Annotated in this window: 55 protein-coding genes (2 of these 55 running past the window's edge); 44 read left to right on the plus strand and 11 right to left on the minus strand. The window is 62.8% G+C overall.

Going from position 1 to position 57,389, the window contains the following annotated elements; all coding sequences use genetic code 11:
* From HCH03_RS10830 to HCH03_RS10850, 5 genes are all read left to right on the plus strand, one after another.
* On the plus strand, positions 1–310 hold the 3' end of the coding sequence (locus tag HCH03_RS10830; protein ID WP_221689511.1) for a molybdopterin-dependent oxidoreductase. Its footprint begins 2,054 nt before the window's first position; 310 of the gene's 2,364 nt are visible here — the last part of the coding sequence; the start codon falls outside the window, past its left edge; the stop codon is at positions 308–310.
* Positions 310–810 carry an oxidoreductase gene (locus tag HCH03_RS10835; RefSeq protein WP_368042445.1) on the plus strand — a complete coding sequence of 167 codons (501 nt, stop codon included), beginning with the start codon at positions 310–312 and terminating at the stop codon, positions 808–810. Before HCH03_RS10830 ends, HCH03_RS10835 begins: the two co-directional genes overlap by 1 nt.
* Before the next feature lie 81 nt (positions 811–891).
* Positions 892–1,329, plus strand: a complete 438-nt coding sequence (locus HCH03_RS10840) for an FKBP-type peptidyl-prolyl cis-trans isomerase (protein WP_221689512.1) — start codon at positions 892–894, stop codon at positions 1,327–1,329.
* Positions 1,330–1,858: 529 nt separating this feature from the next.
* Complete coding sequence (locus tag HCH03_RS10845; protein WP_221689513.1) at positions 1,859–4,345, plus strand: LuxR C-terminal-related transcriptional regulator; 2,487 nt, start codon at positions 1,859–1,861, stop codon at positions 4,343–4,345.
* A gap of 258 nt (positions 4,346–4,603) precedes the next feature.
* A complete protein-coding gene (locus HCH03_RS10850) occupies positions 4,604–5,833 on the plus strand; it encodes an MFS transporter (RefSeq protein WP_221689514.1) in 1,230 nt (409 codons plus the stop codon).
* Between the two features lie 325 nt (positions 5,834–6,158).
* Here the strand turns inward: HCH03_RS10850 and HCH03_RS10855 are convergent, their stop codons facing one another.
* Positions 6,159–6,569: a helix-turn-helix transcriptional regulator gene (locus HCH03_RS10855; RefSeq protein WP_221689515.1), complete on the minus strand. Its 411-nt coding sequence runs from the start codon at positions 6,567–6,569 to the stop codon at positions 6,159–6,161.
* 412 nt (positions 6,570–6,981) lie between these two features.
* Complete coding sequence (locus HCH03_RS10860; RefSeq protein WP_221689516.1) at positions 6,982–8,259, minus strand: SpaA isopeptide-forming pilin-related protein; 1,278 nt, start codon at positions 8,257–8,259, stop codon at positions 6,982–6,984.
* Positions 8,260–8,681: 422 nt separating this feature from the next.
* Between HCH03_RS10860 and rplB the strand changes: the two genes are divergently transcribed.
* From rplB to HCH03_RS10975, 23 genes are all read left to right on the plus strand, one after another.
* On the plus strand, positions 8,682–9,512 hold the full coding sequence (rplB, locus tag HCH03_RS10865; RefSeq protein ID WP_080142439.1) for a 50S ribosomal protein L2: 831 nt from the start codon (positions 8,682–8,684) through the stop codon (positions 9,510–9,512).
* A 23-nt stretch (positions 9,513–9,535) separates the two neighbouring features.
* A complete protein-coding gene (gene rpsS, locus HCH03_RS10870; protein WP_080142440.1) occupies positions 9,536–9,808 on the plus strand; it encodes a 30S ribosomal protein S19 in 273 nt (90 codons plus the stop codon).
* A 15-nt stretch (positions 9,809–9,823) separates the two neighbouring features.
* A complete protein-coding gene (rplV, locus tag HCH03_RS10875; protein ID WP_015539833.1) occupies positions 9,824–10,165 on the plus strand; it encodes a 50S ribosomal protein L22 in 342 nt (113 codons plus the stop codon).
* A gap of 5 nt (positions 10,166–10,170) precedes the next feature.
* Positions 10,171–10,884 carry a 30S ribosomal protein S3 gene (gene rpsC / locus HCH03_RS10880; protein ID WP_114600152.1) on the plus strand — a complete coding sequence of 238 codons (714 nt, stop codon included), beginning with the start codon at positions 10,171–10,173 and terminating at the stop codon, positions 10,882–10,884.
* On the plus strand, positions 10,885–11,307 hold the full coding sequence (gene rplP / locus HCH03_RS10885) for a 50S ribosomal protein L16 (RefSeq protein ID WP_080142442.1): 423 nt from the start codon (positions 10,885–10,887) through the stop codon (positions 11,305–11,307). It abuts the gene before it with no gap.
* The gene (rpmC, locus tag HCH03_RS10890) at positions 11,308–11,502 is read left to right on the plus strand and encodes a 50S ribosomal protein L29 (RefSeq protein WP_015539830.1); all 195 of its coding nucleotides are present in this window, start codon (positions 11,308–11,310) and stop codon (positions 11,500–11,502) included.
* A gap of 25 nt (positions 11,503–11,527) precedes the next feature.
* The gene (rpsQ, locus tag HCH03_RS10895) at positions 11,528–11,788 is read left to right on the plus strand and encodes a 30S ribosomal protein S17 (RefSeq protein ID WP_080142443.1); all 261 of its coding nucleotides are present in this window, start codon (positions 11,528–11,530) and stop codon (positions 11,786–11,788) included.
* Between the two features lie 48 nt (positions 11,789–11,836).
* A complete protein-coding gene (gene rplN / locus HCH03_RS10900) occupies positions 11,837–12,205 on the plus strand; it encodes a 50S ribosomal protein L14 (RefSeq protein WP_015539828.1) in 369 nt (122 codons plus the stop codon).
* 15 nt (positions 12,206–12,220) lie between these two features.
* Positions 12,221–12,541, plus strand: coding sequence for a 50S ribosomal protein L24 (gene rplX, locus HCH03_RS10905; protein WP_221689517.1), 321 nt, complete (start codon positions 12,221–12,223; stop codon positions 12,539–12,541).
* Positions 12,542–12,698: 157 nt separating this feature from the next.
* Positions 12,699–13,247, plus strand: a complete 549-nt coding sequence (rplE, locus tag HCH03_RS10910; protein ID WP_221689518.1) for a 50S ribosomal protein L5 — start codon at positions 12,699–12,701, stop codon at positions 13,245–13,247.
* Positions 13,248–13,319: 72 nt separating this feature from the next.
* Positions 13,320–13,505, plus strand: a complete 186-nt coding sequence (locus HCH03_RS10915) for a type Z 30S ribosomal protein S14 (RefSeq protein ID WP_041239446.1) — start codon at positions 13,320–13,322, stop codon at positions 13,503–13,505.
* Between the two features lie 111 nt (positions 13,506–13,616).
* Positions 13,617–14,015, plus strand: a complete 399-nt coding sequence (rpsH, locus tag HCH03_RS10920; RefSeq protein WP_080142446.1) for a 30S ribosomal protein S8 — start codon at positions 13,617–13,619, stop codon at positions 14,013–14,015.
* 19 nt (positions 14,016–14,034) lie between these two features.
* Positions 14,035–14,577, plus strand: coding sequence for a 50S ribosomal protein L6 (rplF, locus tag HCH03_RS10925; RefSeq protein WP_080142448.1), 543 nt, complete (start codon positions 14,035–14,037; stop codon positions 14,575–14,577).
* Between the two features lie 40 nt (positions 14,578–14,617).
* Positions 14,618–14,986 carry a 50S ribosomal protein L18 gene (gene rplR / locus HCH03_RS10930; RefSeq protein WP_080142449.1) on the plus strand — a complete coding sequence of 123 codons (369 nt, stop codon included), beginning with the start codon at positions 14,618–14,620 and terminating at the stop codon, positions 14,984–14,986.
* 15 nt (positions 14,987–15,001) lie between these two features.
* Positions 15,002–15,529 (plus strand): 30S ribosomal protein S5, encoded by a 528-nt coding sequence (gene rpsE, locus HCH03_RS10935; RefSeq protein WP_080142451.1) that lies wholly within the window; start codon positions 15,002–15,004, stop codon positions 15,527–15,529.
* Positions 15,529–15,720: a 50S ribosomal protein L30 gene (gene rpmD / locus HCH03_RS10940; RefSeq protein ID WP_080142453.1), complete on the plus strand. Its 192-nt coding sequence runs from the start codon at positions 15,529–15,531 to the stop codon at positions 15,718–15,720. The genes rpsE and rpmD overlap by 1 nt, the downstream gene beginning before the upstream one ends.
* A 186-nt stretch (positions 15,721–15,906) precedes the next feature.
* Positions 15,907–16,356 carry a 50S ribosomal protein L15 gene (gene rplO, locus HCH03_RS10945; protein WP_221689519.1) on the plus strand — a complete coding sequence of 150 codons (450 nt, stop codon included), beginning with the start codon at positions 15,907–15,909 and terminating at the stop codon, positions 16,354–16,356.
* Positions 16,350–17,630: a preprotein translocase subunit SecY gene (gene secY, locus HCH03_RS10950; RefSeq protein WP_185905252.1), complete on the plus strand. Its 1,281-nt coding sequence runs from the start codon at positions 16,350–16,352 to the stop codon at positions 17,628–17,630. Before rplO ends, secY begins: the two co-directional genes overlap by 7 nt.
* A 272-nt stretch (positions 17,631–17,902) precedes the next feature.
* Positions 17,903–19,393, plus strand: coding sequence for a response regulator transcription factor (locus tag HCH03_RS16825; RefSeq protein ID WP_221689520.1), 1,491 nt, complete (start codon positions 17,903–17,905; stop codon positions 19,391–19,393).
* 333 nt (positions 19,394–19,726) lie between these two features.
* Positions 19,727–22,108, plus strand: coding sequence for a molybdopterin-dependent oxidoreductase (locus HCH03_RS10960; RefSeq protein ID WP_221689521.1), 2,382 nt, complete (start codon positions 19,727–19,729; stop codon positions 22,106–22,108).
* Positions 22,109–22,124: 16 nt separating this feature from the next.
* On the plus strand, positions 22,125–22,493 hold the full coding sequence (locus tag HCH03_RS10965; RefSeq protein ID WP_246599962.1) for an oxidoreductase: 369 nt from the start codon (positions 22,125–22,127) through the stop codon (positions 22,491–22,493).
* A gap of 119 nt (positions 22,494–22,612) precedes the next feature.
* Positions 22,613–23,977, plus strand: coding sequence for an MFS transporter (locus HCH03_RS10970; RefSeq protein ID WP_221689522.1), 1,365 nt, complete (start codon positions 22,613–22,615; stop codon positions 23,975–23,977).
* Positions 23,978–23,989: 12 nt separating this feature from the next.
* Positions 23,990–24,178, plus strand: coding sequence for a zinc-ribbon domain-containing protein (locus HCH03_RS10975; RefSeq protein WP_221689523.1), 189 nt, complete (start codon positions 23,990–23,992; stop codon positions 24,176–24,178).
* 229 nt (positions 24,179–24,407) lie between these two features.
* Here the strand turns inward: HCH03_RS10975 and HCH03_RS10980 are convergent, their stop codons facing one another.
* Positions 24,408–25,871, minus strand: a complete 1,464-nt coding sequence (locus HCH03_RS10980) for a response regulator transcription factor (protein ID WP_221689524.1) — start codon at positions 25,869–25,871, stop codon at positions 24,408–24,410.
* Between the two features lie 229 nt (positions 25,872–26,100).
* Between HCH03_RS10980 and HCH03_RS10985 the strand changes: the two genes are divergently transcribed.
* The 14 genes from HCH03_RS10985 to nagA all read left to right on the plus strand — a co-directional run bounded on the left by HCH03_RS10985 (position 26,101) and on the right by nagA (position 42,842).
* Positions 26,101–28,341 (plus strand): molybdopterin-dependent oxidoreductase, encoded by a 2,241-nt coding sequence (locus tag HCH03_RS10985; RefSeq protein WP_221689525.1) that lies wholly within the window; start codon positions 26,101–26,103, stop codon positions 28,339–28,341.
* 3 nt (positions 28,342–28,344) lie between these two features.
* On the plus strand, positions 28,345–28,674 hold the full coding sequence (locus tag HCH03_RS10990; RefSeq protein ID WP_221689526.1) for a 4Fe-4S binding protein: 330 nt from the start codon (positions 28,345–28,347) through the stop codon (positions 28,672–28,674).
* A gap of 73 nt (positions 28,675–28,747) precedes the next feature.
* Positions 28,748–29,134, plus strand: coding sequence for a SpoVA/SpoVAEb family sporulation membrane protein (locus tag HCH03_RS10995; protein ID WP_221689527.1), 387 nt, complete (start codon positions 28,748–28,750; stop codon positions 29,132–29,134).
* 11 nt (positions 29,135–29,145) lie between these two features.
* On the plus strand, positions 29,146–29,535 hold the full coding sequence (locus HCH03_RS11000; protein WP_221689528.1) for a SpoVA/SpoVAEb family sporulation membrane protein: 390 nt from the start codon (positions 29,146–29,148) through the stop codon (positions 29,533–29,535).
* 499 nt (positions 29,536–30,034) lie between these two features.
* Entirely contained in the window at positions 30,035–31,270 is a 1,236-nt protein-coding gene (locus HCH03_RS11005) for a radical SAM protein (RefSeq protein ID WP_246599982.1), read from the plus strand.
* Positions 31,271–31,457: 187 nt separating this feature from the next.
* Entirely contained in the window at positions 31,458–32,111 is a 654-nt protein-coding gene (locus HCH03_RS11010; protein WP_221689530.1) for a TetR/AcrR family transcriptional regulator, read from the plus strand.
* Between the two features lie 188 nt (positions 32,112–32,299).
* The gene (locus HCH03_RS11015) at positions 32,300–35,071 is read left to right on the plus strand and encodes a molybdopterin-dependent oxidoreductase (RefSeq protein ID WP_221689531.1); all 2,772 of its coding nucleotides are present in this window, start codon (positions 32,300–32,302) and stop codon (positions 35,069–35,071) included.
* A 14-nt stretch (positions 35,072–35,085) separates the two neighbouring features.
* Positions 35,086–35,706, plus strand: a complete 621-nt coding sequence (locus HCH03_RS11020) for a 4Fe-4S dicluster domain-containing protein (protein ID WP_221689532.1) — start codon at positions 35,086–35,088, stop codon at positions 35,704–35,706.
* Positions 35,707–35,721: 15 nt separating this feature from the next.
* Entirely contained in the window at positions 35,722–36,837 is a 1,116-nt protein-coding gene (gene nrfD / locus HCH03_RS11025) for an NrfD/PsrC family molybdoenzyme membrane anchor subunit (RefSeq protein WP_221689533.1), read from the plus strand.
* A gap of 23 nt (positions 36,838–36,860) precedes the next feature.
* On the plus strand, positions 36,861–37,472 hold the full coding sequence (locus tag HCH03_RS11030) for a TorD/DmsD family molecular chaperone (RefSeq protein ID WP_221689534.1): 612 nt from the start codon (positions 36,861–36,863) through the stop codon (positions 37,470–37,472).
* A 270-nt stretch (positions 37,473–37,742) separates the two neighbouring features.
* Positions 37,743–38,369, plus strand: a complete 627-nt coding sequence (locus tag HCH03_RS11035) for an adenylate kinase (protein ID WP_221689535.1) — start codon at positions 37,743–37,745, stop codon at positions 38,367–38,369.
* Between the two features lie 106 nt (positions 38,370–38,475).
* Positions 38,476–40,665: a cytochrome C oxidase Cbb3 gene (locus HCH03_RS11040; protein ID WP_221689536.1), complete on the plus strand. Its 2,190-nt coding sequence runs from the start codon at positions 38,476–38,478 to the stop codon at positions 40,663–40,665.
* Between the two features lie 104 nt (positions 40,666–40,769).
* A complete protein-coding gene (gene nagB, locus HCH03_RS11045) occupies positions 40,770–41,498 on the plus strand; it encodes a glucosamine-6-phosphate deaminase (protein WP_080142474.1) in 729 nt (242 codons plus the stop codon).
* Positions 41,499–41,708: 210 nt separating this feature from the next.
* Complete coding sequence (gene nagA, locus HCH03_RS11050; protein WP_221689537.1) at positions 41,709–42,842, plus strand: N-acetylglucosamine-6-phosphate deacetylase; 1,134 nt, start codon at positions 41,709–41,711, stop codon at positions 42,840–42,842.
* A 188-nt stretch (positions 42,843–43,030) separates the two neighbouring features.
* Here nagA and HCH03_RS11055 read toward each other — a convergent pair whose 3' ends face one another.
* The 8 genes from HCH03_RS11055 to HCH03_RS11090 form a co-directional block, all read right to left on the minus strand.
* Positions 43,031–44,173, minus strand: coding sequence for a GGDEF domain-containing protein (locus tag HCH03_RS11055; protein WP_221689538.1), 1,143 nt, complete (start codon positions 44,171–44,173; stop codon positions 43,031–43,033).
* Positions 44,174–44,363: 190 nt separating this feature from the next.
* Entirely contained in the window at positions 44,364–45,740 is a 1,377-nt protein-coding gene (locus HCH03_RS11060; RefSeq protein ID WP_221689539.1) for an ROK family protein, read from the minus strand.
* A 3-nt stretch (positions 45,741–45,743) separates the two neighbouring features.
* On the minus strand, positions 45,744–46,958 hold the full coding sequence (locus HCH03_RS11065) for an AGE family epimerase/isomerase (RefSeq protein WP_221689540.1): 1,215 nt from the start codon (positions 46,956–46,958) through the stop codon (positions 45,744–45,746).
* 9 nt (positions 46,959–46,967) lie between these two features.
* Positions 46,968–47,951, minus strand: coding sequence for a dihydrodipicolinate synthase family protein (locus HCH03_RS11070; RefSeq protein WP_221689541.1), 984 nt, complete (start codon positions 47,949–47,951; stop codon positions 46,968–46,970).
* Between the two features lie 360 nt (positions 47,952–48,311).
* Positions 48,312–49,172: an ABC transporter ATP-binding protein gene (locus tag HCH03_RS11075; protein ID WP_221689542.1), complete on the minus strand. Its 861-nt coding sequence runs from the start codon at positions 49,170–49,172 to the stop codon at positions 48,312–48,314.
* Entirely contained in the window at positions 49,169–51,196 is a 2,028-nt protein-coding gene (locus HCH03_RS11080) for a dipeptide/oligopeptide/nickel ABC transporter permease/ATP-binding protein (protein ID WP_221689543.1), read from the minus strand. The genes HCH03_RS11075 and HCH03_RS11080 overlap by 4 nt, the downstream gene beginning before the upstream one ends.
* A 1-nt stretch (position 51,197) precedes the next feature.
* Positions 51,198–52,154, minus strand: a complete 957-nt coding sequence (locus HCH03_RS11085; RefSeq protein WP_080142486.1) for an ABC transporter permease — start codon at positions 52,152–52,154, stop codon at positions 51,198–51,200.
* Positions 52,155–52,431: 277 nt separating this feature from the next.
* A complete protein-coding gene (locus HCH03_RS11090; protein WP_221689544.1) occupies positions 52,432–54,045 on the minus strand; it encodes an ABC transporter substrate-binding protein in 1,614 nt (537 codons plus the stop codon).
* Positions 54,046–54,344: 299 nt separating this feature from the next.
* Here HCH03_RS11090 and HCH03_RS11095 point away from each other — a divergent pair, with 299 nt between their 5' ends.
* Both HCH03_RS11095 and nifJ read left to right on the plus strand, forming a co-directional pair.
* Positions 54,345–54,821: a very short patch repair endonuclease gene (locus HCH03_RS11095; RefSeq protein WP_246599963.1), complete on the plus strand. Its 477-nt coding sequence runs from the start codon at positions 54,345–54,347 to the stop codon at positions 54,819–54,821.
* A 265-nt stretch (positions 54,822–55,086) separates the two neighbouring features.
* Positions 55,087–57,389 carry the 5' portion of a pyruvate:ferredoxin (flavodoxin) oxidoreductase gene (gene nifJ, locus HCH03_RS11100; protein WP_221689545.1) on the plus strand. Its footprint extends 1,240 nt past the window's final position, so the window shows 2,303 of its 3,543 coding nt (coding positions 1–2,303); the start codon lies at positions 55,087–55,089; its stop codon lies beyond the right edge, outside the window.

The raw sequence follows: 57,389 nt of genomic DNA on the forward strand, positions 1-57,389 counted from the left end.
CGGCCAGTGGGTCGAGCTGTGGAACCAGTTCGGCAGCTGCAAGCAGAAGGCGAAAGTGACCGAAACCGTGGACGAGCAGACCATCCACGCACAGCACGCCTGGTGGTTCCCCGAGGAAGAGGGAAGCGAGCCAAACCTCTGCGGCAACTTCCGGTCGAACGTGAACAACCTGGTGCCGAACTTCCACTTCGGCAAGCTGGGCTTCGGCGCGCCGTTCAAGTGCCTGCTGTGCAACGTGAAACCCATCGACGAGTGCCTGGACACCGATATGGACCTCGTTTGGAACAAGTTCAAGAGGGAGGACCAGTAATGGAAGCTCAAGTAGGATTGCTGATCGACTACGAATACTGCACGGGTTGCCAGTCGTGCGAAGTGACCTGCAAGGAAGAGCACGGCTACCCCGTGGGGAAATGGGGCATCCACGTGCTCGAAGAGGGTCCTTGGGAGATCGAAGACGGCACGGGGGTGTTCAACTACAATTACGTGCCGGTGCCCACCGACCTGTGCGACTTGTGCGCCGACCGCACGGGCAAGGGACGCGAGCCCATGTGCGTGCACCATTGCCTGGCGAACGTCATCACGTACGGACGGATCGAGGACTTGGCTAAGAAGGCGGCGACGAAGGGCAAGCAAGTGCTCTGGGTGCCGCAGTACAAGCCGCTCGAAGCCAAGGGCGAGTTCGTGGCCACGAAGAAAAACAGGCCCGCAGAGGTGGCGGCGCCGGTTGAGATCGAGTCCAACGACGCCTGGTCGACGGCTGCGCATCGCCGTTCCGACGATGACCATTTCGAGTTGGGCCTGGTCGAGTAACTGCGAGACCTATCATTGGCCGGCATGGCTTCGACCGCTTTCGTCGGTCATGCCGGCCGTCCTCGAGGCAAGGAGCATCCAATGAGGAACAACCAGCGATTCGGCGCGTGCGCGTACGTCCGCTATCGCGGCGGCGTGGCGGGCGAGCCGGCAACCGACGATCGCTCGCAGGGCGATCCGGTGAAGATCGTCCTTGGCGCGGGAAGCGTGGTCCCCGGCATCGAGGACGCGTTGAGCGAAATGGCTCCGGGCGAGGAGCGCGTGGTGCGCGTTCCTCCCGAGGAGGCGTACGGCGCCTACGATCCCGACGGCGTGCAGACCTACCCGCGCACGATGTTCTCGTTCGGTGCCGAGCTCGAGGAGGGCGACGTGTTCCAATGGAAGAACCCTGCTTCCGGCCTGCCCATTCCCGTGCGCGTCGTCGAGGCCCACGAGCATGCCGTGCGCGTCGACTTCAACCATCCTTTCGCCGGCAAGACGCTGGAATACTGGTTGAAGGTCGAAAAGATCGTCGATTAGGGCGCGGCGGTGAACTGCTTTCCCTGCCGTGGCCCCGCATGCAACAGCTGCGGGAAGTTCGATCGCACGAACAATCTGGTTGCCCGCAACAACTCAGCCCGCTGCGCTTCGTGCGGCGGGCGGGTGGACTTGTTTTCGGGAGCGTGCCTGGAATGCGGGCGGGCTGTGCTGGCTCCTCCCGGCCAGTCGATAGCGACAAGCGAGCTGCCCGGAGTGTTTCAGGTCGACTGCAAACATGACCGGGGCGCTTGATTGAACGGATGCGACAAGGCCCCGTATAATAGACGGCATGTCCGAAGGACGGAACGGGGGATGTGCAATGCGGTTTGAATCGGTTCCGAACGTGTCTGATCGCAAGACGCCGGAGGGTTTCTTGAAGCGGAAATTCCAAGCACCCTCCGCCCCTCTGCCGTACGTAGATGAAACGTCGATCACCAAGCGCGTGAAAGACGTGTCGGCATGGCGTGCGTGCCTGCTTTCCGCCCCGGCCGGTTACGGGAAGACCGCGCTGCTGGCGCAATGGTTTCGCATGTTTCAAGAATGCGATTCGACGGTGCCGCTTTGGGTCACGCTCGACGCTCACGACGCCTGTGCCGATCGGTTTCTCCAAACGCTCGCCTATTGCTTCGCCGACGTCGACGCCCGATTCGCGCGCCTCGCGGAAGCAGAGGCTCTCGAGTCGGGCGTCGAGGCGCTGGCCGTGGAGTTCGTCAATCTTGCCGATGAGGCATGCCGAGCCGAAATCGAATACGTGGTGTTTCTGGATGCCTACGACACCGCCTCGTCGGTCGATTTCGACGAGGCTCTGGTGTTCCTGAACCGCAACATGGGCTCTAACATGCGTTTCGTGGTGGCGGGCAGGTATCTGTCCTCTCGAACCGATGACCTGCTGCTCGACTCTCCGGTCATCGAGTTTGGCGCCTGCGATCTGCTGTTCGACGACGTTCGTTTTCGCGCGTTGGCTTCGGCGCATCTGCCGGGGCTGGAAGAGGCCGATTATCGGTCTATGGTGGAGGAAGGCGGCCGCTGGCCGCTGCTGCTCGTGTTCGCCGGGTTGGCGCGCAAACGCGCTCGGACCCCGCAGGATATGCGGCGTCGGGTACAAGGGTACTGCAGGCGTTTCTTCGAAAGGGAGGTAATGGCGCGCTTGGATGGCGCAACCTGCGAGTTCGTCATCGAAACCTCGCTTCTCGAGGATCTTGACCCCGAGTTGTGCGACCGCGTCACCGGTCGCAACGACGCCGTCGTGATGCTCGAGCAGCTGGAGGCCAAGAACCTGTTCGTGAATTACCGCGTCGAAGAGCGCGTGTGGCGTTATGCGCCGCTGTTTCGCGATTACCTTCAAAGCAAGCTTCTCTGCTTGCATCGAAGCCAAATAGAGAAGTTGGCCGGGAGGGCCGGGGAGTGGTTCGCCGAGCGCGGGCGGACGTGCGAGCATGCCAGGTGCTTGGCCATCACCTGCGATCCGTACTACATGGAGGGGACCATCGCCAGCTCTGTTGGGCTCGTCCGCGACGACGAGCAGGAAAGCCTCGTTGAGCACCTGCTCGCTCGCCCCGCAGCGGAGTTCGAGACCGACCCCTACCTCGCTTGGGTTGCGGCGTGGGGCTGTTTTTCAGCCGGATTGGTGGGCGAATCCAGGGGCTGGGTCGCCATCGCCCGCAACCTGGGAGAAAACGAAGGGGCGGAAACGGCGTCTCGGTTTATCGGGGCGCTATGCCTGGCGCTCGAGGGAGACAGCGCCGGTTCGCTCGCCATCATTCGCGAGTTGCTAGGGGAGGACTCCGCTTCCGTTCCACGTCAGTTCCAATGCCTGCTCATGCATATGGAGGGAGAGAATCGCGAGCGTTTGGGCCAGATGAGGCAGGCGCGCGACCTGTACCTGAAGGCGTATTCTTTGGCTGAGCGGGCCGACAGCTCGTTTTACAAGCTGTTCGACCTGTACCTGTTGGCGCAGCATTATCTTAGTTTGGGCGACTTCGAAGGGGCCGAGGCCACCGCCTGCAAGGCGCTAGCCTCGGTGCGTCAGAGCGCTCCCTTGCACGGAGCGTTTCTAGCCGTGCGGGCTTCCATCCGCGTCGAGCGACACGAGCTAGAAGAAGCGGCCGAGCTGATGCGCCGCGCTCTGCAAAGCGTGTCGCGCAGCGCCAACGTCGATATGTACGTCGACGTCTGTCTGGTGCGTGCGCGCATGGAGCGCGTCCGGGGCAACGGCATCGAAGCGTTGGGTGTCATGACCGATCTGGTCGATTTCATCGAAGGGAAGTGCGTCCCTCGCAACATGGGCATGCGGGCGCATGCCTTGAAGGCGGCGCTGGCCGTGGAGTTCGGTGAGATGTCGGCCGCTCGTTCGAGCGAGCGTGAGATAGACGGGTTCCTTGACGATCCCGACCTGTTCCGCTCCCTTCCGTGCGTGTTCGCGAAGGCGCGCGTGCTGTGGGGTCTTGACAAGCGGAGGGAGTGCCTCGCGCTGCTCGATGCGAACCAGGAGCGCGTGACAGAAAGCGGCAGCGCGTACCTGCTAGCTCAGTTTTTCATCTTGCGTAGCTCGTATCGCGCCGAGGAGGGCGATGGGACGCGGGCCATGGTCGATCTCAACCAGGCACTCGAGCTTGCTATGCAGAACGATTACATGAGCGTTTTCTTGGAGGGGAAAACCTGCGTGCGCGAGCTGTTGCTGAAACTGGTTGTCGGACGCAAGATATCTTTCGCGGTGCGGGCTTACGCCAAAGAGGCTTTGCTCTTGTTCGGAGGCGAGGTTGAGCTCGACGAGAGCATCGCCCTGAAGAGCGGTAGCGTGCAGGGCTATTATGCGCTGACCGAACGCGAACGCGAGATTCTGCACAAGCTCAACTCCGGCATGTCGCGCGGAGAGATAGCCGTGTCGTTCGGGATATCCCAGAACACGGTGAAGTCGCATTTGAAGAACATCTACTCCAAACTGGGCGTTCGCACGCGCTCCGAGGCGTACAAGGCCAGCGAGCGCGAGTACGGCGGCATGGGAGGCGACGAGTAGGCCCGTTCGACCGTACGAATATCACCCTCATATCACCCGTTCCCACCCCGTAAAATCCTACGGGGTGGGTCTGCTTCCCGGGAGCGGGACTTTCTATCATGGTGCCAGCGCTTGGGGAAAGCGCGTGCGGATCGGGGAATTTCCAGAGGTGGCTCCTGGGGCAGGTGGGTTCGCCCGCCACGACGAGTGCGTTCAGGCGAATGCTGCAAAGGGAAGCCCCGTCGCAATCAACCAAATGAAACAAGGGGTGATAGCGTCATGCCTGAAGCAATTCAAGGATCTTCTAAGAAAGGGAACATGACATCGGGTCGTGCCTGGGCGGTTGTAGCGGTCGTGTTCCTCGCGGGTTTCTGCATGCCGGCGAACATGGGCAAGACTATGTGGTTGGCGCCTCTGGTCATGGAATCCTATGGATTTGGGCCGGATATCCTCGGATGGGTCAACGGAGTGTTCTACATCCTGGGAGCGCTTATCGCGTTTCCAGCGGCATCGTTCGTGCGTCGAATCGGTATCAGAAGCTCCGTCGTTATCGCCATGGCTTGCGCCATCGTTGGTAACCTGGTCGGTTTGCTTTCGGGTACTTCGGTTGTGGTGCTCATGGCTTCGCGTATCGTGGAGGGTGCGGGCTTCGGTCTTATGGGCGTAATCGGCGTCACTGCTATTACGCCATGGTTTCCCAAAGAGCGGCGAGGTCTGCCTCTGGGCGTGTGGGGCATGTGGGTTGCCGCAGCGAACGCAATAACCCCCATGCTCGATGCGGCTATCGCCGAGGCCACGGGAAGTTACCTGAGCGTTTGGCAGTTCCTCCTCGCCTTTGACGCCATTGTGCTCGTGTTGTTCCTAGTGATCTACCGCGACCCGTCGGAGCCTTACATCGATGCAGCCGAGAAGGCCGGCGAAGTGAAGTTCTCGTACAGGGAGCTATTCAGCAACAAGGTTGTGTGGGTGCTCGCCTTCGTCTTCTTCATCGAGGAAGGTGCGTTCATCGCGAGCCAGGGCTTCCTTTCTTCCTACGTGACCACCAACCTCGACGCGCCGCTGATGGTTGGCACGGCCTTGGTTAGCGCGGGCGCTATTTGGGGCGCCTGCTTCAGCCCTATCGCCGGCAAGATATCCGATGCCATTGGGTCGCGGCGCAAAGTGCTGATATTCTGCATGGTCAGCGCCGTCCTGTTTGGCTTGCTCGTGTTCTGGGTCACTGATCTGCGCCTGTACATCATCGTCGTCATTCTCAATGGCTTCACGGGCGGCGGTGTGGCAGCCATGCTGTGGGCGTCCAGCTCCGAAGTTGTGCCCTCCCATCTCATTTCCGGAGCCACGGCGGCGCTCGCCTGCAGCCAGAGCACGGGCATGTTCCTCGGCTCGATGTTCATGGGTAACGTCGTCAACGCCGTGGGCTACACGATGGCGGGTTGGTGCGTACTGGTGCCCTGTTTCGCCCTCGGCCTTTTGGCCGTCATCTTCGGCCTGCGCGGCAAGCTGAGATAGCGGGCGCAAAGGGGTTTCGTGCTGCGGCGAAAAGCTCCGATGGGTGGTCGGCCTTGCGAAGCCCTCTCGCTCGTCGGGGCTTTTCGCCGCAGCGTTTTTTTTGGGGGGGGGGGGGTGATTCGCGGCTGCGACCCTAATGCACCAAGGCCAACGTTGCTGAAAGCGGGTCGCGCGCGGAAGGGTTATCACGGATCGCTTGATCGATACGGGCTTTTGTGATCATGGATGTCCGGGATGGCGGGTGACGTGGCGTAATCTGAAGAGGTTGGCGTGACTGTCGTGTTTTCGGTTGCGCTGCCCCCTCCCCGAAGCCGATTCGATCGGCTTATTTGTTCAGTCGCTCTTCCACGATCCCTATAAGTTCGTCGCGAGAGTGAATTCCCAGTTTCTGGTAAATGTTGAAGGAGTGGGTTTTGACGGTGGCGTTTCCTATGTGGAGCTCCTTCGCTATGGCCACGTTGCTCTTTCCCCGTGCGAAATACGATAACACCTCTTCCTCCCGCTTTGAGAGGGCGAAGGAACGCGCGATGTCGTGGCACGCATCCTTGAGAAGCGTGAGTGATTCGGATTCCTCCGCAAGGGCTTCCGGGCAAGCTCCTTCGCCTGATTCGGCGTGGATTGCGGAGGCGATATCATCAATGCTGCGCCGTATCGCTTCGAGCGTTCTTGTTGCCTTGAAGCAGAGCAGGGCTATCGCAATGCAGGAAGCGAGCAGCATCAATTCCAAAACGAACACGGGGAGCCTCCTTGAAGATAGCGAATTGGCGAAGCCGAAAGCGTAGAAGATTCGTGCGCCCGGTACAAAAACGATAGGATTTACCTGCGGCAGCGCGCAGGCAGAGAATAGCTAAGATCTTGAAAATTTTATCAAAAAGTAGGGATTCCCACAATGAGACGCCGATGGCTTCGGCGAATATTCGAGCGCTTATCCCAGGGCAAGGCGACTGCCATCCTGTTTGCTGGATGCGCGAAAAAAGTCCTTCCCTGAGGTGGGGCTATCTTGATGCCACCTCAGGGAAGGACCGTGGAAAATATGGCAATTCTCTTTATGCCGCAGCTTGCGTACCGCTTGGAGCTGCCTCGTGCGTGCAAGGTTGCGGGGTGGGCGAGGTTTCGTCGACGCCCACCTCGTTCAAGCGGTCTCTTGTCTATGCGAGTGCGATAACCGTCTGTTCGGTGAAGTCGCTCGGGAGCATAGGGGCCAATGTCTGCTGGGCTCTGACTATTTCGCCTCGCGTAAGGTAGATCGATGACGGCACAATCACCGTCCAGCGGCCGCCCGAGTCTACAGTAACCTGAGACGAGCCCTTCCCGTTCGGCCATTCGAGGTTCACGGTCGCATTGGGCAGGCCGTATCCGCCAACCATCCATGCTCCTTGGGTAATCGTGTCGATCAGCGGGGGAGGCGTCTTTTCCACGGGTCGCGGTGTGTTCGCGACTGAGAACTGGCTCATGGACGCTCCGTCGATGGTCACGCCGGTCGCGTCGACCTCCACGGCATAGCTCGTCGAATCGTCCAGGTATCCGACCGGTGCCCGGCTCTCCACCAGGTTGTAGCTCCCGAAGGGCACGTCGGGGAAGGTCACGACGCCCTCCGTGCTCGACACGACCGTGAAGGTGCCGTTCGCGCCGGAAAGCGTGAATTCCGCATCGGCAAGCGGGTTGCCGCTCGCGGAGTCCGTCTTCAGGAACGTGACCGTTTGGGTGGTGGGAGTCGGCGCCGGAATGGTGTAGACCACGGCGGCCTTGAGATCCTTCTGGTCGTCGATCGCCTTGATGGAATGGGTCGCGTGCAGCGAGGAGGGGTCGGCGTGCGCTTTGCCCGCAGTCGGCATGCCGACTGCCGCGACCGGCGCTGCGAGGGCCGCCACCAGCACAAGTGCCATCACGTCGCTCGGCTTGACCTTGCGGCGATGCGTCGCCACGGCGACCGCGGCGGCGGCCACCAGCACCCCTGCGGCGATCAGCGCTCCGGGAAGCCCGTCGCCCGTGTTCGCCAGCGCCGCGGCTTTCGCGGGCGTCGCGGATCCGTCGGTTCCCTTGTCGCCACCGCCGTTGGCTACGGGCAGGACGGCCTCGAAATCGATGGCGAGCGTCTCCCCCGGCGCGAGCAACGCGGCGGACGCCTCGGGCGGAACGACGGTGAACGACGGATCGCTCGGCAGATCGACCGTCAACCTCACGTCTTGAACGGGGAAGTCGTTGGTGTTCTCGACCACCGCGCGGCCCTTGATGGTGTCTCCGGCGACGTACGCGGTCTTCTCGGTGTCGATGGTGAGCGCTACGCCGTCCTGGGTTTCCTGCGCGGCGAAAGCCGTTTTCGGCATCGCCGCCATGATCAGGGCGAGCAAAAGCGCTGCGGCCGCGCATGCGAGCATGCGCCCGGGGTGCGTCTCGAACGATCGACGCGCTGTTCTCTGAAGCATGGGTAACCTCCTGATCTAGGAAGCCGGCCAAACGGCCCCTCGATCTGTGCATGGGACATACGTAGGCTCATGTATATCAGAGAACGGAAAGCCGTCAGTAACGGCCGGTTAACGACTAGGTGTCGCGCAATAAACGACCAGGCACGATGCGATGCGGCCCACAGCCCGCCGGCGTTCACCGAGCCGTATCTCGAACTTGTGCGCAAGTTGTGTGCGCAAATCCACTCTTGATCGATGACCCCGAGGGGTTTATAATTCTCGGTTGCGTCTGGTCATTGATAGATACACCCGGACGCGTGGTATACCGGAGTCGCGTGCGTCAAGCCTCCCCAGGGCGCAGCGGCAATCGGAACCCACGAAGCGACAAGGGATCTTTGGGGTACGGAGAGGCGTGCGAGCAAAGGTCCGAAGAAAGGACAGTAATGGGAGTCAAACAGTACAAGCCGACGAGCCCCGGCCGACGTTTCCAAACCGTCTCGGATTTTGCCGAGATCACGACGTCGAAGCCGGAGAAGTCCCTGCTTGCGCCGCTGTCGAACAAGGCGGGCCGTAACAACAACGGCCGCATCACGACGCGCCATCAGGGCGGCGGCAACAAGCGCCGCTACCGCATCATCGACTTCAAGCGCCAGAAGGACGGCGTGCCCGCGAAGGTCGCTACCATCGAGTACGACCCGAACCGCAGCGCCCGCATCGCCCTTCTGCACTACGTCGACGGCGAGAAGCGCTACATCCTGCATCCGAAGGGCCTGCGCGTGGGCGACACCGTCATGAGCGGCGTCGACGCCGACATCAAGCCGGGCAACGCGCTGCCGCTGGCCAACATCCCCGTCGGCACGCTCGTGCACGCCGTGGAGCTCCAGCCGGGCAAGGGCGCCGCTATCGCGCGTTCCGCCGGCACGAGCATCCAGCTCATGGGCAAGGAAGGCGACTACGCCATCCTGCGCATGCCGTCCTCCGAGATGCGCCGCGTGCTCATCACCTGCCGCGCCACGGTGGGCGAGGTCGGCAACGCCGAGCACGCCAACATCAAGATCGGCAAGGCCGGCCGCAACCGCTGGAAGGGCATCCGCCCCAGCGTCCGCGGCACCGTCATGAACCCGGTCGACCACCCGCACGGCGGCGGCGAGGGCAAGAACAAGTCCGCAGGTCGTCACCCGGTCACTCCGTGGGGCGTTCCCACGAAGGGCCATCGTACCCGCAATCCCAAGAAGGCTTCGAGCCGCTTGATCATCCGCCGTCGCAAGAAGTAGCGCGAGCACGTTAAGGAGTAATAGTGAGTAGAAGTTTGAAAAAGGGTCCTTTCGTCGAACCGCGCCTTCTTGATCGCATCGAGAAGATGAACGCGGCGAACGAGAAGAACGTCGTCAAGACCTGGTCTCGCTCGAGCACCATCTTCCCGGAGATGGTGGGCCACACCATCGCCGTGCACGATGGCCGCAAGCACGTGCCGGTCTACGTTACCGAATCCATGGTCGGCCACAAGCTGGGCGAATTCGCCCCGACCCGCACGTTCAAGGGTCACTCCGCCGACAAGGGCAAGCGATAAGAAGGGGTGAAAACAATGGAAGCTAAAGCTGTAGCACGCTATGTCCGCGTTTCGCCCCGCAAGGCGCGCATCGTAGTAGACCTGGTCCGCGGCAAGTCCGTTATCCAGGCCCGCGAGATCCTCGCGTTCACGAACCGCGGTGTGGCGGAAGCCGTCGAGAAGACGCTGAACTCCGCCGTGGCCAACGCCGAGCACCAGCACCACGTGCGTCCGGAATCGCTCATCGTGAAGACGGCCTTCGTCGACGAAGGCCCCACGCTGAAGCGCATCCGTCCGCGCGCCAAGGGCTCCGCGTCGCGCATCCGCAAGCGCACGAGCCACATCACGATCATCGTTGCACCGCGAGAGGAGGCATAAGCCGTATGGGTCAGAAAGTTAGCCCCACCGGGTTCCGCCTTGGCATCACCGAAGATTGGCGCAGCCGTTGGTACTCCGACAAGGACTACGCCAAGAACCTGGAAAACGACTTGGCCATCAGAAAGTTCTTGGACAAGTACCTTGCCCGCGCCGCCGTCTCCAAGGTTGAGATCGAGCGCGCCGGCGACAAGATCAAGGTCATCATCACCACGGCCCGCCCGGGCGTCGTGATCGGCAAGAAGGGCGCCGAGATCGACTCTTTGCGCAAGAAGCTGGAGAAGGTTGCCAGCGGCCCGGTGTCCATCGAGGTCGTCGAGGTCAAGCGCCCCGAGCTCGATGCGGCGCTCATCGCGCAGTCCGTGGCCGAGCAGCTCGAGGGCCGCGTGGCCTTCCGCCGCGCCATGCGCAAGGCGGTCCAGTCCGCCCGCAAGAGCGGTGCCAAGGGCATCCGCATCCAGTGCTCCGGCCGCCTGGGCGGCGCGGAGATGAGCCGTCGCGAGTGGTATCGTGAAGGCCGCGTGCCGCTGCATACGCTGCGCGCGAAGATCGACTACGGTTTCTGCACCGCCGCCACGACGATGGGCTCCATCGGCGTGCAGGTGTGGGTGTACCACGGCGAGATGCTCCCCGGCCAGAAGGCTCCGCAGCCGGCGCTCGAGGGCAGCTCCCGTCCGAACCGTTCCCGTCGCAACGACCGCAACGAGAGGGGGGCGAAGTAAATGCTCGTACCTAAGCGCGTCAAGCACCGCAAGGTGCAGCGTGGCTCCATGAAGGGCCAGGCAAAGGGCGGCACCCGGCTGAACCACGGCACGTGGGGCATCCAGGCGCTCGAGGCCCACTGGATCACGAACCGCCAGATCGAGGCCGCTCGTATCGCCATGACCCGCCACATGAAGCGCGGTGGCAAGGTGTGGATCACGATCTTCCCCGACAAGCCCATCACGCAGAAGCCGGCCGAAACCCGCATGGGTTCCGGCAAGGGCAACCCCGAGGCATGGGTCGCCGTCGTCAAGCCCGGCCGCATCATGTTCGAGATCGACGGCGTCGACGAGGAGACCGCCAAGGAGGCGCTCCGTCTCGCCGTTAACAAGTTGCCCATCAAGTGCAAGATTGTTTCCAAGGAAACGGAAGGGCAGGAGTAAATGAAAGCAGCAGAGATCCGTGAGCTTTCTGCCGACGATTTGCAGGCGAAACTCAAAGAAGCTCGCGCGGAGCTTTTCAATCTGCGCTTCCAGATGGCCACGAGCCAGCTCGACAACACCGCCCGCGTGGGTCAGGTCAAAAAGGACATCGCTCGCATCCAGACCGAGATGCGTGCCCGCGAGCTGAACGCCTAGAGCGCGGATAAGGAAGGTTATATACATGAGTGAAGATCGTAACTCCCGCAAGGTCCGCCAGGGCACCGTGGTGAGCGCCGTCAACGACAAAACGTGCGTCGTGCAGGTCAAGGAGCGCAAGCCGCACCCCGTGTACGGCAAGATGATGACCACCACGAAGAAGTTCCACGCCCACGACGAGAAGAACGAGGCCGGCGTCGGCGACACGGTGCGCATCATGGAGTGCCGCCCGCTGTCCAAGATGAAGCGCTGGCGTCTGATCGAGATCGTGGAAAAGGCCAAATAGCCTGCGTGTTCGCATGCATGCTCGTAAGAGGAAAGTTAGGTTACAGCAATGATTCAGATGCAAACCATGCTCGCAGTGGCCGACAACTCCGGCGCTCGCAAGGTGCAGTGCATCAAGGTCCTGGGCGGCTCCAAGCGCCGTTACGCGGGCCTCGGTGACGTGATCATCTGCAGCGTGAAGGAAGCGGCGCCCAACGGCAACGTCAAAAAGGGCGAAGTCGTGCGTTGCGTCGTCGTGCGCGTGAAGAAGGAAGTGCGTCGCCCCGACGGCAGCTACATCAAGTTCGACCAGAACGCCGCTGTGCTCATCAACAACGACGGCGCGCCGCGCGGCACCCGCATCTTCGGGCCCGTCGCACGCGAGCTGCGCGACAAGAAGTACATGAAGATCGTGTCTCTGGCACCGGAAACGCTGTAGGGAGGTGTGCGTAATATGAACAGTATGAACATCAAAAAGGGCGACAAGGTCAAGGTCCTGTCCGGCAAGGACAAGGGCAAGGAAGGCGTCGTGCTGCGCGCGCTTCCGCAGAAGGAGCGCGTGGTGGTGGAGAAGGTCAACATGATCAAGAAGGCCATGCGCCCCACGCAGCAGAACCCGCAGGGCGGCATCTCCACGATGGAGGCGCCGATCCACGTGTCCAACGTCATGGTCATCTGCCCCGAGTGCAAGCAGCCCACGCGTACGGGCAAGAAGCGCGACGAGAACGGCAAGAAGGTCCGCGTCTGCAAGAAGTGCGGCAAAGACATCGACTAGGTTGACGTGTCCGCCCGCCAGGGCGGACACGGGCCTTCGCAGCGTCGTTTTTCAGCGACCTGCGGCGTCGAATGAAGTACAATGGCCCCTGCCGCTTTTTTGCGGCGAGGGACGCAGGGTCGGAAATCCTGCGTTTAATTCATCGAAAGGAACTCACATGACCGCTCCTCGCTTGAAGGAACAGTACAAAAACGAGATCGTGCCGAAGCTCGAGAAGGAACTCGGCATCAAGAACATCAACGAGGTTCCGCGCCTCGAGAAGATCGTCGTGAACATGGGCGTGGGCGCCGCCGCTTCCGATTCGAAGCTGCTCGACGCCGCCATCGCCGACCTGCGCGTCATCACGGGCCAGCAGCCCTGCATCACGCGCGCCAAGAAGTCCATCGCCGGTTTCCACCTGCGCGAGGGCCAGGCCATCGGCTGCAAGGTCACGCTGCGCGGCGACCGCATGTGGGAGTTCCTCGACCGCCTGCTGGCCACGGCTCTGCCCCGCGTGCGCGACTTCCGCGGCATCTCGCCGAAGAGCTTCGACGGCCGCGGCAACTACACGCTCGGCGTCACCGAACAGCTGATCTTCCCGGAGATCGACTACGACAAGATCGACCGCACGCGCGGCATGGACATCACGGTCGTCACGACCGCCGACAACAACGAGGACGCCTTCGCGCTGCTGAGCGCCCTGGGCTTCCCCTTCAAGGACAAGTAGAGCGCTTGCCCGCGAGAATGGTACTTGCACCCGCGCGCGAGCGCGGGTCGAGGAATAGGAAAGAAGGAATGCATGGCTAAGAAATCGATGATCGCCAAGGCGAAGCGCGAGCCGAAGTTCTCGACGCGTCAGCACAACCGCTGCACGCGTTGCGGACGTCCCCGTGCTTACTACCGCAAGTTCGGCCTGTGCCGCGTGTGCCTGCGCGAACTGGCCAACAAAGGCGAACTGCCCGGCGTGACCAAGTCTTCGTGGTAAACCGCCAAGACCCAGTCACGTTCAAGGGTGTGCCCGCGTAGAAGGCGGAGGCGTTATGGGCGCTGACGAACCGCGCGCGAGGCTCATCACGGACCAAAGGAGAACAGAACCATGACCATGACCGACCCCATCGCAGACATGCTTACGCGCGTGCGTAACGCTCATTCTGCCGGCAAGCCGACGGTTTCCATGCCGTCGAGCAAGAAGCTTGTCGAGATAGCCCGCATCATGCAGGAAGAGGGCTACATCCAGCGCTACGACGTCGTCGACGGAGAGCCCCGCGCGACGCTCGAGATCGTGCTGAAGTACGGCGACAAGAAGGCCAAGACCATCCGTGGCATCAAGCGCATCTCGAAGCCCGGCCTGCGTATCTACGCGGGTAAGGACGAGCTGCCTCGCGTGCTCGGAGGACTCGGCACCGCAATCATCTCGACGAGCCTCGGCGTGATGACCGACCGCGACGCCCGCAAAAAGGGCGTTGGCGGCGAGGTCATCGCGTACGTGTGGTAGGAAAGGGAGGTAGGTAGATATGTCTCGTATCGGCAAACAGCCCATCACCGTTCCTGCCGGCGTCGATGTGGCCATCGACGGCAACACCGTGACGGTCAAGGGCCCGAAGGGCGAGCTCACCCGCAGCTTCCCCGAGATCATGATCATCAAGCGCGAGGGCGACGACATCGTCGTCGAGCGCCCGGACGACAGCCGCGAGGCCAAGGCCTATCACGGCCTCGTCCGCACGCTCATCGCGAACATGGTCGAGGGCACCTCGAACGGCTTCTCCAAGAAGCTCCAGCTCGTGGGCGTGGGCTACCGTGCCGCGCTCAAGGGCAAGGACCTGGAGATGCAGCTCGGCTTCTCGCACCCCGTGCTCGTGCAGGCGCCGGAGAACATCACGTTCGAGGTCCCGAGCCAAACCGAGATCATCGTTTCCGGCCCCAGCAAAGAGCAGGTCGGCCAGGTGGCGGCGAACATTCGCAAGTGGCGCAAGCCGGAGCCCTACAAGGGCAAGGGTATCCGCTACGAGGGCGAGCACGTCCGCCGCAAGCTGGGTAAGGCCGCCAAGGGCGACTAACGTATGAGCCTCTACACGGTTTGAGATCGAAGGGATAATCATGAACAAGCTTCAGAAAAAACAAGCCGGGTTGGCTCGTCGCCACCGCCGCGTGCGCGGCAAGGTCTCCGGCACCGCGGCTCGCCCGCGCCTGTGCGTCACGCGCAGCAACAGCAACATGTACGTGCAGATCGTCGACGACGTCGCCCGCAAGACCATCTGCGGCGTGTCCACGCTCGGCGCCGACTTCAAGGCCACGGGCAAGAAGGGCGCGACGGTCGAGGGCGCTGCCGCTCTCGGCGAGATCGTGGGCAAGAAGGCGCAGGAGAACGGCGTCACGGAGGTCGTGTTCGACCGTGGCGGTCATCTGTATCACGGGCGCGTGCAGGCTCTGGCCGATGCGGCTCGCGAAGCCGGCCTGAAATTCTAGAAGGGGTTATAGCTTATGGCTCGTAAACAGCAAAACGACGCCGGGGTTCCCGAGCTCCAGGAGCGCGTCGTCTACATCAACCGCGTGTCCAAGGTCGTCAAGGGCGGCCGCCGCTTCGCGCTCACCGCGCTCGTGGTCGTCGGCGACGGCAACGGCCGCGTCGGCGTGGGCATGGGCAAGTCCCAGGAAGTGCCCATCGCCATCAAGAAGGGCACCGAGGACGCCAAGAAGAACATGTTCACCGTGCCGCTGACGCCCGAGAAGACGCTGCCGCATGAGATCATGGGCATCTTCGGCGCCGGCCGCGTGCTCATCAAGCCGGCCACGCCCGGTACCGGCGTTATCGCCGGCGGCCCGGTGCGCGCCATCATGGAGCTCGCCGGCGTGACCGACGTGCTCACGAAGTCGCTTGGCACGAACAACGCCATGAACATCGTGAAGGCCGCCGCCGAGGGGCTCAAGAACATGGAAAGCCCCGAGCAGGTGGCTGCGCGCCGCGACATGTCCGTCGCGCAGATCTACGGCTGGAAGGAGAAGGAGTAATGGCAGACGCGAAGAAGACGCTGCGCGTCACCCAGGTGAAGAGCTCCGTCGGCCGCAAGGCCGATCAGGGCCAGACGCTGCGCGCGCTCGGCCTGGGCAAGATCGGCCGTTCGGTCGAGCAGGTCGACAACGATTGCGTGCGGGGCATGATCTTCAAGGTCAAGCATCTCGTGAAGGTTGAAGAACTGTAGAATAGTCAAGATATATGCGCCGCCTTCGGGCGGCGCGTGTTATCATACTCGACTGAGAATCATCGCCGCTCCTGCGGCGTGATCGCGTTTCCGCCGCGAAGAGGCGGGGCGCCTAAGGAAGTTAGCTGGCGGCGAGCTGCCAGCGCGGGCCGAGGGCCCGTTTGCGACTAAGAAGGAGTCACAACCATGGAATTGAAGGATCTCAAGCCGGCAGAGGGTTCGACGCATTCCCGCAAGCGCGTGGGACGCGGCAACGGCGCTGGCACCGGCAAGACGTCCGGCCGCGGCATGAACGGCCAGAAGTCCCGCGCCGGCGGCGGCAAGGGCGCCGGTTTCGAGGGCGGCCAGACCCCGCTCGCGCGTCGTCTGCCGAAGCTCCCCGGCTTCAAGAACATCAACCATGTGGAGTACCTGCCCGTGAACGTGAGCCGTCTCGACGAGAAGTTCGAGGCCGGCGACGTGGTCGACGGCGAGAGCCTCAAGAGCGCGGGCATCATCAAGCACGCCGACGCGCTCGTGAAGGTGCTCGGCGACGGTGAATTGACCAAGGCGCTCACGGTCAAAGTCGACAAGGTTTCTGCTTCGGCCAAAGATAAAATCGAAGCAGCTGGAGGAAAGGTCGAAGAGCCTTGCTAAGCTCGATCATCGATGCGTTCAAGGTACCGGAGCTGCGTAAGAAGATCCTCTTCACGCTGGCTATCCTCGCGCTGTACCGTTTCGGCGCGTACGTGCCGGTGCCCGGCATTCCGTTCAAGGAGTTTGCGGACTCGTTCGCGGGTTCCGGCGTGTCCATGACGATGCTCGACCTGTTCACGGGCGGTGCGTTGTCGCACTTCTCCGTGTTCTCGCTCGGCATCATGCCCTACATCACGGCCTCCATCATCATGCAGCTCATGCAGGGCGTCATCCCCGCCGTGGGCCGCTGGGCGAAGGAGGGCGACGCGGGCCGCAAGAAGATCACGCAGGTGACGCGTTACCTCACGCTGGGCCTCGGCCTCATCAACGCGGTGGGCTACCTGTTCCTGTTCAAGTCGCCGGCTTACGGCGTCGTGTTCAGCACGGCCGTCCCCGAGCTCTTGACGGATATCATCGTCGTGTTCACGCTCGTGGCGGGCACCGCGTTCATCATGTGGATGGGCGAGCTCATCACGCAGCGCGGCATCGGCAACGGCATGTCGCTCATCATCTTCGTGAGCATCGTGTCGCGCGTGCCGAGCGCCATCTTCTCGTCGGTGAACCTGACGGCCGACCTCGGCATGGGCATCGCCATCACGGCGCTCATCATCATCGTGGTCGTCGCGTGCATCCCCGCGATCATCTTCGTGGAGCGCGCGCAGCGCCGCATTCCGGTGAACTACGCCAAGCGGGTCCAGGGACGCAAGATGATGGGCGGCCAGTCCACCTACATCCCGTTGAAGGTGAACGCCGCGGGTGTCATTCCCATCATCTTCGCCAGCTGCCTTATCTACTTCCCGGCGCAGATAGCGGCGCTCTTCAACATCGAGTGGCTCACGAACGTGGCCAACGCCATGTCCACGGGCTGGATCAACTGGATCCTCACGGTGCTGCTGATCGTGTTCTTCGCGTACTTCTACACCTCCATGGTGTTCAACCCGGAGGAGACGGCCGACAACCTGCGCAAGCAAGGCGGCTTCATCCCCGGCGTGCGCCCGGGCACGGCCACGGTCACCTACATCAAGAACGTGCTGCACCGCGTGACGCTGCCCGGCGGCATCTTCATCGCCGCCATCGCGGTCATCCCGTCCATCATCTTCTTCTTCACCGGCAACACGCTCATCCAGGCGTTCGGCGGCACCTCGATCCTCATCATGATCGGCGTGGCCCTCGACACCATGAGCAAGGTGGAGAGCCAGTTGAAGATGCACAACTACGACGGGTTCTTCAAGTAGGTTCGAGTGTCCTACGATCGATCGATACAACGAAAAGCCTTCCTCGCGGAGGGCTTTTCGTTTTCATAAGCGTTGCTTTTCCCCGCCGCGGCAGTGTGGTAAGGTCGAGGGCGAGAGGATTCGTCGGGCGTTCGGGGGCCCGTGCAAGCGAACGAGGCGCGATCGCACGAGTGCGGCCGGTCGATCGGCCGCGGATCGCGTGCGGCATCGTTTGGATGCCGGGGGCACGTCGCCCGCAGCGACGTTGGGGACGAAAAAGCGAGGGGGAGAGCGTGGCTTCAGCCATCAAGCCGCAGACGTTGCGGATGATCATGTCGTCGGCCTTGTACTGGGCATGGATTTTCCTGCTGTATTGGAGCCCGCTTTTGCTGGGCTCGGGGTGGGACTCCCTCTACGCGAAAGGCGCCGCCTTCCTGGGCTCTGCGGCCGCGTTTTTCATATGGTTCGCCGTCGTGCGGGCGGGCAGGCGCTCGCTGTTCGATCGCGTTTTCAGCCGCATGCTGCCGTTCGTGTTGACCCCGCTCGCCGGCCTCGGCGCGCTCGCCAACGCGCTCGCGGGCCCGTTGCCGCTCGTGCTTCTGCTCGCGCTTTGGTTTCTCGCCGGCTTCGGAGCCGCCTTCATCTTGGTCCGCGTGTCCCATCTGATGTTCAAGGAGGGGCAGGAGAACACGTCCTTCGTCATGTTCGTCATGCTGTTCGTCAGCTGCCTGGTGGCCGTGTTCGCCTCGCAGATGCCCGTGGCGTCGGTCGAGGCCGGAGTGGCGATGGCGGTGCTGCCGATCGTCTCGTTCTCGTTCGTCCATGTGAAGAAGCGCGCACCGGGCGAGCCCGCCTCGCTCGACGACGTCGACGCGCCGGGATCGGGAAGCCGCGTGTTCGAGGGCGACTCCCCGTCGCGGCGCACGTTCTTCGTGTCGCTCGTGCAGATGTTCTTCTACAGCATGGCCTTCTCGTTCGCGTTGCTGACGGGCCTCTACTCGAGCGGCGGCGACATGTCGCCGATGTACGTGTGGTTCGGCGTGTTCCTGGCGGGCATCGTGGTGATGTTCTACGGCATGTGGTTCCATCGCCGCGTCAAGGTCGATTTGATGCAGTTGATCCTGCTGGGCTTCGCGGTGGTGGGCCTTGCCCCCTTCGCTTTGGCGAACGTGATTCCGGCCGAGGCGCGGTACGCGAGCTGCGTGCTGCTCATGCTGGGGTTCACCAGCTACGACATGCTGGGGCTGTCCCGTTTGCTCTCCACCATCTCGGCCCAGGACGTCTCGTTCACGCGGTACTTCGTTTTGGGGCGTTTCGGCAACGCGTTCGGCGTGTTCGCCGGGTGGGCGCTGGCCGCCGCGTCGCTCGCCGCCACCGGCTTGCTTGAAAACCAGCTCGTCACCCAGGCGCTGCCGCTCGTGCTCATCGTGGTGCTGACGGTGCTCGTCATGGTTTGCTCGTACTGGGGGCAACCGGGATCGGGGAAGCCGGGCAAAGACGAGGCCGCCGTCGATTCCGTGGGGGTGTGGCGGCGCAGCTGCGAGGATCTGTGCGATGCGTTCGGCCTTTCGTCGCGCGAACGCGAGGTGTTCGCGCTCTGCGCGAAGGGCCGCGACTCGGCTTACATCTGCAGCGCGCTCTACATATCGGCCCATACGGTGAAAAGCCACGTCTACCACATCTACAACAAGATAGGGATCCACTCCCAGCAAGAGCTCATCAGCATGGTCGAGCAAAGGGCGGAGGAGCTCAAGAGGGAGGCCTCCCAAGAACCCAAGGGATGATTGCCGGGCCGCTTCGACCACCTGTGCCGCCGGGGCGGCCCCCGGCCGAATAGTCGACAGGCAACGCCGCAGTGAAACCGATTGTCCGAGCGCTTCGGGCAATCGGTTTTTCTTTTGCATCCTTTTGCATAGTACCAGGTCAAAACATCAGCCGGTCGGGCTGATGCGTATCGTCGCGTTTTCATCGGCCAGTCAACCTGCGGGCCGATGTTCGGATTCTCTCGGCGGGTTTACGTTTGCCGCAACGAAATGCATAGGGCGTTTCGAGCCAGGCGTTCGAACGAGACGAACGGCTTGGAAGGCAAAGGCGAGGATACGAGAGGAGTGACTTACATGGCAGATCACGGCATCGAGGGGTACAACAACAGCGGTGTTTCCACGCAGCTCGTCGGCGACTATCAGTTCGTCGATCATGAGAAACCATGGAGGTACCAAGAGGGAGATTTGACCGTGACGCGCGGCAGCGCATGGTCGGGCCCGGGATGTCACGACGGTTGCGGCGTTCTGCTGTACACCGACAAGGACGGCAAGCTGGTCAAGTGCGAGGGTGACCCTGAGAACCCGTACAACGGCGGCCGTCTGTGCGTGAGGTGCCTGGACGTTCCCGAGGTCGTGTACCACAAGGACCGTCTGCTCTACCCCATGAAGCGCGACCCGAAGGACCGCGGCAAGGACAAGTGGGAGCGCATCTCCTGGGAAGAGGCCGTGGACTTGGTCGTCGACACGTTCATGGACATCAAGGAGAAGTACGGCGCCGAGTCGGTGGTGTTCGGCCAGGGGACCGGCCGCGACATCGCCGCCTACATCACGCGCCTGTGCTGGTCGTTCGGCAGCCCGAACTACGTGCTGTTCCTGTCCGGCTGCGCGTGCTACCTGCCCCGCGTGGCGGGCTTCGCGGCCACGGCCGGGTCGTTCTGGGTGGCCGACTGCTCGCAGGAGTTCGCCGACCGCTACGACAACCCCCAGTACCAGGTTCCCGAGACCATGTTCGTGTGGGGCAACTACCCGCTGCGCGCGAACTCGGACGGCTTCTACGGCCACTGGGTCATCGACCTCATGAAGCGCGGCATGGAGCTCGTGGTCATCGACCCGAAGGTCACGTGGATGTCGACCCACTCCAAGCTGCACCTCGCCATCCGCCCGGGCACCGACGCGGCCCTCGCGCTCGGCTTCCTGAACATCATCATCAACGAGGACCTGTACGACCATGACTTCGTCGATCGCTGGACGTACGGCTTCGACGAGCTCGCCGAGCGCGTTCAGGAGTACACGCCCGAGCGCATCGCCGAGATCACCTGGATCCCCGAGGAGAAGATCCGCGCCGCGGCCCATATCCTGGCCGAGAGCAAGCCCTGCACCATGCAATGGGGCGTGGCGGTCGACATGACCAAGGAAGCGCTGCCCGCCTCGCAGGCCATCGCCGCCTGCTTCCAGATCACCGGCAACGTGGACGTGCCCGGCGGCATCATCGCCCCGCCCGAGATCCTCAACTACGCCGGCGGCTGGGGCCGCGAGCTGTGCCCCGAGGAGACGTGGAAGAAGCGCATCGGCTTAGACAAGTACCCGCTGCTCAACTTCGGCTTCCAGATCGCCCAGCCCGACGAGCTGCGCCATGCCATGGCCACCGGCAAGCCCTACAAGATCCACGCGACCTGGCTGCAGCAGAACAACGTGCTCTCCTGCATGGGCGCCGACCCCACCGAGCAGTACATCGGCCTCATGAACTGCGACTTCAACGTGAGCGTCGACCTGTTCATGACGCCCACCATCATGGCGACGTCCGACGTCGTGCTTCCCGCCTCCACGTTCACCGAGCGCGACGGCATCCGCGTGGGCGACGGCTGCCAGCGCGGCGAGGTCATCAACAAGGTGTGCCAGGTGGGCGAGTGCAAGTCCGACATGGAGATCAACCTCATGGTTGGCAAGCGCTTCAACCCCGAGGCGTGGCCGTGGGACAACGTCGACGACATGTTCAGCGCCATGCTGACGGCCCAGACGCCGTTCACCTTCGAAGAGCTGCGCGAGAAGCACCCGGTGTACCTGCCGTTCAGCTACCGGCGCTACGAGACCGGCCTTTTGCGCGGCGACGGCCAGCCGGGATTCAACACGCCCACGGGCCGCATCGAGCTGTGGTCGACGTTCTACAACAACGCCGGCATGGACCCGCTGCCGTACTTCGAGGAGCCCATCCCCGGCCCGGGCTCGACGCCCGAGCTGCTCGACGAGTACCCGCTGGTGCTGACCACCGGCGCCCGCCCGTGGAGCCTGTTCCACTCCGAGCATCGCCAGGTGCAGCGCATGCGCGACCTGAAGAAGGAGTGCAACGTGTACCTGAACGCCGAGACGGCCGAGAAGTACGGCCTGGTCGACGGCGATTGGGTGTGGGTCGAGAACATCTACGGCCGCTGCAAGTCCAAGGTCGAGGTGACGAACCTCTACCAGGACCCGCGCGTCATCGCCTGCGACCACGCGTGGTGGCACCCCGAGGGCGATCCGGAGAAGCTCTACGACTCCCACGACCTCAACGTCAACAACCTGCTGCCCGGCATTCCCGGCAAGTCCGGCTTCGGGTCGAACTACAAGACCACGCTCGTCAAGCTGTACAAGGTCACGCCGGAAGACGACACCAACGGCCCGTTCCAAAGGGACAACTACGTCGGCCAGGCGCTGACCGACCGGGTTGCCGAGGCCATCGCCGCGACGAAGAACAAGTAGAAGGAGGTCGAACGAGATGTCTACTGCCGATATGATAAACCCGGCCGAAGCGAACTTCGGATTGCTGGTCAACTACGACTGGTGCACCGGCTGCCACTCCTGCGAGATCGCCTGCCAGATGGAGCACGGCATGCCCGTGGGGCAGAGCGGGATCCTCATCCACGACATGGGGCACTGGCCCATCGAGGGCGACACCTGGCAGTTCGGGTACCTGGCCGCGCCCACGAAGATGTGCGACACCTGCGCGGAGCGCCGCGGTTTGGGCAAGGTTCCGACCTGCGTGCAGCATTGCCAGGCCCAGTGCCTGGAGTTCGGCCCGCTTGACGAGATGCTCAAGAAGGCCGACCACGAGTACCAAACGGTGTTCACGCTGGCGGAGAAGTAGCGCAGCGCGCATCGAATGAGGAAAAGCGAGGGGGCCGAGGGTCTAGCGAACCGTTAACTCGGCCTCCTCGGCAGGAGGGCTTCTTCTCTTGATAATCACATAGGGTAAAAGGGGTGTTTATGGCTTCAATAGCTCAATTCGGCGTCCTCGACCGTCAGACCACCAACAGGGAACGGTGGACGACGTTCGTGGCGCTGTTCTTGTTCGGCTTCACGGCCTCGTGCAACCTGTTCAAAGCATCGCCGACGCTCAGCTACATCGGCGCCGACCTCGGCTTGGACGCAGGCGGCCTGGGCCTTATCATGACGTTCTACTCCATCTGCGCGCTCATCATGGCGTATCCCGGCGCGCTCATCATGCGCAAGGTGGGCGTCAAGGCCATGGTCGTCGCCTCGTGCGCCATCATGGTGCTGGGAACGGCCGTCAGCGCGCTGTCGACCGGTTCCGGAATGTTCCTGTTCGGCCGCGCCGTCGAGGGCGTTGCCTACGGGCTTATCTGCGTGTGCGGTCCCAATATCCTTCCTCGGTTGTTTCCGCGCAAGCAAATGGGCATCGCCGTGGGCGTCTGGTCGCAGTGGATTCCGTGCGGCACGATCATCGCGTTCTTCCTCGCGCCGATGATCTTCGACGCGACGGGCGACTGGCGCGGCGTCTGGTACGTGTCCCTCGCGCTCGGCGTGCTCGCGCTCGTCCTGCTCATCGCCTTGGTGAGGATGCCGAAGGTCAACGAGAACGAGATCGTCGACGGCAACGCCGACGTCGTGGTCAAGCACGGCAAGCAGTTCTTCGGTTCCGCGTTGGCCGTGTGCATCGTGTTCATGTTCTGGTGCTACCTGTACCTCGTGAACATCAACGGCATGTATCCGACGTTCCTGCAGGACGTGAAGGGCATGTCGGTGTTCGACTCGTCCATGCTTCCCAACTGGCTCGCCATCATCACCATTCCCGTGGGCATCTTCGCGGGCGTGATCTCCGGCCGCTTCCCCATTCGCAAGTGGGCGTTGGTGGTCGCCTACGTCGTGGTGGGCGCGATCTTCTTCTTCCTGGCCTTCACGCCGGGGACGGATGCCTCCAGCTCGTGGGCCTTCTGCGTCATCATGGGCCTGTGCGCCTCGTTCGTGCCCACCTACACCAGGGGCATCGTGCCGGTGTTCTGCACGAACTCGTTCAAATGCGACATGGCGCTGGGCACCATGGCGTTCGTCACCGGCCTCGCTCAAGTGGCGGCGGTCGTGGCGTCCATGAGCGTGGCGAGCATCGGCTGGTTCGCCAACGCCCAGTACGTGTGCGCTCCGTTGGCCCTCGTGGCGGCGTTCTGCGTGCTAGTCCTGGTCAAGGACGACCGCAAGGTCGTGGCGTTGCGCGCCGAGGAGGACCGGCTGAATCTGATCGAGGCCGGCGTCGCCGTCGACCCCGAGCCCGCGTCCGGGCGCGTGCCCGCTCCGGCGTCCGCGCCGGACGGCGCCGTCGCGAGCAAGGCGTAAGGAGGGATCGCTGTGAGCTGCGGGTACGCATGCGTGAACTGCGGCAAGTGCAAGGGCGAGTCGCGCCCGCTCATGAAACCGGGGGAGTGCCCGGTGTGCCATGAGGCGAATGCGCCGGAGAGGCGCACGTGCTCGAAGTGCGGCTCGCCGTTGGCCCCGGCAGCCGGGGCAGCTCGAGGCCGCAGCGCTCGCACGCGCTAGCTCCCGGAGGGTTCTCGTGCCCGCAGCGAAAGCAGGTCGAGGTGATGTTCAGCTCGCGCGGCTTGCCCCGGCAACGGCCGCACCCCACGCAGGCGTATCCGCATGATATGATCCGCTCCTTTCGGTAAAGGGGAGGGCCGGCGCCGTTCGCGGCGCCGGCCCTCCCGTCGTTTTACGCCAGCTGCCGGTGGTCGGGTTTGTCGAGAAGCCGCATTCTTCGCGGTCTCGCTTATGTTTCGATCCTCTCCTCGCCTGAGGGCGCATTTTCGATGAGCGTCAGTAGTTCCTCGCGGGAATTCACGTTGAGTTTTCGGTATATCTTGTACGTGTGCGACTTCACCGTATGCGGCGATATGTAAAGCTTGTCCTGAATGTAGGCGGTGCCTCGGCCTTTTGCCAATAGATTGAACACTTCGATCTCGCGGGCAGATAGGTCATGGGCTTCGGCGATCGTCGCGCATTTCGTTTTCCATCGACCCTTGTCGGCTTGCTGGTGCTCTGCGTCCTCGTGCTCTTCTTTCAGATGATCGGGATCGAAGTCGATAGTGGTGACGAACACCGACATGAGAACGACGAGCGCCAGAGAGGTGAAGGCCAGATACATATTGCCGACGGCGTTCGTAAAGGCTACGTATCCGATGAGGTATCCTATAGAAACGCCCACCAATATGGGGCTATGTCCCCGTCCCACCAGGTAAAGCGAAGTCACCTTGTATTTCTTCACGAGACAGTACAGTGAATCAAGGTTGACGAGCGTCAGGCATATATAGCCCATCAGAATGACCAGCATGCATAGAACCTGCAGGATCCCGTCTACAAAGGGCAGCGGCATAAGGCCGATGACTAAGATGGGGAAGAGGATCTTCTGCACCATGCCGTGCATCATCTTGTCGGTGTTTTTGCTGAAGAACGGCACCATGAACAGCGCGCCTGCGGCAATTGCGAGCGTGATGCCGCCATAAAGCGAAAGGGAAGGGGGCGTGCGCGACAGCATGAAAATAGCTAGTCCGAATACGGCACTGTACAGGGTGTTCAGTGCGTCGATGGGTTTGGTCAGTCGATGCCTCTTGATGCATTCCGCACGCGGGACGAAGGGTGCGGCAGGTGTTTCCTTCTCCAGCAAACGCAATAGCGCCAGACTCAACGGTGAGGCCACGCATAGAAAGCATATGCCTAAAAGCGTTGGCAGGCTGCTCATGGCAAAGTACAGCACCGCCCCAATGCACGCCGAGAACGCGATAGCCTTCGACGCGAAGCCTTTCACGAAGCTGACCAGCAACTCCGACCACAGCGCCAACAAGAACCCAAGACCGATGCCGATAACGGACCATGCGGCGAAAGCGAACGGTGTCGGCACGATGGCTCCACGGATAGCCTGCGTGAAAAGCACTATGGCCGGTATGATGGCGTAGCAAGACACGATGGCCCACATGACCTTGTGTCCGCGTTCCCCTGAGAAAAAATCGCACATCTTGAATACGAGGACGTCAGTGACGGCGAGTCCTGCGCACATTGCAATAGGCAAAGGTAGGGCCAGTGCGTCGGCGGGCAGCGCCACTTTGGCAAAGGGATCGTACAAGAGTGCCGTGAAGAACAGCATCCAGAAAAGGGAAAACCCCAAAGATATACTTACCAATATGGCGGAACTTCCGCGTTCTCCCTGTTCATAGGACGGTTTAATACTGTTTTCCATACTGCCATCCCCCCGTCAATCAGACTTTTTCCCAACTTCACGCACCAAAAACACCGTTTCGGTCGATAGCACTCCACGCTTGCGCCTCGCTATGGTGCGAGAAAGCCCGATCGAACGCTTGGCAAGCCCTCTTCCCAGATGACGAGTCAGCGAGGGGGCGATAGTTCGGTCGGGCCCATTGTATCCGCTTTGCGGCGGATAGGACAAGATGAGAGGAGAGGTGGAGTTCATGGCTGAAAACGAGTACTTGACCGTTCCGCATGAGAAGCCGTACAAGTACCAGGAAGGAGGGCTCACCGTCACCCGCGGCAGCGCGTGGACCGGCCCCGGCTGTCATCTCGGGTGCGGCGTCCTGCTGTACACTGACGAGGATGGCAAGCTGGTGAAGGTCGAGGGCGATCCTGAAAACCCGTACAACGACGGCCGTTTGTGCGTGCGCTGTCTGGCCCTGCCCGAAGTGACCAACCATAAAGATCGTCTGCTCTATCCTATGAAGCGCGATCCGAAGGATCGCGGCAAGAACAAATGGGAGCGTATGAGTTGGGACGAGGCTATCGATTATGTGGCTGACAAGTTCATCGAGATCCGTGAGAAGTATGGGGCTGAAACCATCATATTCGGTCAGGGCACCGGTCGCGACATCTCGTCTTGGATCACTCGCCTGGCTTGGTCCTACGGCTCTCCGAACTACACGTGCTTCGCCCTTTCGGGTTTGGCCTGCTACCTGCCGCGCGTTGCCGGTATGGCTGCGACATCTGGCGGCTACACGGTTGCCGACTGCTCGCAGCAGTTCCCGGACCGCTACGATAACCCGAATTGGCGCTGTCCTGAGCTGATGGTTCTGTGGGGCAACTACCCGTTACGCGCGAACTCCGACGGCTTCTACGGTCACTGGATGATCGATCTGATGAAACGCGGCATGAAGATCATGATGGTAGACCCTCGCGTTACCTGGCTATCCCTGAAGGCTGAAGAGCACCTGCGTCTGCGTCCCGGCACCGATGCCGCGTTGGCCTTGGGCATGATGAACGTCATCATCAACGAGGGCCTGTACGATCACGACTTCGTCGAGAAGTGGACCTACGGCTTCGACGAGTTGAGCGAGCGCGTGCAAGAGTACCCGCCGGCTAAGGTTGCCGAGATCACCTGGGTCCCCGAAGAGCAGATCGTGCGTGCTGCTCGCCTGCTGGCCGAAAGCAAGCCCGCCGCCATGCAATGGGGCCTTGCCGTCGATATGGTGAAGGAAGCGTTGCCGGCTGGTCAGGCTATCGTTGGCCTGTTCCAAATCACTGGCAACGTCGATGTTCCCGGCGGCAACATCTTCCCCGTCGAGCTGATCGCCTACTCCGGCGGTTGGGGCGGCGAGCTTATCAGCGAGGAGCAGAAGGCGAAGCGCATCGGACTGGATACGTATCCGTTGTTGGCTTTGGGATTCCAGGTTGCTCAGACCGACGAACTGCTGAAGACCATGCTCTCGGACAAGCCGTACAAGATGCGTGGCATCTGGCTGCAAACCAACAACGCCATCGCCTGCATGGGTGCCGAGCCGAAGATGGTTCTGGATGCGCTGCTGCGCCTTGAGTTCAACGTCGTCGTCGACCTGTTCATGACTCCGACGGCCATGGCATGCGCCGATGTGGTGCTGCCGGCCGCAACCTATCCCGAAAAGGACGGTTTGCGCTTGGGCGACGGTCTGCAACGCGGCGAGGTCATCAACAAGGTCTGCCAGGTCGGCGAGGCGAAGTCCGATGCTGAGATCAACCTCATGCTGGGCAAACGACTCAACCCCGAGGCTTGGCCGTGGGACAGCATCGAAGACATGCTCTCGTCGATGATTGCCACCACCGGTTTGACCTTCCCCGAGCTGCGCGAGCAGGCTCCCCTGTACCTTCCGTTCGAATACAAGCGCTACGAGAAGGGTCTTTTGCGTGCCGACGGTCAGCCCGGCTTCAACACCGCCACCGGCCGGATCGAGCTGTGGTCCACGTTCTACAACCAGTGCGGTCTCGATCCGATGCCGTACTTCGACGAGCCGAACCCCGGTCCGGGAGCAACGCCCGAGCTCATGGACGAATACCCCTTCGTGCTGACCACCGGTGCGCGTCGTTGGAGTTCTTTCCACTCCGAGCATCGACAGGTCGACCGTCTGCGTCGTATGGATCCTTGGCCTTACATCGAGATACATCCCGAGACCGCCGCAAAGCTCGGTTTCACCGATGGTGAGTGGGTATGGGTCGAGAATCAGATGGGTCGTGCCAAGCGTACCGTCAAGATCACTCCTATCGTCGATCCGCGCGTAGTGTCCTGCGACCACGGTTGGTGGCTGCCCGAACGCGATCCCGAGAAGCTGTACGACGTGTTCGATGTCAACATTAACAACCTTGTTCCGATGTCTTGCGGCAAGTCCGGCTTCGGCGCCAACTACAAGACCTCGATCTGCAAGCTGTACAAGGTTCAGGAAGGGGAGTAAACCATGGCTTACGGACTTCTTATCGACACCGAATGGTGCACGGGCTGTCACACCTGCGAGATGGCATGCCAGATGCACAACGGTCTGCCCGTCGGGCAGACCGGCATCATCGTCCAGGAGATCGGCCCCTGGGAGATCGCCGAGGGCGACTGGCAGCTGTCCTACCTGCCGGCTCTAACCAAACAGTGCAACGGCTGCGCGCCGCGCGTGGCGGAGGGCAAGCTTCCAACCTGCGTGCAGCATTGCCAAGCGAAGTGCGTGGAGTACGGCAAGCTGAAAGAGCTGGCTGCCACCATGGAAGCCGGCAGCAGCAAGGTTCTGTTCGCGCTCTAACCAACTGTTGGAAACGGGGTCGGGCGGTGATCGATGCTGTCCGGCCCCGCAAGGAGACGTAAGGGGTGCGTTTATGAAAGAATGCAAGATATACGTTTTTGCGTTTCTTATGGGTGGCCTCTACTGCGCCATAGGCCAGCTGTTCTTGATGATGTGGGTATCCGTTCTCGGTCCGACCTCGCCCTACACCATGGCAGCCACGCTGCTTTCCATGGGCGTGGTGGGCGTGGTGATGTTTGTCGCGGGCGCTCACCAGAAGCTGGCCGCGAAAACAGGCTGGGGCTCTATCTTGGTGTTCAACGGCTTCGCATGCGCGTTGGCCGACACCTACGAGGGCGCTGCCAGAGAAGGCGGCGCGGGCAAGGGTGTCTTGGCGTTGCTCGATCTGTTTCTCTGGGTCGTGGGCACGGGTGCGTTGCTGGCCATCATCGTTGCCGTCGCGGCGTTCTTTATGGCGTAGGGGAGGTTCCAATGGAAGGCATTGTTGCTGCATTTTTTATCGGTGGCGCGTTCTGCGCAACGTTCCAGGTCATCCAAAACTATACCGGTTCGATTCCGCCCAAAATACTGCTCGTGGGCATTGGGGCGGGTGCGCTGGCTGCAGCGCTCGGCATCATGGGCGCGCTTGGCGGCTTTGCGGGTGCGGGAACCGGTATCTTGGTTATCGGCTTCGGCGAGGCCGTGTACATGGCCGTTCGGGGTATGTTGGCTGGAGACTGGACGGGCATACTTACGAATCTCGTTGTGCTGATCGTTTTCTGCTGCATGGGCGTGGTGGCCGGCGCCGGCCACCTAGCTCGCGTGAAGGGCAGAAGCGCTGTCCGCCGACGTATGTCCGATGCTGACGCAGCGGTCGAGTGATGCACTGACGTGTTGCGATGCTTATCGGGAGAGAAGCATCTTCCCCTATGGCTCCCTGGTATAAGCGGTTTTTCAAGTTCGCCGTTTTAGGTGAGTAATTTCCGAGTGAGATAGTGTTTCCCGAAAAGCGTAGATAGCGACCCTTCGAACCAGACGGGCGGACATGCAAAGGACAGGTCTGCCCGTCTATGCTATTCGGTCGGGATTATTAGGAGGGCTTCATGTGCGGATATGCGTGCGTGAATTGTGGAAGGTGTCGAGGGGAGGCCTCGGCGTTCGCGGTGTCGATGGATCGGGTTCCCGGCTATTGTATCGCGTGCGGTACGTTGAACGGCCCCTCGGCGAAGGTCTGCGTTGTGTGCGGGGCTTCGATTGACGCCGCCTCGGTGGCCAAGAAGGCGCAAGATGACTTTCTGGGAGAGTCTTGGGGAGGTTCGGCATGAATCTTGGGGAGTATGCTCAGATGTTCAGCGAGGTTGAGGATGATTTTGAGAACGCTATGGGGAAAAACGGCGTGCCTTTCGAGAAAACGGAATCGTCTCCCCGCTCGGCGCGTGAGAGGGCATGTCGAAGGTGCGCGTGCCACTACGAGAACGGCGGTTCCTCGCTCTGGCGGAACTGGATATCGCCTGCATGCTTGTCGTGCCGCACGGGAGAGGGCACGGGATCTCTTTTCGTGGACTTGCGCTGCACGAAGAACTGCTATTTCTGCTTCAATGCGAACCAACCCCATTATGGCCGCTTTCGATGCCATGCACGTGATATCGTGCTCGAGCTTGAGCAGGCGCATTCCGCCGGCGCGTCGTACCACTGTCTTGCCGTAACGGGGGGAGAGCCGCTTTTGCACAAAGACCTGGTGGTGGCTTTCTTCAAACGCGCTACCGAGCTGTACCCGCATGCGCATAAGCGCCTCTACACCAATGGCGACCTTCTCGACGAAGGGGCGCTTGCGGAGCTCGCTGAAAGCGGACTGTCTGAGATTCGCTTCAGCGTGAAGCCCCTTGATTCAGATGACAATCAGGAGCATGTGTACGCTGCGATGGCGAAGGCCGTTGACATGCTTCCGGATGTGGTCGTCGAGGTGCCGGTGATTCCCGGTGCGCTCGAAGAGATGAAGGGTCTCTTGCGGCGCGCAAGCGCACTTGGCGCCCGCGGGATCAACTTGCTGGAGTTCTGCTTCCCGCTGAACAACGCCAACGAATTCCGCAAACGCGGCTTTGAACTGCGCAAGCGTCCGTATCGATTCCTGTACGATTATTGGTATAGCGGTGGGGTTCCCGTTGCGCGCAGCGAACGGGAGGCGCTTGAGTTGATGGAGTTCGCCGTTCGGGAACATTTGGAGATCGGCGTCCATTATTGCAGCGCGGACAACAGGAATTCCGGGCAGATCAATCTGCAGAACAAGGTGTTTATGGTCGGTTCGGAGCTGCGCCAGGCTTATCCGTGGATGGAGCGCGACGAAGACGACTTCTTTCTGAAGTGCGCTAAGGCGTTTGGAGACGATGTGGCCACCGTAAGGGAGTGGGCTGAGGGCGCAACGGTTCCCTACGGTATTAACATGGCCGTTCCCAGCATAGTGTTTTCGCGTGCATATCTGGCTACGGCACGGAGAGCATGCCCACAGGCAGCGTTCGCCGAAAGCATCAATGTGCTGGAGGAGCAGCCCGAAGGCTTCTACTGCATGAGAGAAGTAGGCGTTCGAGAGCTTTCGGATCCGAAGCCGATCGACGGTTAGAGCATATGAAAAACCAGGTCAAGTACAATTAGGTTGTTATTTCCCTGCGATGCGTCAAGAAAATTGAGTACGAACTCAATTTTGGACTTTACAAATCCTTTTGCAGCCTCTATGATAAGTTTGAACTCAATATTGAGTTTGAACTTAAAAAGCAGTGAGATCGATAGACGTTCAGAAGGGAGATCTCATGGCGGTCAAGGGGTATATTTGCAGTTCCAAGACGAAGCGGCGCATCTATCAAGTCGCCGCGGACCTCTTCTTGAGGGACGGGTTTCAGAACACGACGCTCAACGACATCGCGAAAGCAGCGGATGTTTCCACGGGCACCCTCTACCGCTATTATCCCTCGAAGGGCGACTTCCTCATGGAGATCGGTAAGAACTCGGTCGACCATCTGAAAGCGTATGCTCAAAGCCTACCTGAGGACATGCCGGTGCGCGAGGCCGTTCTGGCCATCCTACTCGAGGATATCAGTGGGACGCAGAAAATATTCTTCTCGTCCGAGGACGCTGACGAGGACGTGACCGAACTCCAAGCGAACGATATCCGGCTTGCCTACAGCTACGAGATATATGCGAGCCGGGACCATCTCGACACCGAGCTTGCCACAAGAGCGGAGCTCGTGTCCATCTACGCCGCCGTCATCCAGCGTGCGAAGGAGGAGGGCGAGCTGACCGGTTCGTTCGACAGCCGCACCTTCTCCCAGATCATAGTTGCTATATTTTTCCAAGAGCTCGATAAGGGCATGTACCGATACGACTATCCCTACGAGTTGAAGTTCAGGGAGAAGCTGGACATCCTCTTCGAGGGAAGGGTGCATAAGGCGGAGGCTTCGGAATAACTCAAGACTTTCGGCGCCGCTTCGGCCGAGTCAATCCAACGAACCAAGCAAACGCATCGCTGTGCGATGTTCGGACGCGTGCGCTCGAATCACGAGACGATGCGCTTCCACGAGGGGAGGGGTGATGGTCTGAATCTAAATCAACGGTCAACGAATTCGAACTGAAAAGAATCCAGGAGGAGGTAAGTATGAACCTGAACACGATGAGCGTCACGAGACGCACCCTGTTGAAGGGCGCGGGCGCCTTGGGTGCCGCCGCCGCTCTGGGGGGCTCGCTGGCGTACAAGCCTGTCAAAGCTTTCGCAAGCACGCCTAACGCGGCTGACGCCGGCGAAGAAGGCGAGGTGTACGGCCATTGCCGCATGTGCATGTTGTGCGGTAGCTGCAGCTTCGTTGCTACGATGAAGGACGGCGTGGTCGTGAACATCGAGGGGGATCCAGACCGCGCGAACAACGCCGGTACGCTTTGCCCCCGCGGCAAGAGCGCCATTATGAACGTGTACAACCCGCACCGCATAAAAGCGCCCATGAAGCGCACCAATCCCGAGAAGGGCATGGAGATCGATCCGGGTTGGGTGGAGATAACCTGGGACGAGGCTCTTGACATCGCGGCCGAGAAAATCAGGGAGTGCTATGACACGGACATTCGCAAGCTCGTGCAGATGTACAGCTTCGCCCCTTACGAAAGCGGCCATGCTACCTTGGGAATTGGCCTGTGGGCTCATGCGCTCGGCACCCCCAATTCCAGTTCCACCAAGGGGCAGATGTGCGCTATCCATTATGGCGGCTGTTACACGCTTTCCGCGTTCCCGACGGTGAATTACGACGTTGTCAACTGCAACTACCTGGTTATCTTGGGCAAGTCCGTGGGTTACGACTCCGGTTTGGCTGGCGGCGACGCGCGCTCGTTCGCCGACGGCATCCGCCGCGGCCTGAAGTACGTCACGGTCGGTCCTCGCGCCTCCATGGAGGCCACGCGCGGCGAATGGGTTTCTGCCCGCTTGGGCAGCGACCTATCGCTCGTGTACGCATGGATGCACTGCATGCTCTACGAGATAGAGAACGGCTTCGACGAGCCGTTCGTCAAGAACAGGACCAACTCACCTTACCTGGTCAACGCCGAGGGCGATTACGTCCGCGGTGAAGAAGGCAAGCCGCTGATCTGGGATGCGTCGTCCAACTCCGCCAAGACTTGGGATGATGCATCGCTCGTTGATCCTGCTCTGTTCGGCCAGTATGACGTAAACGGTGTTTCCTGTCAGCCCGCTTTCCGGGCTTTCAAGGAATCTCTCAAGGATTTCACGCCGGAATGGGCCGAGGGATACAGCACCGTTCCTGCCGAAAAGATCCGCGAGATAGCCAACAACCTGGTGAAGTACGCCGATTTCGGCGCCACCACGGTGATCGACGGGCAAACGCTTCCCTTGCGTCCCGCCGCCGTCATCATCGGCCGCGGCATCACCAACCAAGAGGACGGCACGCTGTGCGACATCTACAGCCGCGTATTGAACATGCTGTTGGGAAACATCGGCTATCCAGGCGGCATCATCTCCAACATGTATTGCGACTACCTGCCCAACAAAGTCGACGGCACCACCGAGCCATACTTCGAGGCCAAGACGTGCACGAGTTTCAATTGGCCGCCGCAGGGCCTGGACTACGCCGACGTGTTCCCGCATCGCCACTCCACGAACACCCTCATGATGCGCACCATGTGCGATCCTGAGAAATACGGATTCGACTACAAGCCGTCGGTTGTGGTGTCGTGCGGCTCCAACCCCATCACGGTGACCGCCGATCCGGAAATCGCGGAGCAGGCTATGAAGAGCGTGGATTACGTCATCTACCAGGGCTGCTATCATATGGACGAGATGGCCATGCTTTCTGACCTGTTGCTTCCCGAACATGCGTCGCTCGAAACGCATACCTGTCACCTCTTCCCGGGCAACGAGGGATCGGCCACCAACACCGACCCGAATTTCGCCGCCTCCAACCGCGGCGTCGTGGTGCGCAAGGGCATGAAACCCATGTTCAACACGATGGATGGCAACGATCAGCTCATCGAGATATTCGACCGCATGGGCCTCATCGACCTGTGGAACGAGACGGCCAACCACAACGGCTGCATCGGCTATGCTGCGCTCACTGATTTCGGCCAGGTTCCTCCTGCCGCCGTGCAGTTCGACGACCCCAAGTGGAAGCTGGAGCCCGGCGTCAAGTACACCGCCGAGGAGATGTTCGACCGCTGCCTGAAGTCGGCCTTTGGTGACGACAAGGGCCTCGATCATCTGGACAAGGTGAAGATGATGCCGTACAACGGCTTCTACGGCGCCGACGTGTATCCGTCCCATCGCAACCAAGACATTCGCTTCACCGTGTACCTCGAGGCTCAGAAGCGCTCCGGCGACTTCCTCATTCCGAAACTGCGCGAGGTCCAGGAGAACGGCTTCGATCTCGAGGGTGCCATCAAGTACCCGATCGACGAACTGCGTCGCCGCTACTGTGCCGTGCCGTACTGGCCCGAGCATCGCCAGATCGACAACCAGCCCGAAGAATTCGACCTGTTCGCCTGCAACTATCGCACGCCGTTTTACATGTTCCGCTTGGCGAACATGGACCAAGATCCCATCCGCCGTGACTATTCGGCCCGCTACCAACCCGATGCCAACGCTGTGCTGATCAACCCGAAAACCGCTGCCGAGAAGGGCTTGGAGGAAGGCGACCAGATGGTGGTCGAGTCCCCCTTCGGCACGACCAAGGGTAAGACGCACCTCACCGAGACCATCCGTCCCGACACCGTCGCTATCGGCGGAGCCCGGGGTCGCAAGACGTCCTGGATGGGCAGGGACCTGCTTGAGGACACGAACATGAACGATATTATGAGCGGCGATTTTGGCTACATCGACCCGATTCACGGAGGCGTCATCGACACTGTCCGCGTCAAAGTCTACAAGGCGTAAAGGAGGAATGACCGATGACCCGTTATGGAATGCTGATAGACGCCGGCACGTGCGCTGGGTGCAATGCCTGCACCATGGCATGCAAATATCAAAACGCCACTCCGTCGGGGATGTACTGGTGCAAGGTGCTCATGGGCGAGTACGGCACCTACCCGAATTCCGGCCAGGTGGTGCTCCCGTCCGCCTGCATGCACTGTCAAGATGCTCCGTGCGTGAATTGCTGCCCCACCGGGGCAAGCTACCACGACGAGAACGGCTGCGTGCAGATCGACTACGAAAAATGCATCGGCTGCCGGATGTGCATCAACGCGTGTCCCTATAACGCTCGCAGCTATCACGACGCGAAGCAGGAAGACCATCCGTACTACGAGGGTTACGAGATGACCCCGTATGAGCAGATGCGCGCTTCCGAGCACCCCGTCGGCGTGGTGGAGAAGTGCGTGATGTGCCATGGCCGCACCGCCGAGGGCAAAGAGCCTTCGTGCGTGCAGACGTGCATTACCAAAAGCCGCTGGTTCGGTGACCTGGACGATCCGAGCTCCGAAATCAACGCCAAGATCAAGGAGCTGGGTGCCAAACCGCTCAATGAAGAGCTCGGGACCAAGCCGAGCGTGTACTATGCCGGACTCGTGTAGGAGAAGGAGGAAGCAATGGATCTCAAAATGCAGAAAAACGCGTTTCTCGGCCTCATAGCCGCGTGCGTGGTAGTGCTGGGCTTGGGCGCGTTCGGGCTTGCGCAGCAGTACTCTTGGGTCGAGGGTGCCACCTCCATCACCATGTACGTGCCCTGGGGTTTGTACATCACCCTGTTTTTGACCCTCGAAGCCATTGGCGCCGGCGCGCTGCTGTTCGCCGCGCTTGGTCGCAAGGCCGCCGTTGCGGTTCGCATCAAGCTCGCCGTCGTCGGCGTGGTGTGCGCTGCCTGCGCCGGTTTGGCCATCATGCCCGATTTGGGTCATCCGCTCACCTCGTGGCGCCTGTTCTTCGCGCCCAACGCAACGTCGCCACTCATGCTCGACGTTTGGCTGCTCTGCGCCACCCTCGTGTTCGGCGTGTTGTTGTTCGTCGGCTTGCGTTGGAACAAGCAGGGCCTGGCGAAAGCGGGTTCCGTGGGTTCAGCTGCGTTCTCCCTGTTGTTAGTGACCGGCACCGCCATCATGTTTTGTTCGCTTCCCGGCAAACTGGGGTGGGAGTCCACATCTGAAATCGGTGTGGCTGTCGTTCAGACGCTCGCCGCCGGCGCCTCCGTGGCCCTGCTGCTGAAGTTCAAGGCCGAAGAGAACTCGGTTGACCTGCCTAAGTTCGCCATCGCCGTACTGCTCGCAAATGCGTTGCTCGTGGCGGCCGAGGGGCTGCTGCTGGCCTATCGCGACGATTTCGCCCTGAAAGCCCTTGAGGCTGTCATGTTCGGATCCTATGCTCCCGTGTTCTGGGCCGGTGCGATCGTGGGCATCGTTGCGCCGGTGGTGCTCTTCGCCATGAAGCGGAACGTGATTGCGTCGTGGTGCGTGCTTGCCGGCCTGCTGCTCTCGAAGTTCGCCTTCGTAGTACGCGGCAGCGTGTATCCCACCTACGGCGAGATGGCCAGCAACATCTCCATCCCGCTGCTCGCTCCGGCTCACGGCCCCCAGACGGTGCAGTCCTACGTGCCCACCATGAACGAGTTCTTCGTGGCCGCAGCCGTGCTCGGTTTGGCCGTGCTGCTTGTCGTGATCGTGATCAACAGCAAGCTTGTGCCGTCCGAAGACACGGGCGACCGGGCATAAGCCGATTAAGGAGGCTGAAGACGATGATCGAATCCGAAGGATACCGTCAAGAGCTCGAGGAAAAGCGATCTGCTTTCGCGTTTTTGAGCTCGCTGTTTCTGACGCTGCCCGACGAGGGGCTGGTGGAAAGCCTGCTGACAACCGCGTCGTTGTCCGCATCCGATGACGTGGGGCTGCGCGAGATCGAGCGCTATGCCCACGAGCGGCGGGACCGGCCCGTGCAGGAGACGCTGACTGAACTGGCGAAGGACCGGGTCCGTCTGGTGCGCGGGGCCAACAAGAACGAGCTTCGGCCTCCGTACGAATCGCTTTACATCGACAATCCCACTCAAGGGACGCTCGGCAGCCTGAATCGGTTCTACGCCGAAAACGGTTGCCGTATGACCGACGAAGCGAAGGACAGCCCCGATCAGATAGGGGTGGAGTTCGCTTTCATCGAGCATCTTTTGAATGAGGAGTTGACCGCGTTGGAGGAAGACGACATCGAGCGTGCGTCGCGGCTCGCTCAGACACGGGAGAGCTTCATGGCCCAGCATTTGGGCCGATGGGCGTACGAGTATGCGAAAGAGATGAAGGCTTCGGCCCGCACCGGCTTCTACCGCGGTATCGCCATCATGATTATGGAGGCCGCGTAAGAGAGCCTCATCGCCCGAATCCCTCCGTCCCCGGCAACCCCTCCTGCACGGGGAAGTTTCCGGCCGGCCCCGCATGCGCGGGGCCGGCTGCGTTCGGTCTTCTTTCTCCGCTCTCGTTGCTCGTCTCCGCTGTGTTCCGGTTGTGCTTTTCGCGCCGGGCCGTGCTTTCTGGCTGCGGGTTCGTCCATCTTTCTCTTGAAATATGATCGGCGTGCTTCTCAGTTTGCTACAATACGGAGCATCGATGGTATGTCGAAAGGAAATCACATCATGAATATCGTGTTGTTGGGGGCGCCGGGTGCTGGGAAGGGCACGCAGGCGGCCAAGCTGGTCGAGGAGTTCGCCACGCCGCACATCTCGACGGGCGACATGCTGCGCGCGGCCGTCAAGGCCGGCACGCCGCTGGGCAAGAAGGCCAAGTCCTACATGGACGCCGGCGAGCTCGTGCCCGACGACGTCATCATCGGCCTCGTGACCGAGCGCCTGCAGGATCCGGACACCGAGAAGGGCTTCATCCTCGACGGGTTCCCGCGCACGTCCGCCCAGGCCGTCGCGCTCGACGCCGAGCTCTCGAAGCTGGAGCGCCCGCTGGACGCGGCGCTGCTCGTGGACGTGGACCCCGAGGTCATCGTCAAGCGCCTCACGTCGCGCCGCATGTGCCGCGACTGCAACTACATCGGCACCGCAGCCGACGAGACCTGCCCGAAGTGCGGCGGCGAGATGTACCAGCGCGACGACGACAACGAGGCCACGGTGCGCAACCGCCTCGACGTGTACGAGAAGTCCACGGCGCCGCTCATCGACTACTACCGCGGCTGCGACCTGCTGGTCTCCATCGACGGCGACCGCGATCCCGACGTCGTGTACGCCGACGTGAAGAAGGCTCTCAACCTGTAACCGGGCGAGCCTGCAAAGCTTTGACGGAACGGACGAACACCATGTTCGTCCGTTCCTTTTTTCTAGCGGGACCGGGCCTGTCCATGCCGTATAATTCGTTACCAGTATGCCCACGGTTCGCCAGAACATATCCTACGCCTACACGAGCTTCATGCGCGCGCATCGGCCGGCGGTGCGCCATCTGGCGAAGAGCATCCTCGCCATCCTCGCGCTGGCCTTTTTGCTGGAAACGTTCCTGTTCAACATCAACTACTTCACGTCGGCGGGCTATCATCCCATCAGCTTGAACGGCAAGCTCAACCTGCAGGAGACGGTGGACGAGCAGTACAAGCTCACAGCGGTGAACCACACGCTGGAGTTCTCCAACCTCAACACCGAGGTGCACAACATCTGGCTCAACTTCGATTACCGGCAGCCCGCGCAGGAGCTGACGGTGAAGATCCAGTTCACCGATGACGCGCACCACACGTACTTCGACTCCACCGAGTACACGGTGGGCGTGCCCGACGTGTCGCTGTCCACGCTGTGCGACCAGAGCGAGTACATCAACCTGAACACGTCGGGCCTCGTGGACAACCTGAAGATCGAGATCACGGGCGACGACGTGAGCTACCCCATCAAGCTCACCGATGTCGTGCTCAACGCGCGCCATCCGTTCGACTTCAACGGAGGGCGCTTCTTGGCCATGGCGGGCATCCTGCTGCTGGCGTTCGCGTTCCGTCCGCGCTCGGCCATCTACCGCATCCATATCGTGGACGAGCCGCGCAAGTCGAAGGCGGCCATCATCGCCGCCGTGGTCATCGAGGTCAGCCTCATGTCCTCGTTTTTGTTCATGGGCTCGAACCTGGTGGGCGTCGCCACGCAGAGCTACAACAGCGGTTCGTGGGACGGCCGCAGCATCGTGAACACGTTCGAGGTGGGCGGCGACAACGCCCAGCAGTACGCGGAGCTCGCCAAGGCCATGGCCCACGGCCAGCTTTACCTTGAGGAAGAGCCGCCGCAATGGCTGCAGGACATGTCCGATCCGTACGACAAGGGCGCGCGCGACGAGGCCCAGAAGGAGACGGGGGAGCCGTACCTGTTCGACGTGGCCTACCACGACGGGCATTACTACGTCTATTTCGGCGTGGTGCCGGTCGTGCTGTTCTACCTGCCGTTCTATCTGATCACCGGAGCCAACTTCCCCACGGCCATCGGGGTTCTGCTGGCCTGCATCGCCTTCGTGCTGGGCTGCTCGGCGCTGCTCGACCGCTTCGCGCGCTACCATTTCAAGCGGGTGAGCCTGGGGCTGTACCTGCTTCTGCAGATACCGCTGGTCACCTGTTGCGGCATTCTGTACCTGTTGAAGTTCCCCACGTTCTACTCGCTGCCCATCATGCTGGGGCTGGCGTTCTCGGTGTGGGGCCTGTACTTCTGGATGCGCGGCCGCGCCTCGGCAGCGCGCGCTACCGGCCCGGAGAAGTGGTACTTGGCCGGGTCGCTCTGCATGGCGCTCGTGGTGGGCTGCCGCCCGCAGCTCGTCGTGCTGTCGCTTCTGGCCTTCCCGCTGTTCTGGCGCACGTACATCACGGAGAAGCGGCTGCTCACGGCGCGCGGCGCGCGGGAGTTCGCCTGCCTGGTGGCTCCGTACGTGGTGGTGGCCGCCGGCCTCATGGGGTACAACTACGCGCGCTTCGGCTCGCTCACCGACTTCGGGGCGAACTACAACCTCACCGTGAACGACATGACGAAGCGCGGCTGGAAGCTGGGGCGCCTTGCGCCGGCCCTGTTCGCGTACTTCCTGCAACCGCCCTGTGCGACGGGCGTGTTCCCCTACATCCAGCCGGCGCCGTTCGACACCACCTACATGGGGCAGACCATCAAGGAGGTCACGTTCGGCGGCATTTTGGCGTGCCTGCCCGTGCTGTGGGTGCTGCCGTTCGCGAAGCGCATCCTCACGCTGCGCATGCGCCAGCGCTCCACGCGCACCATCATGGGCGTGATCGTGGTGCTGCTCGCGTCGGGCGTGATCGTGGCTTTGCTCGACGCCGAGATGGCCGGCATCCTGCAGCGCTACTTCGCCGATTTCAGCTTCATGTTCCTGGCGGCCGTAGTGCTGCTGGTGTTCATCGTGAACGAGAACCTCGCGCCGGGCTCGACCGCGCAGAACCTGTTCATGAAGGTGTTGCTTGCGCTGGTTGCCGTTTCGGTGCTCTACAGCGCGCTTCTGTGCTTCGTTCCCGAGACGGGCTGGTATTCCGACGTGTACCCGTGGGCGTACCAGAACGTCATCGAAACGGCCCAGTTCTGGACATAGGTTTCACTCCCGCCCGGCGCCCTCCGAGCGCCTGCGGGCCGCGCCGTTGCGCCTCCGAGGACGCGGCGGCTTGTACGGTAAGAACGCAAGAGAAGAGAGGTCCCATGGAATTCATCATCGCCGAGAGCACGGAGGACATGAGCCGCCAGGCGGCCGACCGCATCGCCTCGTTCGTCGAGGCCGATCCTGCCTGCGTGCTGGGCCTGGCCACCGGCACGACGCCCATCGGCCTGTACGCCTGCCTCGTGGAGGATTGCGCGAAAGGCAAGATCAGCTTCGCCGACGTCACCACGTTCAACCTCGACGAGTACCGCGGTCTGGCGCCCGAGCACGACCAGAGCTACCGCTACTTCATGAAGCAGCACCTGTTCGACCACGTGGACATCGACCAGGCCCGCACGCACGTGCCCGAGGGGTCGAACCCCGACGCCGACGCGGTGTGCGCCGCCTACGAGCAGGCCATCGAGGATGCGGGCGGCATCGACCTGCAGCTGTTGGGCCTGGGGCCGAACGGCCACATCGGCTTCAACGAGCCCGAGGACACGTTCCCGGCGGCCACGCACTGCGTCGACCTCACCGAGAGCACCATCCAGGCCAACAGCCGCCTGTTCGACTCCGTCGACGACGTGCCGCGTCAGGCGTACACCATGGGCATCGGCACCATCATGGCGGCGCGCAGCGTGCTCGTGGTGGTGGAGGGCGCCCACAAAGCCGAGATCGTGAAACGCGCCTTCTTCGGCCCCGTGACGCCGCAGGTGCCGGCTTCCATTCTGCAGTTCCATCCCAACGCCACCGTCATCGTGGACCCGGCGGCCGGCGAGCTCTGCAAGTAATGATCCGAACCTGCGGGCGAGCCGGGCGGTCGCTCGGGTTTCCTCGCACGCTTCGCGAAAGCTCGCCAACCCGAACGGTCGCCCTGCCTTCAAGGCGGGCTGCAGGCGGGAGGAAACGATGGCACGAAGGGTCTCTGCTTGCTTGGTGGAGGCCCTTCTGCTTCTTCGAGCGACATGGCAGAATGGGTGAAAAACAGAAAGGAAGGGACTATGCGCATAGTTGGCGGTGCGGTTTTCGACGGTGAAGGTTTTTCCGAACGCGTTCTTGCGATCGACGGCGGGCGGTTCGCGGAGGTGGGCGACGTTGGGGCGGGCGGCGACGAGGTCGTCGACGCAAGCGGCTGCTACGTGATCCCCGGTTTGGTCGACCTGCACTTCCACGGCAGCGCGGGCGCCGACATCAGCGACGGCGACCTTGCGGGGCTGCACAAGATGGGCGCTTACGAGGCTTCGCGCGGCGTCACGGCCATGTGCCCGGCCACCATGACGCTGCCCGAGGACGTGCTCGCGCGCGCGGCGCAGGCGGCGGCCGCCTACGAGCCGGCCGAAGACGAGGCGGACCTCGTGGGCATCAACATGGAGGGGCCGTTCATCTCGCCCAGCAAGGTGGGGGCACAGAACCCCGACTACGTGCGCAACCCCGGCGTGGAGGAGTTCCGCCGCTTGCAGGAAGCTGCCGGCGGGCTGTTCAAGCTGGTGGACATCGCCCCCGAGGAGCCGGGCGCCGACGAGTTCATCAAGGAGATGGCGGGGGAGGTGCGCATCTCACTCGCGCACACCTGCACCGACTACGACACGGCCGCGCACGCCTTCGAGCTGGGCGCGCGCCAGCTCACGCACCTGTTCAACGCCATGGACCCCATGCACCACCGCAAGCCCGGTCCCATTCCGGCCGCGGCCGAGCGCGACGACGTGACGGCGGAGATCATTGCCGACGGCGTGCATATCCATCCCGCCATGGTGCGCCTGGCGTTCAATATGTTCGGCGACGACCGCATGATCCTCATCAGCGACACGCTGCGCGCCGCCGGGCTCGAGGACGGCACCTACGATTTGGGCGGCCAGGACGTCACGGTGCGCGGCCCCGTGGCCACCATCGAGAACGGGGCGCTGGCGGGTTCGGTGAGCGACCTCATGCGCTGCCTGTACGTGGCGGTGCGCGACATGGACATCCCGCTGGCGAGCGCCGTGAAGGCCGCGAGCGCCAACCCGGCCCGCGCGCTCGGTCTGGAGGGTCGCTACGGCTCCCTCGAGCCCGGTTGCGTGGCCGATGCCGTGCTGCTGGATCAGGAAACGCTCGAGGTCAAGCAAGTCATCCTGCGCGGCAAGCCGCTCATGTCCTAAGAGGGAAGCGAGAGCGGCCTCCGTGGGGGGGGGGGGGGCTGCATCTTTGAGGTCAAAACGGCCTTCCCCGTAGGGGCGCTCTCCAGAGCGCCCGGCGCGGTGACGAGCAAGAACGAAAACAAGGCGGCGAGCGCACCATGCGCTCGCCGCCTTCGTCTCCTATTCCGAACAAACCTGCGAAGCGCCCGCTACGAATCGCTTCGCGCCGCCTTCACCTGGTAGAGCTCTTTGTCCGCCAGGTGCACGAGGTCTTGCAGGGTGCGAACCCCCTCCGTGTAAGCCGCCGATCCCACGCTCACCCGCATGGAGTATTCCGCCGGCTCTCCCGCGTTGCCTTGCGCGAGTTCGGCGTTCAGGTACGCGCCGATCGCCTTCGCGTCGCAGGGGCTTGCGGAATCCCGCACCAGCACGAACTCGTCGCCTCCGTAACGCGCGGGAAAGCCCGAGCCGTCCGCGCAGCAGCGCCTGAGGGCGTTGGCCACGCGCTGCAACGCCCGGTCGCCCTCCACGTGGCCGTACGTGTCGTTGATGGCTTTGAAGTGGTCCACGTCGACCAAGTACAGGCACAGCGTCTGGCCCGCATCGCGATGGCGCATGCGCTGCGCGACGTGCTTCGCCAGTTGGGTGCGGTTGTTCAGCTGCGTGAGCGGGTCGAGCGATATCTTCTGCTCCTGCATGTCCAGAAACACCCACAAAAGGGCGACGGCGACGCCCACGCACGTGAGCGGCACGTTCGGGGCGAGGGCCTGCAGCGTGATGAACAGCAACGGCAGGATGGCGAAGTACATGAGCGCCAGGTACTGCGAGCGAACCGCGAAGTTCTCCTTCTTGAACGAACCCAAAAGCGCATGGGCGGCCGTCACCAGGCCGTACCCGTACACGATGAAGAACTGCGCGTAATACAGGCTGCCGCGCTCGTATCCGCCGTCGGCGTCGATGCTGAACGCCCATCCCGTCCAGTAGGACGACAGCACCAGCACGAACGAGACCATGAGGGGCACCGCGCAGGCGACTATCCGCGCACGCGAGGCCACGAAGCGCGAGTTCTGCACCTTCTCCGAGTACACGAACCAGCAGAAGCTGCCGACGGAGGCCATGAGGTAGTACGCCGCGTTGATGCAGAAGCTGCCGAGCGGCGCCACGTGCATGGAACCCTTGGTGACCAGGATCCACAGGATGTCGAGGAAGGAGGCAAGGATGTTCGCCATCAGGACGGCCGAGAACCAGAACTGCCGATTGCGCAAGTCGTTCCCCATGCGGACCTTGAACAGAACCAGCACGAGGATGAGCAGGCACAGCAGGTTCACCTCGATGTAGAGCAGCGACTGCACGATCACTCCTTGTCATCGTCCCGCGCGGGAGGCTATGAGTATAAGGGTAAAGTATAGCGCCTTCATTTGGTTTTGGAAGGGTTTGTTTCGCCACGTCGAACGAGGAATGCGCGGAATCGGCACACGGCGCGAAAAAGGGCCGCTGCGAGGTGCAGCGGCCCTTTGAAGGCTCGGCTCTGTCGGTTGCCGTCTACTTCGTCGCCGGCAGGCTGGCGGCGGCCACGGACTGGCCCACGCGGCGCATCATCTCGTCGGGCAGCGTGACGTTGATCTGCTCGGCCAGCTCGGGGTACTCCTCGGCCAGCACGCGGTTGCACTCGCTGATGACCAGGTCGCCGCCCACGCCGGAGGCCACGCGGCCCAGCACCAGCAGCGTCTTGATCTCGTAGAACGAGCTGTACAGCACCAGCGTGTGCGCCAGGTACACGCCGATGGAGCGGAAGATGTCCAGCGCGCCCGCATGCCCCTCGTTCGCCAGGCCCTGCACCACCTTGAGCTTCTCGGCGGGGGAGAGCTCGGGGTCGAGCTCGATGCCGGCGGCCGGCGCCAGCTTGATGACGGCGTCCTGGCTGAAGTACTTGCAGCCCACGCCGAAGTCGGTGGACCACTCGTCCTGCATGGCGTCAGGCGACAGGTCGACCGGCGCGAAGGCCAGCTCGTTGATCCAGCCCAGCACGTTGCCGTCGGCGTTCACGTAGCCCACGGCCTCGGAGGTGCCCATGGCGATACCCAGGATGTCGCCCGAGCCCGTGCTCATGAAGCCGGCGAGTGCGGTCACGTCGCCGTCGTTGGCCACCACCAGGGGCACGTCGCCGATCTCCTTGCCGGCGCGGTCGTAGATGCTCTTCACCTCGTCGCGGCGCTCGCGCGGCACCTTGATGAACAACGATGCCACCATGGGGCTGTTGCCCACGAACGTGCCGGCGGACGACACGCCGATGGCGTCCACGCGCGGCATCTTGGACGCGGCGGTCTTGAAGGCCGTCACGATCTCGTTGAAGTGGTACTCGGGGTCCTCGGTGACCTTCGGGAACCACACGACCTCTTCGGAGTACACCGACTCGCCGTCGATGACGGCCGACACCTTGCGATCGCTTCCGCCGGCGTCGAAGCCGATGCGGCAGCCCTCCATGTGGCCGCCGATCTGCTTGGCGGACTCGTTGGCGGCGGGGAAGTCGGCCTCGGAGCAGGCCACCACCTCGAGCGGCTTCTCGTACACGTCGCCCACGAAGCCGTAGTCGAACGCGCGCTCGCCCTCGGGCGAGTACGCGGCCGCCAGCTTCGCCGCGATGTCGTCGCAGCCGCGCAGGTAGACGCGGAAGCCGCCGATGCTCCACAGCTCGAACTTCACCAGGCGCTCCACATAGCGGAAGTCGGCTTCGGCGAACTCGCCGCCGCGGATGAAGCTCTCGCGCACCGAGATGAGCCCGTCCTCGCGCTCCACGGCCACGGCGATGGGCTGCGTGGCACCCTTCAGGTACTCGCGCGCCCACACGCCGAAGGGGATGAACTGCTCGTCCAGAACGGGCACGTTCTTGATCTCGTAATCGATACCCAGGTAGTTCATGGTCTAATCTCCTATCAATTCGGTCAGCACGCGCTCGGTCATGGACAGCGCGCGGGGTACGTGGAAGGGGCCCTTGAACGTGGAGCCCTTGGTGGGGGGCATGGTGGGCAGGCCGTCGCGGCGCAGGTACCCGTACCATTCGCCGTACTCGGGGTCGGCGAAGTGCTCCTTGCAGTAGTCCAACGTCTTGAGAAGCCAGTTCAGGTAGTACTCGTCGCCGGTGTCGCGGTAGGCCTTCGACGCGGCGATCATGATCTCGTTGTGGGGCCACCACAGCTTCATGTCGTGCTCGTAGGCCTCGGTGGGCAGGCCCTTGCAGTCGATGAAGTACAGAAGGCCGCCGTACTCCTTGTCCCAGCCGGCTTCGATGGCCAGGCGGAAGATGTTCTCGGCGGCCTCGTGCAGCGCCTGGTCGCCCCGGTAGTTGGCCTCGTCCATCATGAACCAGCTGCATTCGATGTCGTGGCCCGGGTTCACCACGCGCCCGGCCGTGTACCACAGCTCGGGCTTGCCGTCGAGGTTCACGCTTTCCAGCGTGCAGCCCAGCTCCGGGCGGTAATGCTCGTTCACGATGCGGTCGGTGCACTCGCGTGCGTGCCGGTCGTACTCGTCGGCGTGCGCGGGGTCCACGCGGCGCATGATGCCGATGATGTTCAGGAAGATCATCGGATCGCCCAGCGCGCGGCCAGCCCGCGTCTCGGGGATGGTCTTGGGACCGAGGCCCGTGGGGTCTTCCACGAGGCCGTTGTTCAGGTCGTAGATCATATGGTACGCGCGTCGCGCGCGCTCGAGGTGCACCTCCTCGCTCGTGAGGCCGTAGTACTCGGCGTTCGCGATGGCGTAGAAGCCCTCGGAGAAGTTGTAGCGGCGCTGGCGCAGCGGCTTGCCCTCCGCCGTCACCGTGAAGTACAAACGGTCGCCCGCCTCGTGGTTGATGCAGTGGTCTTCCAGGAAGTCCAGGCAGCTTTTCGCGGCCTCCATCCATTCCGGCTTCTCGCCGTACAGGTGGCACAGGTAGGAGAACGTCCAGGCGCAGCGTCCCTGCATCCACACGCTCTTGTCGGTGGAGTAGATCTCGCCGGTGCGGTCGAGGCAGGTGTACACGCCGCCGTTCTCGCGGTCCATGCCGTGCTTCAGCCAAAAGTCGATGCAGGCGTCCAGCTCTTGGCGGATCCAGTCGCGCGCCTCGATAAGCTTCTGCGTGTTGTCAGCGGTCACGGCGCCCCCTTAGTTCGAGCAGCCGAAGACGGGGCAGGCGCTCCAATGCGACTCGCGCGTCGGGGCGTCGGCGTCCATGAGGCCGGCTTTCTTGAGCACGTCGACGATGTGGTCCACGTCCTCGCCCTCGAGCGCGCACACGGGCTCGCGCATCTGGTTCGTGTTGAACACGCCCATCTGCCACAGAGCCGTCTTGAACGCGCCCACGCCGGCGCCGAAGCCCACGGTGGCCTTCACCTCGCGCGTCACGAACATGAGGCGGGCCAGGTGGTTCTGGATCTCGCGCACGCGCTCCCAGTCGCCCGCCTGCGCGGCGCGCCACTGCTCCACGTAGCTCGCGGGGTCGATGTTGGCCAGGCCCGGAACCGATCCGTCGGCGCCGCTCAGATACGCGCCGTCGACGACCACCTCGTGGCCGGTGAGCAGCTGCAGCGGATGGCCGGCGTCCTCGTTCTGCAGGCAGAGCCAGCGGAAGCTCACGTCGTCGCCGGAAGAGTCCTTCACGCCCTGCAGCACGCCGTCGGCGCCCAAGCGCACGAGCATGGTGGGGTCGAGCTTCGTGTGCACGCACACGGGCAGGTCGTAGGCGAACAGCGGCAGGTCGGTGTGCTCGCGGATGGCGCGGAAGTGGCGCTCCACTTCCTTCGGGCCGCCCAGCGCGTAGAACGGGGCGGTGGCCACCAGCGCGTCCACGCCGTAGCCCGTGGCCCGCTTGGCCTGGTCGATCACGCGCATGGTTTCCATGTCGATGATGCCCGTGAGCACCGGCACGCGCCCGTGCACCATGGCGATGGCCTCCTGCAGCACGTGGTAGCGCTGCGCGTCGGTGAGGAAGGCCACCTCGCCCGAGGAGCCGAGGAAGAACAGGCCGTCCACGCCCGCATCGATCATGCGGTTGATGGAGCGCTCGAGTGCTTCCAGGTCGAGCTGGCGCTTCTCGGTCAGCGGAATGACAACCGGGGGGATTACGCCGCGAAACGGTGAATCAGTCATAGAAAACAAGCCTCTTTCCCTGTAGCGAATCATAATCGACAAGACTTTAATTCCCCTGATGGCCGCCGTCAACGTACGGTAAGGGTCGACCACAAGAAAAGCGCCTCGGCTTTACGCTCACCAAGCCAAGGCGCTTTTGAATCCTCCTGTTGCGATGTTTCCCAATCTGGGGGCTGTCGGGGCAGGCGGCGAGGTCCTTTTTGTCATCCTGAGCGAACGAAGGGAGTCGAAGGATCCCGCGCGGTGTCAACTGCAATACTTCCCGCTGTCGCCGCACGGGATCCTTCGACTACGCGCCGACGGCGCTCCGCTCAGGATGACAGGGGGGGGGGTCGGCGCCCCCCCTGCCGCAGGTCGCCGTTACTTCCCCAGCTCAGGATGCAAAAGCGAGGGTGCCGCGCCCAGAAGCAGCTTCGTGTAGGCGTCCTTGGGGTTCGAGAACACCTCTTCGGCCGTGCCGCGCTCCACCGCCTCGCCCGCGTTCATGACGATGATGCGATCGGAGATGTAGCGCACCGTCTGGATGTCGTGGCTGATGAACACCATCGACAGGCCCAGGTCGCGCTTCAAGTCCATGAGCAGGTTCAAAATCTGCGCGCGCACCGACACGTCGAGCGCGCTCGTGGGCTCGTCGGCGATGATGGCGTCGGGGGAGAGCGACAGGGCGCGGGCGATGGCCACGCGCTGCCGCTGGCCACCGGAGAGCTGGCCCGGCAGCGCGTCGAGCACCGATCCCGGCAGGCCCACCATCTCGATGAGCTCCTGCACGCGCGCCTCGCGCGAGGTCTTGTCGCCGATCTTGTGCACCACGAGCGGGTCCATGAGCTGGTCGTGCACGCTCATGCGCGCGTTCAGGGCCGTGGCCGGATCTTGGAACACCACCGATATCACGCGGCCGATCAGGCGCCGCTCGGCGGCGGTGCGCTTCGTCACGTCCTTGCCCTTGAAGAACACCTTGCCCGAGGTGGGCTGCTGCAAACCGCACATGACGTTGGCCGTCGTCGACTTGCCGCAGCCGGACTCGCCCACGATGCCGAGCGTCTGGCCCGGCATGAGCTTCAGCGTCAGGCCGCGCACGGCCTGAACCTTGTTGGGGTGGAGGATCGAACCCGTGCGCGTCTTGAACGTCACGCGCACGTCGTCGAGGAAGATGATGGGAGTGGGCTCGCCGTCCGCGCCCTCCGGCGCGGCGACGGCCTCGTTCAGTTTCTCGTCGCTCATAGCAGCGGACCTCCTGGCACGTAGGGCTTGATACCAAGTCGTTTGAGCTCGCTGTCAGGCAGCTCGCCGTAGTAGTGGTCGGTGCCCTCCACGCGCTTGAGCACGGGGCGCAGCTGCGAGACCTTGTCGGGGTGGCTCGAGCGCGGCGTGAAACGGTCGCCCTCGGGGAAGTCCTTGGGACTGGGAACCGAGCCCGGCACCTGGTGCAGGCGCGCGCCGCCGGCTTCGATGGACAGCACCGAGCCCAGCAGGCCGCGCGTGTACTCGTGCACGGGATGGCACAGGATGTCCGTGACCGGACCCTGCTCGACCACCTGGCCGGCGTACATGACGGTGATGGAGTTGGCCACCTCGGCCACGAGGGCCAGGTCGTGGCTCACGAACACCATGGCGAAGCCCAGCTCCTTCTGCAGCTTGTTCAGCAGGTCGATGACCTGCTTCTGCACGGTCACGTCGAGCGCCGTGGTGGGCTCGTCGGCTATGACGAGCTTCGGGTCGCGCGTGAGCGCCATGGCGATGAGCACGCGCTGGCGCTGGCCGCCGGAGAGCTCGTGGGGGTACGACCCCAGCGTGCGCTTCGGATCCAGGCCCACCAGCTCCAGCAGCTCCTCGGCGCTGCGGGTGCCGCCGCGCTTGGTGAGCTGCTTCATCTGCGACTTGATGAGCATCGACGGGTTCAGCGACGACAGGGCGTCCTGGTAGATCATGGCGATCTCGCGGCCGCGCAAGGCGTTCATCTGGCGCTGGCTCATGGACAGCAGGTTCTGCCCGTCGTAGAGCACCTCGCCCGTGACGGTGGCCTTCGGATCGAGCAGCCCCATGATGGTGAGCGACGTGATGGACTTGCCGCAGCCCGACTCGCCCACGAGGCCCATGGTCTGGCGCGGGCGCACCACGAAGCTCACGTGGTCGACCACGTTCACGTCGCCGTGGCGTGGGAACTTGATGCACAGGTCCTTGACCTCCAGGATGGGCGGCACGTCGGTGCGCGCCTCGAAGCGGTCGGTGCGCGTCTTCTCCACCGCCTGCAGCTGGGCCAGGCGCTTCTCCAGCATCTCGGCCTGAGCGGCGTAGGCCAGCGTCGGGTCGGCGACCATCTTGTCGGCCTCGCGATTGGCGGCCAGGGCGTCGTCGGCGGCCTTGACGGGAGCCTTCGGGGCCGCGGCCATGGCGTCGGTGATGCCCTCGGACAGGATGTTCAGGCACAGCACCGTGATCATGATGGCCAGGCCCGGGAACAGCGCCTGCCACCAGCGGCCGGCAAGCACGCCGCCTCGGGCGTCGGACAGGATGTTGCCCCACGTGGGCGTGGGCTCGGGGATGCCGGCGGAGATGAACGACAACGAAGCCTCGAACACGATGGCGTCGGCCACCAGCACGATGGTGAACACCATGACCGGGGCGATGCAGTTGCGGATGACGTGCTTCACGAGGATCCACGGGGCGCGGGCGCCCGACACGACGACGGCGCGCACGTAATCCTGGTTGTATTCGCTCACCACGTTGGCCCTCACGATACGCGCGATCTGCGGTATGTAGAGGAAGCCGATGGCGAAGATGAGCGAGGGCACCGAGCTGCCGAACGCGATGACGAACGTGGCGGCCAAGGCGATGCCGGGGAAGGACATGACCACGTCGAGGATGCGCATGATGACTTCCGACACCCACTTGCGCGACACGGCGGCGATGGCGCCGATGATGGAGCCGCAGATGAGCGCGAAAGCCGTGGCGCCTAAGCCGATGATGAGCGAGTAGCGCGCGCCGTACATCATGCGCGACAGCACGTCGCGGCCCTTGTCGTCGGTGCCGAACAGGAACTGGGCGTCGGGGGCCTGGCGGGCGGTGAAGATGGCGTACGGGTCGTGCGGCGCGATGATGTTGGCCAGCACGGCGATCATGACGATCAGGACGAGCACGATAAGCGAGATGCGCGACCCGATGGACATGGCCTTCCAACGGCGGAAGTGCACCTTGCCGGGGTTGGATTCCAGCTTTGTCGTTGTGTTTTCTCGAAGTTTAACCATGTCACACCGTCCTGATACGCGGATCGATCAGGATATAGAGCATATCCACGATGATGTTGATGATGATGAACGTGATGGCCACCACCAGCACGACGCCCTGCACGAGCATGGTGTAGCTGGACGTGATGCCCGAGAGGATGGCCATGCCCATGCCGGGCAGGTTGAAGATGACCTCGATGACCACGGCGCCGCCGATAAGGTAGCCGATGCGCAGGCCCAGCACCGTCACGGGCGTGATGAGCGCGTTGCGCAGCACGTTGCGCGCCACCACGACGCTCTTCGGAATGCCGGCGCCGAGCGCCGTGCGCACGTAGTCGCGGTCGAGCTCCTCGACCATGGACGTGCGGATGACGCGCGTGAGCTGGCCCGAAACCGGCACGCCCAAAGCGATGGCCGGCAGCGCCATGCGGGCGAGCCAGCCGCCGGGATCCGAGGTGAGCGCCGGCAGGGGGCCCGAGGCGGGCAGCACGTGCAGCATGGACGAGAACAGCAGGATCATGAGCACCGCCAGCCAGAACGACGGCGTCGCGATGCACGCGATGGAGAACACGCGGATGATCTGGTCGGGCCATCGGTCTCTGTACAACGCCGAGACCACGCCCAGGATCACCGCCACCACCACGCCGATGATGAGGCCGAAGAACGTGAGCTGGAGCGTGACGGGCAGCGCCTGGCCGATGCGCTCGGCCACGGAGGCGTTGTTCGCCCCGTACGTGCCCAGGTCGCCTTGGGCCAAGCCCACCATGTAGTTGCCGTATTGCACGAGGATCGGCTCGTTCAGCCCGTGGTCCTCACGGTACTGCTGGACTTGCGCCTCGGTCGCGTTCTCTCCCAGGACCGAATACGCTTGGTCGATGGGGGAGAGCGCCATGACGAAGAATACGAGGATGGTGACACCGAATATCATGATCGGCAGCGCTATCAGGCGTCTCCCGATCATTCTTAGCAGGTTGTTCACCGCACCCTCCTTTCGCTCTGGACTCTGATCGGTTATCGTTGGCGACCGTTTGTTCTCGCGTGCATGGAAGCCATGACCCCTCTTCAAACAGCCAACCTTATTCTATATGACCGCGTGCGGTTTGCCGGTGGAAAATAGGGCGTGAAGCAAGAAAGACGGTGCAGGTGAGCGCGGCGAAAGGCGGCTCGTCGCGCCTTTCGCCGCGCTACCCATGAAAAGGGCCCGCTCCGATGGAGCAGGCCCTTTCGAAACGCGTTAAACCAACAAGGCTGAAACCTTACGCCTTGGGGCTGGCGCCCAGGAACACGAGACCCGTCGTGGCGATGGGCTTGAAGCCGGAGATCATGCTCTCCTGGTAGCCCGTGGCGATCTGACGGTGGAACAGCGGGTACAGCGGCACCTGCTCGGCCAGAAGGTCGAAGCACTGGTTCCACAGATCCTGCTGCTTGGAGCTGTCGGCCTCGCGCGCCTGCTGCATGAGATCCTGCAGCTCGGCCCACTTGCCGTCGGCGGCCTTGCTCCAGCACGTGCGGCCCTGCGTCCACACGTTGTCGCCGTACCACCAGCTCATGAGCAGGTCGGGGTCGTTACCGAAGCAGGTCGGGTCGCCCGGCGTGAGCATGACGTCGTAGGAGAGCGTCGAGTCGGAGGCGGCGTACTCGCTCCAGTTGACCTTCTGCTCGTCGATGGTGCACTCGACGCCGATGGCCTTGAGGTCTTCCTGGATCTGCGGAGCGAGGTCCTTGACCCAGTTGTTGTTCACGACGAGCGTGAAGGCGAGGTTCTCCTGGCCGGCCTCGGCGAGCAGGCTCTTGGCCTTGTCAACGTCGTGCGTGTAGACCGTGGCGGCCTTGTGGTAGTTGGCATGCTCTTCCGGCAGGAAGCCCGTGACCGGGGCGGCATGGCCGTTCAGCTGGTTGGAGATGAGCTTGTCCACGTCGATGGCGTAGTAGAGGGCCTGGCGCACGCGGTAGTCGTCGAACGGGGCCTTCAGCGTGTTGAACATGAAGAACGCCTGGTTGAAGCCCTGGGCGTACTCGACGGTGGCGCCGGCGGCGGAGAGCTGGTCGGCGTTGGCGTCGGGCACGTTCTCCATGACCTGCACCGTGGCCTCCTGCAGCGCCGTCGTGCGGGCGGTGCCGTCGAGCAGGATGTTCCACTCCATGGCGTCAGCCGTGGGCTTGTACTGGCCCTCGTAGTTCGGGTTCGGGGCGAACTTGATGGTGCCGCCGTCGTCGCCGTTGACGCTCTCGTACATCCACGGGCCGGAGCCGATGGGCATGGTCTTGAGCTGGTCCTCGGTGAGGGAGGCGGGGAACACCTTCGCCACGGACAGGCGGTCCTTCAGCAGCGCGAAGGGGTACTTCAGCTTGATGGTGACCGTCTTGTCGTCCTTCTCGGCAACCGAGTCGATGAACGACAGGAACGCGCCGCAGGTGGCGTCGGCCATGTTGACCTCGAGGGCGTTCACCACGTCGGCCACGGTCACGTCCGTGCCGTCGGAGAACTTGGCGCCGTCGCGCAGGGCGATTTCGTACTCGGTGTCGGTGACCTTCGTGGGGTCGCCGGCGGCAAGCGCGTTGTAGGTCTTGTAGGTGTGCAGGTCGAGGTCGTACAGGCCCTCGAACACATGCCACGTGGCGGCCAGCATGAGCGCGGAGCCGCCGTTCAGGCCCACGGGGTTCACGTTCGTGGACGTGTAGGCGCAAGCGCCCGTCAGGGTGCCGCCCGCAGCGGGAGCGTCGGTTCCGGCGTCCTTCTTCGGCTCATCGGTCTTCGTGTCGCCGCCTCCGCCGCAACCGGCGAGCGCGAGACCGGCGGCCGTCGCGGCGACGGCGCCCCCCGCAAGGAACGTGCGGCGGGACAAAGGTGCTTTCAAAGGCTGTTCCATAGGTTTCCCTCCATTCGGTGACGGGGCCTTCCTGCCCCGAGCATACGCGCATGCTTGCGCACGCGCACAACAGCTCCGCCTATTATGGTGCAAAACCGCTCGAAAATAAAGAACTTGTAAGCTCAATATTGTTCTTACTATTCTAGTAGGAGAATATATGAACTGGGGAAACGCGTGTTATCATGCGACGTATGGACAGATGTAAGCAGATGGTAAACGCCCCGTTTGGTGCGCGTGCACGAGGGGAGTCCTCGGATTCCGAAGAACGCCCGGCGCGTTTCCTCGCCCGGGTCGAGCTCTTGGCGATCCATGCACTGCCCGCGCCGGCCCGCGTGGCGCCTCCGCCCGCCTCGAGCGAGGCCGTGCGCAAGTCCATGCAGGGCAACAAGCGCAGCAACACGAAGCCCGAGCTGCTGGTGCGCGCTCGGTTGCGGGAAGCGGGGCTCACGGGCTACCGTTTGCAGTGGAAGGTGCCCGGCCGCCCCGACGTGGCGTGGCCGGGCAAAAAAACGGCGCTGTTCATCAACGGCTGTTTCTGGCATCGCTGCCCGCATTGCAAGCCGCGCCTTCCCAAAAGCAACGTCGAGTACTGGGTGGTGAAGTTCGAGCGCAACGTCGAGCGCGACGAGCGGAGCCAGGCCGCCCTCGAGGCCATGGGCTGGAAGGTCCATGTCGTCTGGGAATGCCAGCTGAAGAAGAAGACCATCGACGCCACCATGGCCGAGCTCCTTCCCCAATTGGCCGAGGAGTTGGGAAAGGAATTGAGCTCTTTTTAATAGCATATCCCGCTCTCCATAGTCTGGTCACAATTCGCGCCGTCGCCGATCACCCGCGCCCCCGTGCATGCCGTCCGCCGCCGCGTCCCTCGAGCCGACTAAAGTGCGCTGGTATCATAAACGGTGTTTTCCCAAGGGAAGGCGAGCGTCAAGCGAGAGGATGGGTGGAGGTCCGTCGGCGCGTCCGCGCCCGCGTACCGCATAGCGCTTGTGCGCTCCCGCGCGAGCTTTCGGCCAGAGCAGGTCCCCTTCAAAGGAGAGGTGTATGACGAGAGAATTCAAGTCCATGGACGGCAACAACGCCGCAGCGTACGTATCCTACGCGTTCACCGAGGTGGCGGGCATTTACCCCATCACCCCGTCGAGCCCGATGGCCGACCTGGTTGACCAGTGGTCCGCCGCCGGCCAGAAGAACATCTTCGGCACGAAGGTGAAGGTGTGCGAGATGCAGTCCGAGGGCGGTGCCGCCGGCGCGGTGCACGGCTCGCTGGCCGCAGGCGCGCTCACCACCACCTACACGGCCTCCCAGGGCCTGCTCCTCATGATCCCCAACATGTACAAGATCGCCGCCGAGCAGCTGCCGAGCGTGTTCCACGTGAGCGCCCGTACGGTGGCCACGCAGGCGCTTTCCATCTTCGGCGACCATTCCGACGTCATGGCCTGCCGCCAGACGGGCTTCGCCATGCTGGCCGAGACCAACGTGCAGGAGGTCATGGACCTGTCCGCCGTGGCGCACCTGGCCGCCATCAAGGGCCGCGTTCCCTTCATCAACTTCTTCGACGGCTTCCGCACGTCCCACGAGGTGCAGAAGATCGCCGTGTGGGACTACAACGACTTGGCCGAGATGTGCGACATGGACGCCGTGCGCGCCTTCCGCGACCACGCGCTCAACCCCGAGCATCCCGCCATGCGCGGCAGCCACGAGAACGGCGACGTGTTCTTCCAGCACCGCGAGGCCTGCAACAGCCACTACGACGCGCTGCCGGCCATCGTCGAGGACTACATGCACCAGGTGAACGCCAAGCTCGGCACGAACTACGAGCTGTTCAACTACTACGGCGCCCCGGACGCCGACCGCGTGATCGTGGCCATGGGCTCGTTCTGCGACGTGGTGGAAGAGGTCATCGACTACCTGAACGCCCACGGCGAGAAGGTGGGCCTGGTGAAGGTGCGCCTGTACCGTCCGTTCGTGAGCGAGAAGTTCATGGCGGCGCTGCCGGCAACCGTGAAGAAGATCGCGGTCATGGACCGCACGAAGGAGCCGGGCGCGCTCGGCGAGCCGCTGTACATGGACGTGGTGAACGCGCTTGCGCACGAGGGCAGCACTGATCTTGTCGTGGTGGGCGGCCGCTACGGTCTGGCGTCGAAGGACACCCCGCCCTCGTCGGTGTTCGCCGTGTACAAGGAGCTCGAGAAGGACGCCCCGGCGCGAGAGTTCACCGTGGGCATCGTGGACGACGTGACGAACCTGTCGCTGCCCGAGGATCCCGCGAGCCCCAACACGGCTGCTCCGGGCACGGTGGAGTGCAAGTTCTGGGGCCTCGGCGGCGACGGCACCGTGGGCGCGAACAAGAACTCCATCAAGATCATCGGCGACCACACCGACAAGTACGTGCAGGCCTACTTCCAGTACGACTCGAAGAAGACGGGCGGCGTGACCATCAGCCACCTGCGCTTCGGCGACTCGCCCATCCGCAGCACCTATTATGTGAACAAGGCCGACTTCGTGGCCTGCCACAACCCCTCCTACGTCACCAAGGGCTTCCGCATGGTGAACGACGTGAAGCCGGGCGGCACGTTCATGATCAACTGCCAGTGGACGCCGGAGGAGCTTGAGCACCACCTGAACGCCGAGGCGAAGCGCTACATCGCCAACAACGACATCAAGCTCTACACCATCAACGCCATCGACCTTGCCCGCGAGATCGGCATGGGCAAGCGCACGAACACCATCCTGCAGTCGGCGTTCTTCACGCTGGCGAACGTGATCCCGCAGGACGAGGCCATCCAGTACATGAAGGACGCGGCCACGAAGTCCTACCTGAAGAAGGGCCAGGACGTCGTGGACATGAACCATCGCGCAATCGACGCCGGCGCCACCGCGTTCGTGCAGGTGGAGATACCGGCCAGCTGGGCCGACGCCGTGGACGAGGGCGAGCAGCCCGCGCTCGAGGGCCGCGCCGAAGTGGTGAAGATGGTGCGCGACATCATGGAGCCGGTGGGCCGCATGGACGGCGACCGCCTGCCCGTGTCGGCCTTCGTGCCGCACGTGGACGGCCAGTTCGAGCAGGGTGCCGCTGCCTACGAGAAGCGCGGCGTGGCCGTGAGCGTGCCCGCGTGGGACGCCTCGACCTGCATCCAGTGCAACCAGTGCGCCTTCGCGTGCCCGCACGCCACCATCCGCCCGTTCGCGCTCACCGAGGCCGAGGCCGCGGCGGCTCCGGCGGCCATCACGCTCGTGCCGGCGAAGGGCAAGGCCGCTGCCGGCCTGCAGTACACGCTGGCCGTGTCGCCGCTCGACTGCATGGGCTGCGGCGTGTGCGTGAACGTGTGCCCCTCCGACTCGCT

The organism is Gordonibacter massiliensis (ex Traore et al. 2017), from assembly GCF_019731765.1.
Classification (GTDB): Bacteria; Actinomycetota; Coriobacteriia; order Coriobacteriales; family Eggerthellaceae; genus Gordonibacter; species Gordonibacter massiliensis.

Bases quoted from the DNA above. Each gene is read 5' to 3' on its own strand.
- HCH03_RS10835 (WP_368042445.1), top strand. From the start codon at position 310: ATGGAAGCTCAAGTAGGATTGCTGATCGACTACGAATACTGCACGGGT.
- HCH03_RS10840 (WP_221689512.1), top strand. From the start codon at position 892: ATGAGGAACAACCAGCGATTCGGCGCGTGCGCGTACGTCCGCTATCGC.
- HCH03_RS10845 (WP_221689513.1), top strand. From the start codon at position 1,859: ATGTTTCAAGAATGCGATTCGACGGTGCCGCTTTGGGTCACGCTCGAC.
- HCH03_RS10850 (WP_221689514.1), top strand. From the start codon at position 4,604: ATGCCTGAAGCAATTCAAGGATCTTCTAAGAAAGGGAACATGACATCG.
- HCH03_RS10860 (WP_221689516.1), bottom strand. From the start codon at position 8,259: ATGCTTCAGAGAACAGCGCGTCGATCGTTCGAGACGCACCCCGGGCGC.
- rplB (WP_080142439.1), top strand. From the start codon at position 8,682: ATGGGAGTCAAACAGTACAAGCCGACGAGCCCCGGCCGACGTTTCCAA.
- rplV (WP_015539833.1), top strand. From the start codon at position 9,824: ATGGAAGCTAAAGCTGTAGCACGCTATGTCCGCGTTTCGCCCCGCAAG.
- rpsC (WP_114600152.1), top strand. From the start codon at position 10,171: ATGGGTCAGAAAGTTAGCCCCACCGGGTTCCGCCTTGGCATCACCGAA.
- rplP (WP_080142442.1), top strand. From the start codon at position 10,885: ATGCTCGTACCTAAGCGCGTCAAGCACCGCAAGGTGCAGCGTGGCTCC.
- rpmC (WP_015539830.1), top strand. From the start codon at position 11,308: ATGAAAGCAGCAGAGATCCGTGAGCTTTCTGCCGACGATTTGCAGGCG.
- rpsQ (WP_080142443.1), top strand. From the start codon at position 11,528: ATGAGTGAAGATCGTAACTCCCGCAAGGTCCGCCAGGGCACCGTGGTG.
- rplN (WP_015539828.1), top strand. From the start codon at position 11,837: ATGATTCAGATGCAAACCATGCTCGCAGTGGCCGACAACTCCGGCGCT.
- rplX (WP_221689517.1), top strand. From the start codon at position 12,221: ATGAACAGTATGAACATCAAAAAGGGCGACAAGGTCAAGGTCCTGTCC.
- rplE (WP_221689518.1), top strand. From the start codon at position 12,699: ATGACCGCTCCTCGCTTGAAGGAACAGTACAAAAACGAGATCGTGCCG.
- HCH03_RS10915 (WP_041239446.1), top strand. From the start codon at position 13,320: ATGGCTAAGAAATCGATGATCGCCAAGGCGAAGCGCGAGCCGAAGTTC.
- rpsH (WP_080142446.1), top strand. From the start codon at position 13,617: ATGACCATGACCGACCCCATCGCAGACATGCTTACGCGCGTGCGTAAC.
- rplF (WP_080142448.1), top strand. From the start codon at position 14,035: ATGTCTCGTATCGGCAAACAGCCCATCACCGTTCCTGCCGGCGTCGAT.
- rplR (WP_080142449.1), top strand. From the start codon at position 14,618: ATGAACAAGCTTCAGAAAAAACAAGCCGGGTTGGCTCGTCGCCACCGC.
- rpsE (WP_080142451.1), top strand. From the start codon at position 15,002: ATGGCTCGTAAACAGCAAAACGACGCCGGGGTTCCCGAGCTCCAGGAG.
- rpmD (WP_080142453.1), top strand. From the start codon at position 15,529: ATGGCAGACGCGAAGAAGACGCTGCGCGTCACCCAGGTGAAGAGCTCC.
- rplO (WP_221689519.1), top strand. From the start codon at position 15,907: ATGGAATTGAAGGATCTCAAGCCGGCAGAGGGTTCGACGCATTCCCGC.
- HCH03_RS10960 (WP_221689521.1), top strand. From the start codon at position 19,727: ATGGCAGATCACGGCATCGAGGGGTACAACAACAGCGGTGTTTCCACG.
- HCH03_RS10965 (WP_246599962.1), top strand. From the start codon at position 22,125: ATGTCTACTGCCGATATGATAAACCCGGCCGAAGCGAACTTCGGATTG.
- HCH03_RS10970 (WP_221689522.1), top strand. From the start codon at position 22,613: ATGGCTTCAATAGCTCAATTCGGCGTCCTCGACCGTCAGACCACCAAC.
- HCH03_RS10980 (WP_221689524.1), bottom strand. From the start codon at position 25,871: ATGGAAAACAGTATTAAACCGTCCTATGAACAGGGAGAACGCGGAAGT.
- HCH03_RS10985 (WP_221689525.1), top strand. From the start codon at position 26,101: ATGGCTGAAAACGAGTACTTGACCGTTCCGCATGAGAAGCCGTACAAG.
- HCH03_RS10990 (WP_221689526.1), top strand. From the start codon at position 28,345: ATGGCTTACGGACTTCTTATCGACACCGAATGGTGCACGGGCTGTCAC.
- HCH03_RS10995 (WP_221689527.1), top strand. From the start codon at position 28,748: ATGAAAGAATGCAAGATATACGTTTTTGCGTTTCTTATGGGTGGCCTC.
- HCH03_RS11000 (WP_221689528.1), top strand. From the start codon at position 29,146: ATGGAAGGCATTGTTGCTGCATTTTTTATCGGTGGCGCGTTCTGCGCA.
- HCH03_RS11005 (WP_246599982.1), top strand. From the start codon at position 30,035: ATGGGGAAAAACGGCGTGCCTTTCGAGAAAACGGAATCGTCTCCCCGC.
- HCH03_RS11010 (WP_221689530.1), top strand. From the start codon at position 31,458: ATGGCGGTCAAGGGGTATATTTGCAGTTCCAAGACGAAGCGGCGCATC.
- HCH03_RS11015 (WP_221689531.1), top strand. From the start codon at position 32,300: ATGAACCTGAACACGATGAGCGTCACGAGACGCACCCTGTTGAAGGGC.
- HCH03_RS11020 (WP_221689532.1), top strand. From the start codon at position 35,086: ATGACCCGTTATGGAATGCTGATAGACGCCGGCACGTGCGCTGGGTGC.
- nrfD (WP_221689533.1), top strand. From the start codon at position 35,722: ATGGATCTCAAAATGCAGAAAAACGCGTTTCTCGGCCTCATAGCCGCG.
- HCH03_RS11030 (WP_221689534.1), top strand. From the start codon at position 36,861: ATGATCGAATCCGAAGGATACCGTCAAGAGCTCGAGGAAAAGCGATCT.
- HCH03_RS11035 (WP_221689535.1), top strand. From the start codon at position 37,743: ATGAATATCGTGTTGTTGGGGGCGCCGGGTGCTGGGAAGGGCACGCAG.
- HCH03_RS11040 (WP_221689536.1), top strand. From the start codon at position 38,476: ATGCCCACGGTTCGCCAGAACATATCCTACGCCTACACGAGCTTCATG.
- nagB (WP_080142474.1), top strand. From the start codon at position 40,770: ATGGAATTCATCATCGCCGAGAGCACGGAGGACATGAGCCGCCAGGCG.
- nagA (WP_221689537.1), top strand. From the start codon at position 41,709: ATGCGCATAGTTGGCGGTGCGGTTTTCGACGGTGAAGGTTTTTCCGAA.
- HCH03_RS11060 (WP_221689539.1), bottom strand. From the start codon at position 45,740: ATGAACTACCTGGGTATCGATTACGAGATCAAGAACGTGCCCGTTCTG.
- HCH03_RS11070 (WP_221689541.1), bottom strand. From the start codon at position 47,951: ATGACTGATTCACCGTTTCGCGGCGTAATCCCCCCGGTTGTCATTCCG.
- HCH03_RS11075 (WP_221689542.1), bottom strand. From the start codon at position 49,172: ATGAGCGACGAGAAACTGAACGAGGCCGTCGCCGCGCCGGAGGGCGCG.
- HCH03_RS11080 (WP_221689543.1), bottom strand. From the start codon at position 51,196: ATGGTTAAACTTCGAGAAAACACAACGACAAAGCTGGAATCCAACCCC.
- HCH03_RS11090 (WP_221689544.1), bottom strand. From the start codon at position 54,045: ATGGAACAGCCTTTGAAAGCACCTTTGTCCCGCCGCACGTTCCTTGCG.